Source organism: Peribacillus cavernae (assembly GCF_003989135.1).
In the GTDB taxonomy this organism is placed as follows: Bacteria; Bacillota; Bacilli; order Bacillales; family DSM-1321; genus Peribacillus; species Peribacillus cavernae.
In genome coordinates this window covers 1-57671 of sequence record NZ_RYZZ01000003.1, presented here as the reverse complement: position 1 = coordinate 57671, position 57671 = coordinate 1, and the positions used below count along the sequence as shown (strand labels likewise).

Below are 57671 nucleotides of genomic sequence, written 5' to 3'. Positions count from 1 at the left end.
ATCTCGCATATTCTTCAACGTATCAATCAGCCGGTCATTATCCCGTTGATGCAGGCCAATCGACGGCTCATCGAGAATATAAAGAACACCGGTGAGACGGGAGCCGATTTGGGTAGCGAGGCGGATACGCTGGGCTTCACCGCCGGAAAGGGTCCCTGCCGCACGGCTTAACGTTAAATAATCAAGTCCCACATTTGAAAGAAAACCAAGCCGCTCCTTAATTTCCTGCAAGATTAGTTTCGAAATCGCTCTTTCTTTTTCGGTTAACTCAAGATTCGCAAAAAATTGCAGAGTCTCTGCAACGGAAAGCGAAGTCGTCTGGCTGATATGCTGGCCTTGAATCAAAACAGCAAGCGTTTCTTTCTTCAGCCTGTATCCTTTACAGGCAGGACAATCGTGCTCGGACATGTACTTTTCCATTTGCTCTCTGGTATAGTCAGAGCCCGTTTCCTTGAAACGGCGCTCAACGTTTTTCATGACACCTTCGAAAATGATGTAGTTCTCCCGGATCTGGCCAAAATCATTTTCATACCGGAAATAAATTTTATCGCTTTTTGAACCGTTGAGGATTTTATCAAGGGCTGCTTCCGGCAGGTCCTTGACCGCTGTATCCATATCAATGCCATAATGATTCGCTACCGCTTCGAGCAATTGCGGGTAATATTGCGAACTGGTAGGCTCCCATGGGGCAACAGCATGCTGGCGGAGTGTAAGATCCCAGTCGGGGATAACGAGGTCTTTATCAACCTCGAGTCTGGAGCCAAGGCCATCGCATTCGGGACAGGCACCAAAAGGGCTGTTAAAGGAAAACATTCTCGGTTCAAGCTCTCCGATAGAAAATCCGCAATACGGGCATGCATGGTGCTCGCTGAAAAGAAGCTCTTCCTTGTCAATCACATCGATAAGTGTTTTTCCGTCGCCGAGTTTCAAAGCACTTTCCAGAGAATCTGCAAGGCGCGCAGAAACACCATCCTTTACAACGATCCGGTCGATAATTACATCGATTGAATGCTTTTTATTCTTTTCAAGAGTGATTTCATCTCCTAAATCATGCATTTTTCCATCGATGCGGACCCGTACATACCCCTGTTTTTTTATATCCTCCAGGACCTTTACATGGGTACCTTTTCTGCCTGAAACCAACGGAGCAAGCACTTGCAGTTTGGTGCGCTCGGGATATTCCATAACTCTGTCAACCATCTGTTCAATGGTTTGGGATTCAATTTCAATATTATGGATCGGACATGTCGGCCGGCCGACGCGCGCGAATAATAACCGCAAATAATCATAGACTTCCGTTACCGTACCAACTGTGGATCTCGGATTCCTGCTCGTCGTTTTCTGGTCGATTGATATCGCGGGTGAAAGCCCTTCAATCGAATCGACGTCCGGCTTGTCCATCTGCCCTAAAAATTGGCGGGCATAGGATGACAGCGACTCTACGTAGCGCCGCTGCCCTTCGGCGTATATCGTATCAAAAGCTAAAGACGACTTGCCAGAACCCGATAGGCCTGTTAAAACAACTAGTTTATCCCTTGGAATCGTGACATCAATATTCTTCAGGTTATGGGCTCTTGCGCCTTTAACGATTAGTTTTTCTATTGCCATGTTTTCGTCATCCTTCCGCTTTTAACTCAAGCAGCATATCACGCAGCTCTGCAGCACGCTCGAAATTTAATGCTTTCGCCGCTTCTTTCATTTCTTTTTCCATATCGGCAATCATCTGCTCGCGCTCTTTCTTCGTCATTTCAGCAAAATTCGGAGCAGGAGTATATTGTTCCTGTTCTTCAGCGGCATAGGTAGCCTTGATTGCATCACGGATATCCTTTTGTATCGTTTGAGGGGTAACTCCATGTTTCTCATTGTACTGTTCCTGGATTTCACGGCGCCGATTTGTTTCATTTATCGCCACTTCCATCGAGTTCGTCATCCGGTCAGCATACATAATGACGTGGCCATTCGCGTTACGTGCGGCCCGTCCAGTTATCTGAATCAACGAACGCTCAGAACGAAGGAAGCCTTCTTTATCTGCATCCAGGATGGCAACCAGAGAAACTTCAGGGATGTCTATGCCTTCCCTGAGCAGGTTAATCCCAACCAGAACATCATATTTTCCCAACCTAAGCTCGCGGATGATTTCAATCCGTTCTAATGTTTTTACCTCAGAATGCAGGTATTGAACCTTTATGCCGATTTCTTTTAAATAATCAGTCAAGTCCTCAGACATTTTTTTAGTCAGCGTAGTGACAAGGACGCGTTCATTCTTTTTTGTACGTTCATGGATTTCACCTATTAAATCATCAATCTGCCCTTCAATCGGACGAACGTCAATGTTGGGATCCAAAAGCCCGGTAGGCCTGATAATCTGCTCGACCATCTCCGGAGTATGCTCAAGTTCATATGGGCCTGGAGTAGCGGAAACAAATACAGCCTGGCCGACCTTTTTTTCAAATTCTTCAAACCGGAGCGGCCGGTTATCCATCGCAGAAGGCAAACGGAATCCATGGTCTACGAGCACCTGCTTGCGAGCCTTGTCCCCATTGAACATCCCGCGGATTTGCGGAAGCGTAACATGGGATTCGTCAACGATGAGAAGGAAGTCTTCTGGAAAATAGTCGATTAATGTATAGGGAGTGGAACCAGGAGGCCTCAAGGTAAGATGGCGGGAATAGTTTTCGATTCCTGAACAAAAACCCATCTCGCGCATCATTTCAAGATCATATCTTCCTCTTTGTTCAAGGCGCTGGGCTTCCAGGAGCTTTTCGTCCTCCCGCAGTTCCTGCAAGCGTTCTTCCAACTCTTTTTCAATATTTTCTATCGCGATTCTCATTTTTTCTTCCCTGGTAACGAAGTGGGATGCCGGGAAAATCGCAATATGATCCCGCTCTGCGGTAATTTCTCCAGTCAGTGCATCAACCTCACGGATACGGTCAATTTCATCACCGAAAAATTCGACCCGTACACAATGTTCATCCCGAGAAGCCGGAAAGATTTCCACCACATCACCCCGTACACGAAAGGCCCCGCGCTGAAAGTCAATATCATTTCTTTCATATTGAATATCAACCAGGCGGTGAAGCAGGGCATTCCTCCCAATTTCCATGCCAGTGCGAAGCGAAACAACCATCTCCCGGTACTCTTCCGGAGAACCGAGGCCATAGATACAGGATACACTGGCAATGATGATGACATCTTTACGCTCGAATAAAGAAGAAGTGGCCGAGTGGCGCAGTTTATCGATTTCATCGTTAATGCTCGCGTCTTTTTCGATGAATGTATCTGTAGACGGCACATACGCTTCCGGCTGATAGTAATCATAGTAGCTGACAAAATACTCTACCGCATTATTTGGAAAGAACTCTTTAAACTCGCTGTAAAGCTGGCCGGCCAGTGTTTTGTTATGGGCAATCACAAGCGTTGGCTTGTTCACTTCCTTTATCACATTCGAGACGGTGAACGTCTTTCCGGTACCCGTTGCACCAAGCAGTGTTTGATGTTTCTTTCCTTTATTTATGCCGCTGATAATCTGCCGGATCGCTTCCGGTTGATCGCCCTGGGGAGAATATTTAGAAACTAACTCAAATACATCCTTCACGAAGCAGTCCTCCGATCATCTTTACTAAATCATGGATACCATGTAATATCTATTAATAAAATTAATAAGAAGGCCCTGGACCTTCCCTTAGTTGTCTATTTATCTTTATAGCCATTTCTCTGAATGGTCTATACACATTCTATCACAAAGCAATCAGAACAAGCCAATAATAAGCGAACGTTTATTCGCGAAATTTATCAGCATTGATATCTTTTTGCATCAACAGGCATTAAAAAAAGCACCTCTTTAGGCGCTTCGGGACGCATTTTTACTCAATTTTGCAGATAACCAAAAGCCAACCGTTAATGAAAATGCATCTATGATAATAAGCCACCAAGTGTGGGTATAGCCCTTATAAGCAGAAGCTGCAATCAAAGCAACAGTTAAGACAAGACCGACAACGCGGTTATAGGTCACTCTTGCAAACAGCATAACGAGCAAAGCCGGAAGTATAAGTGCGGACAATAATTTAATCATTTTCCCTTCCCCTTTCAGAGAGCCTATAAATGCCGCGAATTCATTATTTAAGGGCAGGTATCTTTAGTTTAAATGATTATTGCTAATTTTGCCATTAATAAGCTGAAGAGCATATATAATAGTTAACTTCCTGAACAGTAACAACCTATTTGAAAACTAAAACCCCTGGCACATAAGCAAGTTACCAGGGGCTTTTTCATAATATTCAACTTATAAAATATTAATAAGGATCCTGGGAATGGCCTTTTTCCTCTGCTTTCCTCGGTGCGTCTTCTGCTCCTTCTGCACCCATAGGTTCCCGGCTGGAAGTATTCGATGAATCAGCATGTTTCAATCCTTCTTCCACTCTTCTTCCGTAGTCGGGATCGCATTGTTTAAACATTTCCACCATCTTTGTTTGTATTCTCTCGTCACATGGAGCCAGTGTATTCACGAGGTTTACTATCAATTCATCCTTTTCCCAACCTTCAAAATGATTGTAAGTGTCCCCGGCCTGTTTGAAGTTGTTTTGGCGGTCAATACTCTCGCGGACAATGCTTCCTTCTACATGAGGCGTGTGCTCCTTGCCTCCCTGTTCTGCTTCCTTCAAGCCGCCAATGGTAGAAGGCTCATAGTTGATATGCGGATTCTGGTTTTCTCCAATATCCACTTTATATTGCATCTGGCCGCCGCGCTGATTCGTTGCCACACGCTTCTTCGGCGAGTTGATCGGCAGCTGCAAGTAATTAGGACCAACTCTGTAACGCTGGGTATCGGAATAAGAAAATGTCCTGCCCTGGAGCATCTTGTCATCCGAAAAATCCATTCCATCTACAAGTACTCCCGTACCGAAAGCTACTTGCTCTACTTCGCTGAAATAATCTTTCGGGTTTCTATTGAGCACCATTTTCCCGACAGGAAGCCACGGAAACTGATTCTCCGGCCATAGCTTGGTATCATCAAGCGGGTCAAAGTCTAATTCCGGATGCTCTTCGTCACTCATAATTTGTACGAACAGCTCCCATTCCGGGTAATCTCCTTTTTCAATCGCTTCATATAAATCCTGGGTTGCATGGTTGAAGTTTTTCGCCTGGATTTCTGCAGCTTCCTTCTGGGTCAAGTTTTTAATGCCTTGCTTCGGCTCCCAGTGATATTTTACAAGAACCGCTTTTCCTTCTTCATTGACCCACCGGTACGTATTTACTCCCGATCCTTGCATTTGCCGGTAATTGGCTGGGATGCCCCACGGCGAGAACAGGAAGGTGATCATATGCATCGCTTCAGGGTAATTGGAGATAAAATCAAATTGCCTTTCACCATCCTGGAGGTTTGTCACAGGATCCGGCTTAAAGGCATGAATGAAGTCTGGAAACTTAATCGCATCACGAATAAAGAAAATTTTCAGATTGTTTCCTACCAGATCCCAATTCCCGTCTTCTGTATAAAATTTCACAGCAAAGCCGCGTGGGTCACGCAATGTCTCCGGTGAATGGGTTCCATGAATGACCGTTGAAAAACGGACGAATAATGGCGTTTGCTTACCTTCCTCCTGAAAAAGCTTAGCCCGGGTATATTTCGAAGGGTGCTCTTCACCTACTTTGCCATAAGCTTCAAAATACCCATGTGCCCCTGCCCCTCTGCCGTGAACGACACGCTCAGGAATTCTTTCCCGGTCGAAATGGCTGATTTTCTCGATAAAATCATAATTCTCAAGGGTTGCGGGTCCTCTGTTGCCTACCGTTCTCATATTCTGGTTATTTGTGACGGGATGGCCCTGTCGATTTGTCAGTGTTTCATCAGACTCAAATTCAGATTTTTTTTGATTGCTGGCTGAATGGTCTTTTTCCACTTTGTTTCCTCCTCGTCTTTTATCGCTATGGAAATACACTTAATACTTTTCCCCATATGTAAGAAAAAATTCCTTTTTTGACAAAAACCTTACAGCACAGAAAAGAACCCAGACAATTTTCGTCAAAAAATATGGTTTTACACACATAGTAAAGTATCCCTAAATTTCTATGAAACCCTTAAACTATTTCACAGATTTGCCGATATTTCATATGACTTAAGGATAAAGTTGTAAAAAAAGCAAGACTAAAGATATTGATAAGTTATAGAAATTTCCATTGCGAAAAATGGCTTATTTTCTAGATTTATCCGGACTCTTTGGTTACCGTGTCAATTTTCGGGTTATGGGTAAGGCGATTGATGTTGGCACTTGGGAATTGAGGAAAAATTCAAAGGAAAGGCGGCACAGCATGACAAGAAGAATTGGAACTCTATTGGCGGCTGCATGGCTAGTAATCTTCCTATTTACTTTCTTTGCACCTGCTGATCAAGTTTTGGCAGCTACGCATGCAAAAGTAAATGCAACCTCTCTCAACATTCGTGAGAAGCCGGCGACATCGTCGAAGGCCATTGGGAATCTCAAGAAAGGCCAGGTTGTGACAATCATCCAGCAGCAAGGAGGATGGACGAAAGTACCTTTCGGAAAGAAATCCGGGTGGGTGTCATCGAAATATATAACGCTGATTACGCTGCAAACAGCGGCAAAAAGCGGGTATGTTACAGGCAGCAACTTAAACTTGCGACAGTCAGCTTCTACCAGCGCCAAATCCCTCGCACTGTTGTCTAGAGGGACATTGGTGACCATCCAATCCACAGTGAGCAGCTGGTATAAAGTGTATGTACCGTCCAAAAAGAAAACGGGATGGGTGTCGAATAAATACATAGCAAACAAAAAAGCTACAGCTGAAACGGCAGCACCTGCCAAACCTGCTCTTACAACAACCGTTACGTATTATGTGACTGCGAGTTCCTTGTATATTCGCAAAGAACCATCGACTAGCTCAAGTTCAATTACGTCCGTGAAGAAAAGCGGAGCTGTCTCTTTATTCGAAAAGAAAGGGACTTGGGGCAAGGTAAAGACTGCTTCAGGAAAAACAGGCTGGGCTTCCCTGAGCTATCTTACTTCGAAAGTTCCGGCTAAACCTGTTGAAACTGAATTGCCAAACGGCGTAAAAGACAAAGTGATTGTAATTGATCCCGGCCACGGCGGCTCTGATGCTGGTGCCGTGGGAAAATATAAAACAACAGAAAAAGCTATCAATTTGGCAACTGCCAATGAACTAAAGACCTTATTAGGAAGCGCGGGTGCAAGAGTAGTTATGACCCGTGTCTCTAATGAAGGCAGAAAATTAGACCTTGATGATCGTATAGAAATCAGCCATAAATATAAGGCAGACGTGTTTATTAGTATTCATTACAATTCCGGTGGAAACGCAACTGGTGTTGAAACTTACTACGATACAAAATACGGAAACGAAACAGAACTTGCAAAATGTATCCAGACTGAAGTAGTTAAGCAAACCGGAATGAGGGACCGGGGAGTTAAAACAGCAGGATTTTACGTCGTAAAATACAACAAAATGCCTTCCGTTCTTGTGGAGCTTGGCTTTATTTCAAACCCTAATGAAGAAAAAGTTATTGCCACTACAGCTTATCAGCAAAAAGCGGCAAGAGGAATTTTCAATGGGTTGAATAAGTATTTTAATTAATAGAAGTAGAAAAGAAGTCTTCACCTCAGGGGATTCCAGGAGGATGAAAGATTTCTTTTTTATTTATATACCGTTTCGATAACCGCACCTTTCTCGCGTATCCGCTCCAGACTCTTACTGAGATAAAGATAGGTTCGTTGAAAGACAGGGCTTTGGATAAATGTTATCGACCAGTTCCTATAGTTTTGACAACTTTTTGCCTTGTTTCCCTCTTTTAGATTTACGCATTTTTCCAGGGATATGGTTTTGTTCCTCAAGAAAATAGTTTATAATTAAATTTAATTTAGTAACTTAATCCGGGAGTGTCGGAGGAAACGAACATATGAGCAAAAAAATGCTGACTGGAAGCTTCCAGTTAATGAAATCACTAAATAGATCGGTTATTTTAAATATTATCCGAGAAAAGGGCTCCATATCAAGGGCTGAAATTGCTAAACTGACCAAGCTTACCCCGCCTACGGTAAGTAATCTAGTAAAGGAACTGTTGAAAGCCGAGATCGTCATTGAACGTGATTTAGGAGAATCCCGGGGCGGCCGAAAACCTACAATGCTTACATTAAACAGCAAGATGATTCATGTAATTGGCCTTGACATCGGCTCACATGATTTAAAAATCATCCTGACAAATATCCATGGCCAAATTCTAAAAAAAGAAATCTTCCCTATGCCTGAAGACACTACAAAAGAAAGCCTTCTTTCGTTAATGATAGATGCAATCCATTCAATTAAGGAAAGTACAGATGTAGAGGAAGTTATCGGCATTGGAGTCGGAATGCATGGAATTGTCGATGTAGAAAAGGGAATGTCGGTTTTTGCTCCAAACTTGAATCTACAGAACATACCCATTAAAGAAGCATTAGAAAATGAGTTTAAAATGATTGTCAAAGTAGAAAACGATGCACGGGCCATGAGTCTAGGAGAAATGTGGTTTGGAAACGGCTCTGGCATAGATAGTTTAGTCTGCATTAATGTTGGGCGCGGAATTGGTGCGGGCATAGTAATGGATGGAAAAATCCTTCATGGCCATCATTTTATAAGCGGGGAAATTGGCCACATGACCATTGATATTAATGGACCCAAATGCACATGCGGCAACTATGGATGCCTGCAAACTTTCGCCTCTGGTCCAGCAATCGTCGAAAACGCAAAAAAAGAAATACGTTTAGGGCGATCAGGCCTTCTGTCATCGATGGCGGGAAATAACCTTGACAACATCACCGGGGAATTAATCTATGAAGCAGCCTTAAAAGGCGATTCCCTTTGCCAGTCAGTCCTGGCAGAGGCAGGCCGCTATTTAGGGATTGGGATTACCAATCTTATTCATACGATTAATCCAAAGCGAATCATCATTGGAGGCGGTGTTTCCAATGCACAGGAACTTATCCTTAACCATATTACACAAACCATTGAGCAAAGAGCACTCACAAAATTCTCCAAAGAAACCGAAATCATGGTTTCCAAATTCGGGGACGATGCAACCGCTGTAGGAGCCGTGGCCTTAATTCTTGTCGAGTTGTTCTCAACCAGAGGAAACAAATAACAATTCCCCGGTAAAAAACGGTGGAAAGTACTTTTCACTGTTTTTTTATGTATGTATAGAGAACTATACGTTCGTTGACAGATATGGTTTTCAAAGAATCGACCCTTTGAATTATCATGCATTAGTAGCTGCCTGTCACTCCCATAAGCCAGCAAAATGCTTTTAACAGGCGTCATAATGTAAAAATAAACATAGACCCCGTCTCTACACGAAAAAAGCCCTTATCCCAGTGTATGGGTATGAGGGCTTTTTTCCTTCTATCGATTACCTTTGATCATTTATCATTTTGATTTTATTTAGGTCACATTTCGGCTTGCGGTCATATGTTAGAAGTCCATTAATCTCTTGTTCTACATCCGTTAATTGTGTATAGCAAAAGCCTTGAATAATCGGACTAGAAATCAAAGCTTCAGTCACTTTTCGATACTCTTCCACTAAGTCATCGGCAGATTGAACGGCAGAATAGCCCCAACCTTCGTTTTCATCTTTCTTATAAGCTATTCCCCCGTATTCGGTAATAAGAATCGGCTCTCCCTGATATGAAAAGCCCTGAGCATAAATTAAGCGATTGGCCGGGGTCGTTGAAATCGCGCTTTCAATAGTTTGATAGGCTGTTTCCATTTCTTGTGCACTTTGATAGTTATGAATCCCGCAAATATCGGAGATCGTGTGCTCCCAGCCGTCATTGGAAAGAACCGGCCGGGTCACATCAATTGATTTGGTCTGCCAGTACATCGATGTGGCATGGGCTTGTTGTTGTTTGTCAAATGCTACTCTGGAGACTCCCCAGCTCTCATTAAGAGGGAGCCAGACTATAATGGAAGGGTGGCTGTAATCTCGTTTGACAACATCAAACCACTCCGTTGCCAGCCTGCGAGCGGCATCTTCACTATATTCGGATGTATTCGCCATTTCTCCCCACACCAAAAATCCAAGCTTATCGGCCCAATACAAGAAACGGGGATCTTCTACCTTTTGGTGCTTTCGGGCTCCATTGAAGCCCATTTCTTTGGCTAGCTCAATATCCTTTTTCAAATCCTCATCAGATGGAGCAGTAAGCAGTCCCTCGGGAAAATATCCCTGGTCAAGGACGAGCTTCTGGTAATATGGCATATTATTTAACATAAACTTGCCATTCTCTATCGAAACCTTTCTCATCCCAAAATAAGTCTCCACTTGATCGAGCACTCTGTCTCCGCTTCTAACAGTCAACGTTGCATCGAACAGATTAGGGTGTTCAGGAGACCAATACCAGCCCGGTCCATGGATGTTACTGCGGTCAGTAAAGCGATTTCGCAGATTATAACTACGCTTGTTGTATGCTTCAAAGACATCGGCCCTATCAGAAACGATCGACTTTCCATTGAAAGATATCTTCACTTCTACTGAAAGATCTTTATCAAAGGTTTCCCCAAGATCAAATTCCAACTCAACGTCTCCCCGATCTATCTGGGGGGTCCAGCGAATCGTTCCAAAATGGGCATCTTCTAACGGTTCCATCCACACCGTTTGCCAGATCCCAGTTGTTCTTGTATAGAAAATGGACTCGGATTGCTCGTGCCAATATTGCTTCCCTCTTGGAATCGTAACATCTTCGGAAGGATCTTCTACGCGCAAGACCAATTCATTATCAGTCATATCCTCGTTCAATAGATGAGTAATATCAGTGGAAAATGGGGTATTGCCTCCCTCGTGGAAGGTTGCCAGTTCACCATTGATATACACCCACGCCCGGTAGTCGACCGCCCCAAAATGCAGGACTATTCTTTTTTTCTGCCAGTGTTCGGAAATGGAAATCGTACGACGATACCAAACGATATCATGAAAAGATGGATCATGAATACCACTTAACTTTGTTTGATAAGCGAAGGGAACATGTATCGTTTTTTCGCTTGGAAACTCCTTGTACCATTTTTTATTCAGTCCCTGATTTGCATCATCAAAGGCAAAATCCCACTCGCCGTTTAAGTTTACCCACTCTTTCCGGACAAACTGGGGCCTTGGATATTCATTACGCGGTAAAGCCATATCTATCAATCCTTCCTTAACATTCAATAAACTAAACATTATTTTATTCCTGATTGCGTTACGCCTTTAATGAGAGCTCTTTGGCCGATGATGAATAGTAAAACGGCAGGGATTGTTGCAATAGAAGTGAGCGCCATCAGCCTTCCCGGCGAGGACACGAAGCTACCTTGCTGCATAATTGCAATTCCTGTTGTTATGGTTCTCATTTCTGGCGAGCTTGTTGTAACCAGCGGCCACAGGAAGTCATTATAAATCGACATAAATGTAAAAATCGCTAATGTCCATATTAGTGGACGGGCTGAAGGCAGAACGATCTGAGTAAATACTTGCCATTTATTAGCACCGTCAAGATAAGCGGCTTCTTCAAGCGACTGTGGAAATCCTCTAAAAAATTGATACAGAAGAAAGACACCAAAGGCATTCGCCGAATAAGGCAGGATTAAAACTGCATACGTGTCCAACAGTCCCAGTTTATTGAATTCCATATATAACGGAAGGAACGTAATGACCCACGGGATCATCAAAGAGCCAATAAACATGCTGATCAATGTCTTTTTAAATGGAACATCCAAACGGGCAAGGCCGTAAGCTGCCAGGGTGTCAACAACCAAAACAATCAGTGTTCCCGATATTCCTACTAACAGAGAGTTGGACATCCATTTAAGAACAGGAACATCCGATTCTGTGCCTCCCAGACTGTATAAATAGTTTTCAAGTGTTGGAGTGTCCGGCAGCCATTTAATACCCGCTGTGATAGCTTCAAAATCATTTTTAAAAGAAGTTGCCAGCATCCAGAAAAGCGGAATTAAAAAAACCAATGCCACTGCAATTGCCACGATGACCATGGTCGTTTTGAAGGCTTTGTTTTGCATCTACTCCACACCCTTTCTATTCGAAATACGGAACTGAATAACAGAGATGATAATCATCATTAACGCCATTAATAATGACATTGCGGCAGCGCTTCCCAATTGCCTTTGTTTAAAAGCTTCATCAACGATATTCATCAACAGGACCTTAGTTGAGTCTCCAGGCCCGCCTCTAGTCATCAGATAAGGCTGGCCGTAAATATTAAAGGATGCGATCGTCGATGTGATTAAGACAAACAGCATGATCGGTTTGATGCTCGGCAGGGTAATGAAACGGAACCGTTGCCAGCGGGATGCACCGTCGAGCGCCCCGGCTTCATACAGTTCCTCTGAAACATCATTCAGGGCATTGATAAAAATGATCATATTAAAGCCGATTGTCCACCAAAGAGTAGCAATGACAAGGGAAATCCAGGCCCAAGGCATATCTGTCAACCATGCAATTACAGGAAGATTGAACTTTTGCAAGTACTGGTTAATCAAGCCGCTGTTCGTATCCAGGATCCATAACCAAATGATTGCCACTACTGAAACAGAGACAGAATATGGAATAAAGTAAACCGTTCGAAACAATCCTCTTATTCTTGCAGGCAAACTATTGATTAATAAAGCCAACCCTAATCCTACTACTACCAGAAGAGGCACACTGAATACAACGAATAACAGTGTGTTTTTTAGCCCGGTAAAGAAGAGGTTGTTTAAATAAGAGGCCGGGTCAAAAATATTTAGATAGTTTTTCAATCCAACAAACTCATGTACTGGCGACAATAAGTCCCAGTTATGCAAACTCATCCAGATTCCGTATATGATAGGAATTAAAAGAAAGACGGTAAACAGCAATAAGTACGGAAGTACAAATAAACTGGACGTTAACTGGGACTTCCGATTGGCCTTATTCATTACCTCTCCCCCTTCCATTTTTTATTAACTGAAAAGAAACGGGCAGGTAAAATACTCACCTGCCCCCTCTTGTTTATATTACTTATTGGCAAGTTGTTCCGCTTTCTTCGTTGCGTCATCCAACGCCTTTTGCGGATCTTTCTTTCCTAATAAAGCCAGGTTCACTTCTTGCCATAATGGTTCTGAAATCTGGCCCCAGTTCGATACAGTTGGAGCGAATTTAGCGTACTCAAATTGTTTTGCAACTTGCGGCTGCTGCTTCATCTTTTGGAACTCAGCGCTTTCGTATACGGCTTTAGATGCAGGAGCCTGACCTGATTTAGCCCACTCCATTGTATTTTCCGCTACATATTTTAAGAAATCAGTAGTAGCATCCAGTTTCTTCTCATCTTTCACGGAAGCAGGAATAACAAAGTTGTGTGCGTTTGCATAAACAGCCTGCTGTTTCGTCCCTAATTGAGGTACAGGCGCTACACCATAGTTTAATTTAGCTTTATCCCATTGTTCCATCATCCATGGCCCATTCAGGTGCATGGCATTCTTGCCTTGGAGGAACAGGGTAACTTCTCCATCTTGTTGAACATTTGCAGGTGATACTTTTTCCTTCTTAACCAAATCCGAAAGGAATGTTAACGCTTCAACGCCTTCAGGACTGTTGTAATTTGGCTTGCCATCCTTTAGTAACTCCCCGCCATTTTGGAACAATACTGTTGGGTAAATGAATTGGTTTGGCCATAATGTCGGCACGACAAACCCATACTGGTTCTTGGAGGAGTCAGTCAGCTTTTTAGCAGCATCCAAGAATTCTTCGCGATTCGTAGGCGGCTTCTCCGGATCCAACCCCGCTTGCTTGAACAAATCTTTATTATAATAGAATACCAGCGGATGGATATCTAACGGAATCCCGTATTGTTTACCATCTATTTGGCCGCCTTCCCAGGCAGTTTCAGCATAATTTTCTTCTTTTACGCCAGCTTTTTCAGCTGTTTCGGTAACATCCTTTACCAATTTCTTTTCTACATAGGTAGGAAGCTGGTCACGGTGCATAATCATCACATCCGGTCCGTTTTTCTGGCCGGAAAATGAAAGATCGACAGTTTTATAGTAATCAGATTGCGGAACGATTTGAAAATCAACCTTATACTCAGATTGTGATTTGTTATAGTCTTCAACAATCGATTTCATGCGTGGACCATCAGGACCTGAGAATGGCGCCCAGAATGTTATCGTGGAGCTATCTCCCTTCCCACTTGAACTTCCTGTTGTTTTCTCGTCGTTAGAGCAGGCAGCAAGCGAACCAATTGCCAAAACAGCTGTCATAGCAATGCCGAGCCATTTCTTCTTCTTCATCCTATTTCCCCCTCGATTTGCTAAAATAGTCCCTGTCTCTTAAGTTAATTAAATTAATTTACTTTGTACTTTTATAATAGTCATACGCATAGTTTTTGTCAACGTTTTCATTTTGATATTTTGATGATAATGTCAAGCATTTGATGCAGAGCTAACTGTCATTATGATATGTATGTACCTGCTGTAAATAACTGCCCTTCTTATGCCTTTGCTATTAAAATAGTAAGTTTATTTTCCATATTAAATTAAACAGATTTCTAAGGGGCAAACATCTAAAAAAAAGTTAAGATCTAGACTATTAGTAACAAAGTCTGAAAATCAGCAACGAAGGTAATCAAAATAGCAACAAAAACGAAAATATGGCAACAAAACAAGAATTCCAGTTTCAAAATTGCTGGTTTACACCAATACATAAGAAGAAAACTTATACTTTCCGGTCCAGTTGAAAAAGACGTATCTGCAGTTGATACGTCTTTTCTTTTATCCGTTTTAATTTCACTCACCGAATCAATATATCGGGCCGTAAATATTTCTTTCCATTGTGCTCTGTTTCAAGATATACCCATTCGCCGGTATGAGTTAGAACTTCATTATCATCTTCGCCCACTAAAATGGTATCCTCTGATTTAATGCCCCTGATCGCGGGATTCCAGGCAAAAGCTTGATGTAAATGAACGATATCCTCCATGTCAGGAGTTGCGATAAATTCACGGGTTGCATAGCCGGTAGGCCCTCCTTGATGGAGATAGCGCCAGTCATCCGGATAGCCAACTTCGCTGTATGTATCGAAGCCTTTTTGCAATACATCCTTAATCGGGGTTCCCGGTCTTGTCACTGCATTCATGGCAACATCTATTTGCATCAGTTTCCCTTTATTGACGGCCAATTCTTCTGGCAAAGCGCCAAAGTGAACGAACCTTGTCACATTGCTGACCAATCCGCCTTTTTCCGCACAGAGAACAATCATCGCGTATTCCTCGAGCTTCTTTTCGGTTGGAATTGGGTGACGGTACTTAAACACGCGGTCATCGGTGGACACAAGAATGACATGGGGATTCATCCCGTCTTTCATCACCTTTGCCGCCAGGTGGGCAGCAATTTCAAACTCTGTCATGCCTGGTTCAATTTCCCGGCAGGTAGATTCTACGGCACCGGCTGCTTTTTGGGAAAGCAAACGGTAGCGATTAATTTCCTTCTCATTAAGGGTAAAACGCAACCCTGTTAATTCGCGGCCGAAGTCAAGGAAATGGCTGAATGGAACATCACTGGCAATTGTTTTTCCTTCACAGAGTTTTTCAATTGCCTTATCCTGGTTTTCGTACCATTCAGTTGCGATAAATTCGTAATCAAGCCCAATGAGCTCTTCATCATGAATGCGGGCGGATTCCATTTTTGAGGTGATGCAGTACTTTTTTTCTGGAAGAATTAGCAGGTCTGCTACCCCTAATTCAGTTGTATGTACGATATGGTTATCCTTCCCTCCCGTTAGCCAGGAGAAATTACTGCGTGTCCGAAACAGAACTCCATCAATTTCTTTTTGTTTCATGAAGTCCTTTACTTTCTGCAGCGGAGTTACAGATACAGTCATAATACCATGTTCCCCTTTCTACTTTTTGCCTAAAAAACCGTCCGGGTTTTCTTTATGCCAATTCCAAGCTGTTTCGATAATAGTTCTGAGGTCATTATATTTTGGTTTCCAGCCTAATGCAGTTTGTGCTTTCTCCGAGGAGGCAATCAACAACGCCGGATCGCCTGCACGCCGGGGGCTAATTTTTTCCGGAATGGAATGTCCCGTTACGTTACGGGCTGTTTCAATGACTTCCTTTACTGAAAACCCTTTTCCGTTCCCCAGGTTAAAAACATTACTGGCTCCGTTTTCACGCAACGACTTTAGAGCGAGCCAGTGTGCGTTCGCAAGATCCATGACATGGATATAATCGCGAATGCACGTACCGTCTTCTGTTGGATAATCGTCGCCAAACACGCCGATTGCTTCTCTTTGACCGAGGGCGACCTGGAGAATGATCGGAATCAAGTGGCTCTCGGGATTATGGTCTTCACCGATCATGCCATCAGGATGTGCACCTGCCGCATTAAAGTACCTGAGGGAGACCGATTTCAATCCATATGCTTGATCACACCAGCGGAACATTTTTTCCATTGCCAGTTTTGTTTCCCCATAGGGACTTGTTGGGTTTGTGCTGTCTTCTTCCAAAATCGGGATTTGTTTCGGCTCTCCATAAGTAGCAGCCGTCGATGAAAACACGATCTTTTTCACATTATGTTCAAGCATCGTTGAAACAAGATTATGGGAAGCCATTAAGTTATTTTCATAATAAGGAAGCGGCTGCTGTACACTTTCTCCAACCAGGGAACTTGCAGCAAAATGAATCACCGCTTCTATACCATTTTCCCTGAAGACACGTTCAAGAAACGATGTATCCCGCAAATTTCCTTCATAAAAAGCTCCGCCAGCTACTGCCTGTTTATGGCCAGTTTTAAGATTATCAATGACAATCACTTCTTCTCCCTGATTTAAAAGCTCAATAACGGTGTGGCTGCCAATATAACCAGCCCCGCCTGTGACTAAGATAGCCATTATTTGATTCCTCCTTCTGCACCCACCTTGCTTATTTCTCTTGCACCATTCCCAATTTCGCATACATAGAAAGTCGGAGTAAGAGTTGTTTTCGATGTATAGTTTTCTGATACGGACTTTTTAAATTGCACAACGGATTCTTCTTTTACCAGGCTGACATTACAGCCGCCAAACCCGGCGCCTGTCATCCTTGTGCCAATACAGCCCGGAACCCTGGAGGCTTCCTCATAAAGCGTATCCAGCTCAAAACCGGTTACTTCATATAAGTCCCGCAACGACTCATGTGATCTTTTCATTAAATCGCCAAATGCAGACAGATCACTTTTTTGCAAACTTTTCATCGCTGATTTAACTCGTTCATTTTCTGAAATGACATGCTCCAGCCGATTGCGGATAACCTCATCCACAACAAACTTACGAACCTTCTCCCATTCAGTATAACCCACATCTCCTAACGACTGAGCATGGAGAAGCCTATTTTTGATTTGGGCAAATCCTTGTTCACATTCCCGGCGGCGTTCATTATATTTAGAGTCCGCCAGCCCCCGCTGTTTATTTGTATTGGTGATCACGATTTTGTAATCATCCAGCTTCATCGGGACGTAGGAATATTCCAATTTATCGCATTTCAACATGATAGCATGGTTTTCTCTTCCCATCCCTATTGCGAATTGATCCATAATTCCGCAATTAACGCCTACAAAACCATTTTCTGCACGTTGAGCTAATTTTACAAGCTCCAGCATCGGGACAGGCAAACCAGCTAAAGAACTAAGTGAAAGCCCGGTTACAAGTTCAATTGATGCCGAAGAAGAAAGCCCTGCTCCATTGGGGGTATTTCCGTGAAATAAAATATCTGCCCCGGTAAAAAGATGAGATTGTTCCACCCCGGCCATCTTTATTAATTCATATAGGACACCCTTTGGGTAATTGGCCCAGTCGTCTTCCTTTTTGTATACTAGTTTCTCAGAAAGTGCGCAGTCGACTTTGGCAGAGAAGTTGGTGGAACGAAGACGATATATTCCATCGTTTCGAGGGCGGGCAATAGCCCACGTTCCAAAGGTTAAAGCGGCAGGCAAAACGTATCCTCCGTTATAATCCGTATGCTCTCCAATTAAATTCACCCTGCTGGGCGCAAAAAAGAAGCGGGTGTTATCTTCATAACCGAATTCAGCAAAAAACAGCTTTATTAACTCTTGAGTGTCCATATTATTTCTAGCCTTCTTTCTCTATTAATATGGGATTAATCGAGGTTCCCCTTTTCTAGCACTCTTCCAAACTGCTAGTTACTACGAGTTTTTTTCCTGAAGCTTCGTGATAAATCGAAGGAATGCTTGTTTGCCATGTGATGTCCTCTTGAATACTCCCGCATGTTCCAAGACATTTTGGAATTTCCTGCCCACTTCTGTTCGCAGGATGTCTGTTACATTTTCTTTGGTGATGTATTGATGGTCTTTTAAAATTTGCTGATGCCAATCCCAATGTTTCAGCAAAGATGTGTCCCATTGATCTTTTTCTGCGGGATCGATGAGAAGCTGGGCTAGTATATCCAGGTCATTGGCAAGCCTTCCAGGTAAGACGGCAAGGCCCATTACTTCGATGACGCCAATGTTCTCCTTTTTAATATGATGGAGTTCCTGATGAGGGTGGAACATTCCATCGGGGTGTTCCACGGTTGTGCGATTATTTCGTAACACTAGATCCATTTCATATAACTCCCCTCGTCTGCGGGCAATTGGCGTGACCGTATTATGAGGAGTTTCGCCGCTAAAAGCGAGGATATCTGCAGCAATATCACTATATCCCTGCCACGTACGCCATATCATTTCCGAAATCTGGGCAACTTCCTTTTTTTCGCCCTGTATCCTTAATACCGACATTGGCCATTTAACAATTCCGATTGTAACGTTTGGATAACCTTGCAGCTGAAAAGTTTCCTCGGTCTCAGCTCTCTCGATGGCAAACGTATAGCGGCCGCCCTGGAAATGGTCATGAGTCAAAATTGAGCCGCCGACAATCGGCAAGTCGGCATTGGAGCCGATGAAATAGTGGGGCATTTTTTCAACAAAATTGAGGAGGCGAACAAAGGTATCTGTCGAAATTTCCATCGGAACATGCTGTTTTTTTAAAACGATGCAATGTTCCCGATAGTACACATAAGGTGAATATTGAAAAAACCAATCTTCACCGTTTAAAGTAATCGGAATGATCCGGTGTGTCGCTCTTGCGGCATGCCGAAGATTGCCCCTAAAGCCTTCATTTTCGATACACAGTGGACAGTCGGGGTAAGAATGACTCGGACTATTCTGTAATAAGGCAATTTCTTTTGGATCTTTTTCCGGTTTTGAAAGGTTGATGGTGATATCTATTTCTCCGTACGGGGTAGACGTTTTCCAGATTCGATTTTTGGAAACCCTGTCCTCACGAATATAGTTTGATGAAATTGAAAGTTCATAAAACTGGTTTGTCGCTAGTTCCTGATTTTCTTGATAATTTTCCCTAAAGGTGCGGATCACCTCGGATGGGCGCGGCATTAAACAATTCATAAGTTCCGTATCAAAGATATCCCGTTCGGTCGTTGTATTGTGTGATAGCAACCCGTTTTCCGAGCACCAATCCAGGATGCTGTCTAAAATATCCTGAAGCGAAGAAGGGTTTTCTTTTGCCACTGAGTCATGCCAATCATTTAAATCTAATAAGGAAAGAATTTTGTTGCGAGCATAAATAACATCTTCTTCCGTCAATAGATGATGAGAAACTCCATATTCCAGCAGATTTTGAATGTCTTGATAAATGTTTTGCATGATTGTAATACCTCCGTATCACTTTTACATCGGAACCACTTGCTTTTTACGAAGTGACTTCATATTAATTAAATTAATTAATAAAGTTGTTACTTAGATGATAGCGTGTTATTGGTTTTATTTCAAATAGTATTTATGAGTATAAATGTGTTCTCCACCTTATGAATGAGTTAGATTAAGGGGAAATACAGAGTTTAGTTCCCTTTTATTTATGAAAAGTTAATATATAACTAAATGATCTACAAGCAGATTAAATAAGTGTCCCCCACCAAAGCTTAATGGTGGGGGATTGTATCAATCTTTAGTGATTCATTCCAGGCATTTCTGAGTTATCTTTTTTCTCTTCGCTATTTTTATCCATACCTTCCATTCCATCCATGTTCATTCCACCGTGACCTTGGCCGGATTCAGAAACAATTTCTAACATATCATCTAGTTCAGCTTGCGCTGCTTTGGAGAACTCCTTCTCATCGCCGGTTAACCACGCATGATTATATGGTCCTTCAGCAGGTGACATTTTGTATTTAGGCTGTAGGGACATTACATAAGACATCACAGAAGAAGGCATCTTCTCTTTATCAGACCATAGCAATGGGGCGTGTTTACCCGCATGAGAAAATGGCGCGGAAGCGATAGCAAGTTCTTTAGAGCCACTAGGGATAAAAGAAACATTGTGGCCTGGGGTCGTGATTCCCCAACCGAATTGTGTGTTTTTATCTTTAAATTTTGCAAACGCAATCGCATTTGAATACGCGTCCTTGCCGGAAATCCTTGTGACTTTACCATACTGTGCCAGTTGTTTTTCTACAGTGCCTGAAACAATAGACTCTGGTCCAATTAAATAAATATTTGCTTCGCCATTGCGTTTCTTAAGCGCATCAATAGTTTCTTGTGGAACTTGGTCCTTTTTCACATAAAGTAAAGGTTCGGGCATATGAGAAATCCAGTTTACAGCTGGCAGTGTAAAATCAGAATTATCCATTGAACCGACAACTACCGATTGTGGCAGGGAACCGGAAACCTTGGCGTAGTATGTGTCAATCGCTTTGGCATAATCTGCTGGATTTTCCGCCTCAATTCGTTCAGTTTTGAATCCGGATTCTTCTACTTGATCTTGAACTTTCTTGTCTAAATCACCCACAAGAATCACTTGAACTCCGTTATTTTCTTTTGACACTTGCGTATGGGGTGAGACAAATATAGTGCAATTTAAGCTCTTTTAATTCTTCCCAGAGTCCATGTCCATATTATCATGATCCATACCATCCATATTTTCTTCCATCTTTTCATCATTGGAATCCTTTTGCTGATCCTCATTATCGTTGGAACATGCTCCCAACACGAGCATTAATGCCGTAAAGATGGATAATAATCCAGTCCTTTTCAATTTCATAAAGTTAAAACTCCTCTCATTAAATGGGTTAAAAGCATCATATCAATAAATTGCGCAAAAAGTATGCAGTAAGCTTACCATTTATTGTTTTTCATTTTAGTGATACCTATACGAAAAACAGAGTATGTTACTACTCTGTTTTCCCCTTTTTAGCAATATGACTCCATTTTTCTCCACCATTTTTAGTCAGATATATATCATTCATCGGAGTAATAACCACCATTTCTTTTGGATCTTCATGGTTTATCGCAATATACTGGATAAAGTTCTCACTTTCTAAAGCAGGTAAAGGTATTTTTTTATCCTCCTTATTTGCTATGTTTTTTTCATGTAATATTACTTTATTATTTTCTATAGATGAATAAAGAATTGAATCTCCTGTGAAGGTCAGGGAAGGCACCATCTCTTTTGTAGAAATAAAGTTGAAATTATCCCCATAATCATCTGAATAATAGATTCCTTCCTTAGTGTTGATAGCGATTATATTATCTTTTGAAGGGTGAACTGCAAGCCCTCCAATTGAATTTGAATTTAAGCCTTTAAGCTTGGATTGAGTCCATTTCTTGCCTTCACTTTTCGAATAGAATAGTCCCACATCTAATTTAGAGTTTGGTTCTACATTGATGGCATATACTGTGCCAGTATTATAGCTTGCCCCGAGATAATGGAAATCAGTTTCACCGTAAAACGCTAATTTTTTTATAGTTTTTCCCTCATCCGTGCTTTTCACCAATCCTAATGGATTTTTTAAATCTGATCCTTCTTCAGGATGTCCGCTTGAAAAAAAGCCATTTTTCACAGCCTGAAATCCCATATAGTCGTTATTGTTTTTTGTCGTTTTTAACCACTTTCCATCTTCATACTTTAGAAGGCCATTATGGGTAGCAAGTATGGGTTCTGCTGGTTCACCAATGTAACCTGTTCCGTGTATATGATCTATTTTTTCTCCATTTGCACTTTCAAAGAAAGCCTCTTCTTTATTTGAACATGCTGTTAATAAAGTAAACGCAGCGGTTAGAGATAGTAATCCCCATTTGATTTTTCTCATGGTAGCCTCCAATTATCTTTTATGCACTTCACACTGTCCATTATTATTGATGCGTGATGTAAATGAGTTTTTCTCCATGTAGAACTACTCCTTGCTTACCCATTTATAACCTACTCCCCATACAGTCATTAGATGTCTATCTATTGGAAAATCAACCTTCCTTAGCTTATCGCGGATATTTCGTATGTGGGAATCGACGGTTCTGTCCTCAGTAAATGTTTTGTTTCCCCATATTGTTTCAAGTAAGTGCGCTCTTGAAAAAACCTTATTTGGATTTTTCAGAAGCAATCCTATTAATAAAAACTCTTTTGGTGTCGTTTGTACTTTTCTTCCTTCATATTTTAGTTCGTATGACTCCTCATCCCAAATTAAGCCATGATAATCTATTTGGCTAAGGTCCTTATTTTGGTATCTCCGGAAAACAGCATCTATTCTGGCGAGCAATTCCCCTTCGTCAAAGGGCTTTGTAATGTAGTCATCTGCTCCAATCCTCAAACCTTTAATGATGTCTACCTTTTCATTTCGGGCAGACAACATGATAATTGGCACTTCCGAATACTTTCTTATCTCTTCACATGTACTCCAACCATCCATTTCAGGCATCATAACATCCAATAATACTAAATCTATACTTTCATCTTCTATTTTTAGTATGGCTTCCTTGCCTGAACTTGCCTGGATACAATGATAAAAAGGGATAAGATATAAACTTAATAAATCGAGCATCCTTGGTTCATCATCGACTAACAAAAGAGTTTTCATTTTCTCAACTCCTCTAATGTAATAATAAATGTTGTCCCTTGATTCGCTTTGCTTTCCACGCGAATTTCGCCGCCCTCATGCGTATCAACCAATTCCTTGACGATGGCCAGCCCCAAACCGGAACCGCCAAAACGACTAGACCGGGACTTCTCAACTCTATAAAACCTTTCAAAAATAAAAGGAATATCTTCTTCTGGAATGCCGTATCCTTCATCTTTTACTTCAATTTTGACTTTCCCTTTTTCCCTCTTGGCGTTTATACTCGTTTTCGTATTAGGCTGTGAATATTTTTTGGCATTATCCAATAAATTAAGCAATATTTGCTCAAATCTTAGAGGATCAATGAATACCTTCAAATCATCTTCACAATTTACAACGAGTTGGATGTTTTTTTCCCGAAAGGCTGGAAGCATTTTTTCATAGATGACTTGTAGATACAAAGGAAAGTTTATGAATTCTCTATTAATCGTAAAATTGTTTTGGTCAATCCTCGCTAAATCAAACAAATCCTTGATCATATCTGAAAGTTTTTCAGATTCCTCGTATATGATATTCAAGTATTTCTCTCTGTCACTCTTGTTAAGAGTGTCACGTCTAGCGACATCGGCGTATCCTTTTATATACGTTAAAGGTGTTCTGAGTTCATGTGAGATACTTGCCAAGAATTCTTTTCTCTCATTTTTTAAATGATTTAAATCATTTGCCAAAATTTCTATTGAGTCAGATAAATCACCGAGCTCATCATCTCCAAGTTTGGGCAAGTTCACAGAAAAGTCTCCCTTGCTTAATTTCTCTGTAGCCTTTTTCATTTTTATGAGAGGAGTGGTTAAAGCTTTCGTTAAAAAAAGGATTGTAAATACTAGAAAAGAGATGGTCAGAATCCCGGCTATTAAAAAATGACTGTTTAATCTTGAAATTAAATCCTGGACCTGGTCTGTGCTCTTAAACATATAAACATAACCAGTTTTATTGGTATCTATATAATAAGGACTGATTGTGGAGATATACTTTTCAGATCTCCATCTATCCTCTAATATTCTCCCTTCACGCGGTAAATTCCCCACTTTTTTAGCTAAAAAGTTCTTCTCTTCCTGATCAATATCATTGGATGAAATGATAATCTCTCTTTTTTCATCTGTAATGATTACTTCTGTTTCAGCTTGAGCCTCCATTAACGCGATATGGTGAAGAGTTTCACTTTTATAAGATTTTTCAACAACATCTCTATGGCTATTTCCTCTTGCCTGCAGAGCTGTAAGTTCCTCTTCTATCCTTGATTCGACTATGTTGTCGTGTAAAAAGAAAAATAAGAACGATTCAAGTATCAGAATAATGAAGAAAAATAACGTCCCTAACTTCAGAGATATTTTATTCATTTGTTTCACCGCTTCTAAAATTATTTAAAGCAACTATATCATACCGGAAAATTATGAAGAATTTATGCAGTTTTTGAGGAGTTTTTCGTTTTAAGTTAAAAAGAAAATATCCCGGGTAGAATAAAAGTGACTTTAACTTCAAGGAGGCTTTTTAAATGAACACTCAGTTTGAGGAATGTTTGAAAGCATGTTTGGAATGTATGGAATCGTGTAATGTATGTTTTGATGCCTGTTTAAAAGAAGATGATGTTAAAATGATGGCTAGCTGCATCCGTTTAGATCGAGAGTGCGCAGATATATGCGCATTGGCAGTTAAAGCTATGCAAACGAATAGTCCATTTGCAACTCAGATATGCAATCTTTGTGCTGAAATATGCGAAGCCTGTGGAAATGAATGCAAGAAACACGATCACGATCATTGTCAAAAATGTGCTGAAGCATGTTATAGATGTGCTGAAGCCTGCCGTAAAATGGCTTCCTAATAGGGACTACAAGTCAAAAAACACGCCAATCGCAATTGATTGGCGTGTTTTTCTTTTTATTCTCGCATTAACAAACAAAAAGGAACTTTGCAGAGGAAACAGAAGCCTTTATATGAACTTCGTGTATTGTTGACATTCCTAAAACAAATTTATGTTTAGACTTTTTCCACTATTGCTTCTAACATTGTTCCATCCTTGGCAAAATTCGTATGCCAGGATAGAGCTTTTTCTAATACGTGAGGGGTTTGTCCGCCTCTTGTGAGAGCTTCCTGGTGATACTCGCGGAGTTGGTCGCGATACATTGGATGGGCGCAGCGTTCGATAATAAGTTCCACACGCTGTCTTGGCGCCAAACCACGCAAGTCTGCATAGCCTTGTTCTGTGACAATGACGTCCACATCATGTTCCGTGTGGTCCACGTGAGAGACGAAAGGAACAATGCTTGAAATCTTTCCGTCTTTAGCTATGGATTTTGTCACAAAAATTGCCAGGCGGGCGTTCCTTGCAAAGTCACCTGATCCGCCAATTCCGTTCATCATCTTTGTGCCTAGTACATGGGTTGAATTGACATTGCCGTAGATGTCTAACTCTAAAGCGGTGTTAATGGAAATCAATCCAAGACGGCGGATGATTTCAGGGTGATTGGAAATCTCCTGTGGTCTCATGATTAAGCGGCCGCGATATTTCTCGAAATTCGAGAAAACCTCCTTCATCTTTGAATCCGAAAGAGTAATGGAACAGCAGGACGCAAACCGGACCTTTCCCGCATCCATTAAATCAAAGACCGCGTCTTGCAGTACTTCAGAATATACCTCTAAATCCTCAAATTCCGACTCCAACATCCCATGAAGCACGGCATTTGCGACTGAACCGATTCCTGACTGCAGCGGGGCTAGGCGTTCTGTCATACGGCCAGCTTCAATCTCTTTACGGAGGAACTCAATTAAATGCTGTGCAATAATGACCGTTTCCTCATCTGGTGCATCAATGGTTGAAGGAGAATCCAATTGGTTGGTAAAAACGATTCCTTTTACCTTCTCGACATCAATCGGTATCCCTACAGTACCGATACGATCATCCGTTTTTGTCAACGGAATCGGGTCTCTCTCCCCTTGTTTTCCCGGTTCATACAAATCATGCAATCCTTCTAACGCTGTGGACTGGGCCATATTGATTTCAATAATAATGGACTTTGCATTCTGGGCAAAAGATAGGGAGTTTCCGATTGAGGTTGTCGGGATAACCATTCCGTCTTCCGTTATTGCAACCGCTTCCAAAATTGCGAAGTCTATAGGGTCCATCACATTGGCACGCACCAACTCAGCTGTGTGGGACAAATGCTGATCCACAAATAAAAAATCTCCCTGGTTGATTCCTTTTCGCATAGTCGGATCGGCTTGGAAAGGCAGTCTCTTTCCTAAGATACCTGCTTCGGCAAACAATTTATCAACATCAGAACCTAAAGAGGCTCCCGTAAACACATTCACTTTAAATGATTCCTGTTCGGCGCGTTTGACCAAGGCGAACGGAACTGCTTTCACATCTCCGGCACGTGTAAACCCGCTTAACCCTAATGTCATTCCATCTTGAATCCATGATGCTGCTTCTTCCGGTGAAACAACACGGTTTCTAAGGTGAGGGTCTCTAATCCGTTCAAAGTTGTTCTCCATAATCTCATCTCTCTCTCATAATGAATACTTACACTAATTGTACCCATTACAGCTCCTGAGTTATGGTTTTCGGAATAGGTTACGGAAAATTCGGACAAAACAGCAAATTCCCAGCCTAAAACAGCATGTTTTTTCAAAATCCAAGCAACTTTCGAAAATAGCTGGAATAGGACTGACTGACAGGTACTCTGTCGCCATTATCCATCGACAGTAAAAACGTTGAATGGGTATCAGGAAAAATCTCCTTAATATGATTGACGTTTACAAGAAAAGAGCGATGGCATCGGATAAAATAATCCTTCGGCAGCAGGAACTCAAACTCCTGAAGCGAGTATTTATGGGTGCCTGAGCGTTCTTCAGCATGTACATAGGTCTTTTTATCCCTGGCTTCCAAGTATACAACCTGTGAAAAAGGAATTGGCATCCAACCATCCTGTGTTCTCACGGTCACCACTGATTTCCCATCCGTCAAAGCAGGAAAAATAGCGGTGACGCATCCCTCTAGTTTTTCTTCATGAAGAAAAGGCACTGCCATCCCATGATATGGAATCCCAAACACATCCCGGTTAATAAATTCGGAGACTTTTTGCTTCGTAATTGAGGCTTTATGCGCAATGGTCCCTTCCCTTAAAGGATCTCCCGGCCTGATCTTTAAATCAATCCGTTTGCTTGGCCGATAGTATATATATTCTTTTGTGTTTGACACAGCAATCGAAATTTCATCTGAAAACAATTCTCCTATAACGTCCAATAGCGAAACTACTGTAATACTTTCCATCGTTCAACACCCTTCGTGATGTAAAAGTCTTGTAAGCCAGTATTATTTTACATGCTTTTTGGAGTAATTTCTATAGATGGTGATAAGTCTATCATAATATATCCAACAGGATTTGATATCAGAAAACTCGGAACTCAAAAGCATCGTTCTCCAGGAATTTGTCAGGATGCTTTTCTCTGTCAAGGCAGAAATTCTTTATCAGTTATATTGTCACTCCTTCCTATGCAAGGTTTACGAAAGCCCCATATGTAACCGATTTTTACCACACGAATATATTATATTGCCTATTCTCATTGTTAAAGAAGGAGATGCATAATGTACCATTCAAATAATTTCTATCCGGTTTATTCGCCTATGCCTCTATATCCCGAACCCCTTCCTTTTCGGAAACAATATCCGAAAATAGATGTTACGATGTTTTCAAGTTCAGTAAAGTCCTTCCAGATGCTAATGGGTCAGAGTAGTATGTTATTAGAACATCTTGGAAATCCCGCTTTTGCTTACAAGATCATGGAGGCAGCACAACAAGGTAAATCACAAGAAGTCGATCGCTTAATTCAGTCAATTGGCTTAAAGGTTCCAGTAACAACAAAATATACGCCAACAGGTGTAACATTTACGCTTCAAACACGTGTGCAAAGCAATAATCCCAGCTGCTGTACGTTAACTATCCCAATGAAATGGGGAAAATAATAGTATCAAATCCAAATCCACCTTTGATTATCAAAGTATAGAGACACCGTTTTGGTTAGAATAAATACCCTATTATAAAAAAATAGGTCCCATTCCTACTACGTTTTTAATCGACAAAAATGGGAAGATAACAAAGGTCATTACAGGTTCTATGACACAGGAAAATGTGAGGGAACATTTAAATTCAATAGTTCCCAAATAAAAATCAGCCCCATTGAAATTTATTAATGGGGAAATTTTTAGATGCTTTTCTGATATTGCTAATTTCATGGATAGTAATATACAAGTGCCACCTAATTAAATTGTTTAACTTTATTTCCATTAGAAGGTAAATTGCCGTCTGAATTCAAGATGGTAGTGGTCCAAATTAATAAGTAGCTACGTCAAAATGAACTGCCTTTACTATTGTGAATTCAAGCGTGTTTCTAATGTCCTCCTTTCCATTTCTAATTCTTTTTCTTGACGGTCTTGTTTCATTTCCATTCTTGCTTTTTCTATTTCCATCCGGTTTTTCTTTAAACTTCTCAAGTGTTCGTTTCTTTCATCCTCGAGTTGTTGTTTCCGCTGCTCATCTGCAAGCCTATCTTCTTCCCTAGCCTTTTTAGAATCTTCTTCTTTTTGCTTTTGTGTTTCATAACTAAACGGATTTTGCACAGGTGTTTCTTTGTCATTCTCTTGAATTTTATAGTCACCGTTAGACAGTGCAATCATAGTCATGTAATCACCTTTAACCTTCTCAAACCGGTCTTTTTGGTTTTTAGCCTTATAATACGTTCCATTAAATTCGAAAAAAACATCATCACCTTCTACGTGGGCATTTCCTATGTAAGATTGCATGGTGCCTACCGGCTCTCCAGCTGAACAAGCAGCCGTTATAACAAGAATAGCGGAAACGATTACAAGCAGTAAAATCTTTTTCATGATACCCTCCCTACTATTTTGACAGTAATATACTTCTTATATCGGCCAAAAGCAGCTTTTTTCTACTCTGTTTTCTTTATCCTCTAGATTAAATGAATCCACGCTTTCAAAAAAACAAGGAGTGATCAGCAACAAAGAGAAGCATTGCAGGAGAAACAGCGGCTTTTATATATTTGTTTATTGTTGACATTCCAAAAACAAATTAATACAATTTCTATAGTGATATAACTGCTCGATTATAGATGTTTGTAAAAAGGAGGGTGAATTACGAGATGAATTTTGAATTAGAGGATAAAGCTAAAAAGTGGATTGAATCGAAAGGGAAACCCTTGACAGTAAAAACACTTGAGGTAAAAGGCTGCTGTGCGGTAGGTTTACAGGAGTTGCTTGCAGTACCTGGTAAACCAAAGGCTCTTAATCGCTTTAATGAATTTAAAGTTGACTCTATATCCATATATGTAGAAAAAAATATTAACGTGAAAGAAAACATTACCCTAAAACTGTCGGGATTTGGTTTTTTAAAATCCATTTCAGCAAAAGCCTCATTGCAATAAACATAGCAGGTGAATTTCTGATTATTATTTAAAGGATAAAGTGTTTTTCAATAAAGGCGCAATTAAATTGGTAAATAACAGCAACAAGTAATTGAATTCAGGTCAATAATTAGTCCGGTTCCTAAAAGGATCAGGACTAATTTTTGCTTAACGTAGGAATTCTACAAAATGCTATTCGCACCCATTTAGGAGAAATCATAAAACTTTTAATTAGCAAATAAGTCGTTTAAAGCCTCTGCCATGCTAGGATGAGTAAAAATATTATCTTTTAAGACAGTAAAATCTTGTCCACTGTCCATAACTATCTTGATAATATTAATAATTTCACTTGAATCAGAACAGAAGAGAGCACAACCTAATATTTTGTTTGTCTTGTTATCAATAATCGCTTTTAACATTCCTTCGGTTTTATTAATTTGGTTTGCTCGCGGTATCGAGGCTGCCGGTATTTTTAGGACTTTTACTTCATACCCCGCCTCCTTCGCTTCTTTCTCGGTTAAACCTACACGAGAAAGTGGAGGTTCAATAAAAACTGAAAAAGGAATGTTTTTACGATCTTTACGTGTTCTTTTCTTGTCTCCGTATAATTGGTCTCTAACAATTCGGAAATCATCGAGAGAAATGTAAGTATATTGTGGGCCGCCATTAACGTCACCAATAGCCCAGATATGAGGAATATTAGTCTTTAGTGTATCATCCGTTTTTACAAAATTTCTCTCGGATAAATTTACTCCGGCTGCCTTAAGATTCAATGCTTCTATATTCGCTTTCCTGCCGGTTGCTACAAGAATGGCATCCACTTCTATCGATATATCATCCTTTCCGTTTTTGCTGAATGATAACCGGACACTGTTTTGATTGTCTTCGATTTTTTGCACTGAAGTATTTAAATTAATTTCTATGCCTTTATTATCCAATACCTTTTTAATTTCCTCCGCGATATCTCTGTCTTCTTTGGCCAGAAATGTGTCCGTACCTTCAAACATTGTTACTTTCGAACCAAAATTAGCATACATGGAGGCAAACTCTAATCCAATGTAGCCGCCACCGATTATCGCCAAATGCTTTGGAAGCTCTTTTTGTGCCATCATAGACGTACTTGTGTAGACCAGCTTACTTTCTTGGATACCTTCTATACCTGGAATATTTGGTAGGGAGCCAGTATTAATAAATATATTTTTGCCCTTTATAATAAGGGAATCATTGTCACTATTTGTAACTTTTATCGCATCTTTTGAAAGGAAGGATGCTTTCCCGTTGATTACATTCACATTCTCATTGTTATCAAGATTTGAAAAGTTTTTCTCGCGGAGCTTTGAAACAAGCTGGTCCTTCTTTTCAATCGCCATCGCATAGGCTTTTTTCCTTTCTTCCCACGATTCAAAATTATGTGAAGCGATATGTTCTGCTTGGAGTGCAAGTGATTTGGAAGGAATACATGCGATATTTATGCAAGTACCCCCATACATATCCTTTGATTTCTCAATCATAGCAACCTTTTGGCCCTGCGCACCCAAAAAACCGGCTAACGTTTTACCGCCTTTGCCAAATCCAATTATGATTGTATCAAACAATTCAACGGTCATTTCTAAGCCCACCTTTTTGTTTTAAATAGATTTTGTTTATAACTTTATTTTGCTTATTTTTTTGGTACTGATACACTCTTATTTTACCCTTAAACAAGCGCTTATCTTTTGTGTTTTTGCCGGAAGCATTGTCCTGCTTATCATTGACGAGAAGACTGCACCACTGAAAATTATTAAATTACACTCTTTATCGTCTTTCTGCACAAATTCTTTATATTTCTCTGCTACAATAAATCAACTTAGCTATTCTAGGGGGGAAGTCTTTTTGTATCAATTACTAAATCAAGTTAGTCAATTTTTTTCCGAGCCTATTTTCCGGCTAATGAGCAGCACCGGGACAATCCCATTATTAGCAGCATTGCTTTTAGGCATTCTTGGATCGTTAGCACCCTGTCAATTGACAGGCAACTTTACCGCCATTACATACTTCGGGGAAAAAGCAGTGACTAAAAAAACTCCCTGGAGTGAAATTTTATTTTTTTTGGTCGGAAAAATACTTGTTTATTCTATATTCGGAGGGCTAATCTGGTTGTTTGGAAAAGAGTACCAAGCTATTTTAACCACTTATTTTGCTTATTTCCGCAAGGGAGCGGGATTTATTAATATCATAGTGGGGCTTTTTTTATTAGGTTATTTAAAGTTTACCTGGGTCAATTTGATTTTCAAATGGAAGATAAAGAATAAAGCTGAAGGAAATGCAGGCGCTTTTTTACTAGGTGTTAGCTACTCGATTGCTTTTTGTCCAACAATGTTTGTACTATTTTTTGTTAAATTGATGCCCATGGTATTATCTACACCGATGGGTTTTACGTTAACTCCTGTTTTTGGTATCGGTACAGCCTTACCGCTTCTTATCATCTTGTTTCTGTTATGGGCATTTGAGGGAGAAGGTTCTTTATTAAAAAAAGGGAAAAAATTTGGCGCTATCGTTCAAAAGCTGGCTGGAATACTAATCATTATAATAGGTTTAATTGATATCGTAACCTATTGGTAAGTATCAAAAGATCTCCAAACCGAAAAACCTCTTGGAAACCAAGAGGTATTAAAAAATTATATCTACATTTAGCTTAATCTATACAAACCCAGGTCATCCATCATGTAACACAATCACTATTCCATTATGGGTTGTATCTCTATTTTTCTCATGATTGTTCCCATTAAATTTTCCATTTCCTTGATTGTTAGGTTTGCTTTTTCTATGTTTTCCAATGTCTTTCGATTAATATTCGCTCCCCAAAGACGAACAGTCAAAGGGTTTAGCAGATCCATGACACCACCTAACATCGGATTTCCACTTCTCATATGCTCTAACATAAGAATCTTTCCTTCCGGCTTACAAACTCTTTTTAACTCTGTTAAACCTTTGACCGGATCCGGGACAGAGCAGAAAACACAAGTGGAGACAATAACATCGAAGCTGTGGTCAGGGAAAGGGAGATTCTGTATATCGGCCTCCATTAAATGGACAGGAAACTCCAACGCAGCTTTATTTACTTTCTCTCTTGCATGGCGAAGCATCCCTTGGCTGAAGTCAACTCCTGTTAGAGATGTGATATGGTCAGGATAATATAATAAGTTTGAGCCGGTCCCAATGCCAACTTCCAGGACGTCCCCTGTTGCTTCAAGTAATAAATCCTTCCTCCATTGATCTTTTATCATTTTATCCATCCATTCGTATACTGGAGAAATCCGGTTATAGCGTCTTTTAATCACTTCATTAATATCTTTACCCATGTATTTTCACCTTCACAAGTTTATTTCCCGTTGCTCAGTCATTAGATTGGATCCAAATCCAACAATAATGCGGCCAATCAAAACACCAACCAAAACACGATTGTTTTCTCAACTTTACCAATTAAATATCTTTCTGATTTCTTTGCTCATTTATGAACGAGATAGTGTCTTTATCGGAATGAGTTGGCAAGCTGAATGGTTGTTGGAATTGTTCATGTCCTTTTCCAGTGATGACTATATAATCGCCTTTTTTGGCCATTTCCAGCGCTTGCTTTATAGCCAATGTCCGGTCCGGTATGACTATACCGTTATTATTATATTTCTCATTTAATTCTTGAAGGCTCATTGCCATATCATCATAAGAAACTGAGTTTAGATCATCAGTGGTTAATATAAATAGATCACTTAATTCTGAAGAGATATTTGCCATTTCTTCTCTTTTACTTGCATCCCTGTCCCCTCTGAACCCAAAGATATGTATGATTCTTTTCGCCCCGCAATCTCTTGCAGTTTTCAAACAGTGAAAGATAGCATCTGCAGTATGGGCATAATCAATTACTACAGTAGAGCCATTGATTTGCTCTATTACTTCAAACCTCCCGGTTACCCCAGGAAATTTAGAGAGAGCTTTAAGAACATGTTCCCTGGATACATTTAACATTCGTGCAGTTGAGTAAGCCATTGCTGTATTAAATAGGTTATGGAACCCTGGCATTGGCAAATGAACCTTAAATGATTCTCCATTTTCTTTTAAGTTAAACTTCATATTGTGGTACTCAGATATTTTTAATGAGCATTGATCAGACTTGCCAATTAAAAACGTATCTTTTCCTTGACTCTTTAGCAGTTCGCCTAATTTCTCACCCCAATAGTCATCAGCGTTTATAATAGCTTGTCCATCAGGTTTCATTTTTCCAAATAACAAAGATTTTGCACGAAAGTACTCCTCTATAGAACCGTGAAAATCTAGATGATCATGATCAAGATTCGTAAATAAACAATAATCAAACTGAAGACCTTCTAAACGATATTGTATCAATCCGTGAGAAGAGACTTCAATAATAATAACCTCATCTTTACTGGATGAGATTAATTTATGTAATTCCAATGAGTTTGGAGTAGTATTTAAGGATGACACAGATTTGCCATTGATAATGTTTTCGATTGTTCCGATTATCGAGCAAGGTATGCCATTTTCCTCCAAAATATACTTCAACATGTAGCTAGTCGTTGTTTTTCCGTTAGTTCCTGTAATCCCTATCATAATTTTTTTACTGCTAGGGTCTCTGTAAAAAATATTGGAAATGTCACCCAGCACTTTGCGGCTGTTTTTTATTTGTATATAAGGCACTGATATATCAGTGTAATCCTTTTCTCCAATCACAACAGATGCACCTGAACGGACTGCTTCTTCAATAAAATCATGTCCATCAACATCATTGCCTTTAATAGCTAAAAAGAGAAATCCGCTTTTGACCTCTGCAGAATTATCTGTTATTCCTTCAACTGTTATGTCCGCAATTTCGTTTTTGGATCGATTTATGATATCCAAACCCTTAATTAAAGTATGTAAATTCATTGTTATGTAACCTTCTCCTCCCAGCTAGTTTCTACGACATTATAAGTTATATTTGTGAAAAAACTATGGAGTATCTTCGAATGCAAACCATAATGACATACAAAGGTAAAGGAAAATGAACAAAAGTATTTCTTATTATTTAATATTGAAAAAGGCGGCGACTTTGAGATTAATCTAATACTCTGATGTAATAATAGGAGTCCCTATCGTTGTTTTTATTTGGCCCTTTGCATTCTTCCGCAATCCGATTTGGATATTAATAGGTTCTTCCCCTTTCGCTTTCAACTTTTCACTCCATTGACTAGTATAACCAGATATAGAAATAAAGTTTTTTTCCTTTACACCCTCAATATATTTCACAGAAAAAGCTTTCTTTAAATTGTTGCTTAACTGATCGATCGCGACAGCACCCTTTGTTAAGCCCTGTACGGTTACATATCTGCTTCCTTTTTCCAGAACTTTAGGGGCCTTTAGTATTTGTGAATTTGCGCTATTGGGATTACCAACCCCTTTTATTTCTAGCGTCATAACCAATGTAGATGTATTATTATCAGGTAATACATCTATTGTGACCCTTTTTTCTATCGCCCCTTCTCGGCTAAATCCTTTTATATTATAATGGTGCTGTTCCTTATCTTTAACCCATGTAAACGGTTGGTCTTTTTCTATTTGCTTAATATAATTATTAATTGAATTTTTACTTTGTTCTTTCTTTATGATGCGATAATAGATTTTCCATTCTTCCACTTCTACCTTATTACTCGCTGCTATTCCGCTAATTTGCTTTAGTTCTCTATCTTCTTTCTTGCTAAATACATTATCAATCTGCAAAAAACTTAAAAACATGCCGACAAGAATAATACTCATTATTTTTTTCATACTTATAGTCACCTCATTTCTATGATTGACAGAATCCCAGGGTACTATTCAACATGGATAATAAAACTATTAATATTCGAATGAATTGAATGAAAGCTTTACAGTGAATGACAACTTTAAAAGGCTGTCGAGGTTTTCTCGACAGTCCTTCCTAAATAACTTTTGATTGATACGTTTAGTCACTTACTCGATCAAGAGATAAATTTTGTACTCTTAAAGGGGAAATGAATTATTTATCATTCGATGTCTTTTCTTCCAAGACATTTTCTTCCTTATTCTTATAGTCATAATTAGCAGGATCCACAGGTTTAAAACCTTTAGGTGTATAAAAACGCAGCAGATCTCCATACACTACTTTATCCGAGAAATTCAGCTTCATCTCAACATACTTTTTAATTCCTTCAATCTCAGCAGTTTTCTTAATTTCTTCGCCTGTTGCTGTTTTATAGTATTTGTTATCAATAGATGTGACCTTTGGCGTAACAAAATCACCATTTCGGAATACCACTACTTGCTGACGGCCTTTTGCCATTAGGTCCGAACCAAATTGGATGTAATTTTTAGTATCTATCCCCATGAAATTGAAAAGCGTAGGTAAAACATCTATTTGGCCACCATACTTGCTTTTGATTCCCCCCTGAACTCCCGGGATCCGGATGAACAGAGGAACACGCTGTAATTGTGCATATTCAAAATCGTTCACTTCTTTCCCCAGGGCTTTAGATAAGGCATTTTTGCGGTTGTCGGAAATGCCGTAATGATCGCCGTACATAACAATTATCGAGTTTTCGTACAGGCCCGACTGCTTCAAATAGTCATAGAATCCTTTTATAGATTCGTCCAGATAACGGGCGGTTCGGAAATAGTTATCTACAGTTGGATCCCCTGTAGTATTTTTTTCAATGGTTGCATCCTCTTCATCTATCGGATAAGGGAAATGATTCGACAAGGTGATAAATTTGGCATAGAAAGGCTGCTTTAAGGAATCCAGCAACGGCTTGGACTCTTCAAAAAAAGGTTTGTCTTTCAGGCCATAATTTAAGACATCCTCTTCCTTCATGGAATAGTAACTCGCATCAAAGAAGTTGTCATAGCCAAATTGTTTGTAAATTTCATCCCGGTTCCAGAAAGATTTATAATTCCCGTGAAACACAGCAGAGGTATACCCTTGCTGGCCGAGTATTGCCGGTGCAGCTTGATATGTGTTTTGTCCTTTTGTTGTAAACGAAGCTCCCTGCGGCAAACCAAATAATGAGTTTTCTAACATAAATTCAGCATCAGAAGATTTCCCCTGGCCTGTTTGCTGGAAAAAGTTATTGAAATACATCGTATTTTTTTCATTAACAAGCGAATTCAAAAATGGAGTAACCTCTTGTCCATTTAATTTATAATTAATCATGAAATTTTGCAGGGATTCCAAGTGAACATAAATCACATTTTTCCCCTTTGCCTTCGCGAAATATTGAGGGTTCGGTTCTACTCTTGTAGCTTTCGTATAGTTAATTATTTCCGTCATATCTGTGCTATCGGATAAAGCACGCTGAGTATACGATTTTGTGCTTTGTAAAGCATCATAAATATGATAATTATACATCCCCAGATATTTTACAATGTAATTACGATCAAATCCCCTTGTCAGCAATTGCGGACGATCGCCTTCCGCCAATGCAACGTTTGTACTCAAAACCAGGAAGCCGGTGACAAACACTGCTGCAAGTTTACGGCGGCTCGTACGAATCGGTTCCGGTTTCACAACTTTAGCCGCCACTAATACAAACAACAGGATGGTATCCAGAAAATATAAAACATCATAAGGCCTAATCAATGCGGTAATGCTTTGTCCTAAATCACCGGCATTTTTCGTTTGAGTAAGGGTGGGCAATGTAATGAAATCAGTAAAAAATCTATAGTAGACGATATTTGCGTATAAAACGAACGACAAGATTGAATCCAATACAATCAGCCGCGTAAAGGCTTTTTTACCTTTGGAAAATAAAGCTAACCCAAAGAATAAAATGGCTGAGCTTAAGGGATTAAGAAATAATAGCAGCTCCTGCATTCTATTATCAATCCCTAAATTAAATTCGACTTTATATCCTATATATGTCTTCATCCAGAGAAGCATTATCGCTAAAATAAAAAAGGCAATAGGCTTACTAAGAACATTTTTACTCTTATCAATCATATTTTTCATATTCTCCCCTCATATAATCTATTTTCAGCGTCAAAGTTTGCCAGGCAGAAATGCTAATAAAAATGGCCCATGTAATACTATTTGATTAATAAAAAAATTACTTATCCAGTTATCATATAAAAAAAGTTTGCAGATTTTATGGAAGTTGGCAAAAAACATCTTTTTTAATGCACACAGGACAAGAGGGTTTAAGTACCATCATAATTATTAATGAAACCAGCTTCTTATTCATGATATTTACTTCCATTTCAGTTTAGCTAGATTCAATGAAAAACGATGATATAATAATGAAAAAAACGATTTAAAGCAGTACATTTGTTACATACTTTTGTACCACCAATATTTCAGGTTACCTATTTTTATCCATAAAAAAGAATCTGGAATATTGTCCTTTTTGAACAGACAATTTCAATTTCTAATAAAAAAATTCTTTGTTTATGCATGTTATCTCCCAATTTTCTGCAAATCTTTGATATACAATGTATTTTGTAATTACAAATTGTGGAGGTAACAAGATGAAACTTAAATTTCTAAGTATTTTTTCAATAGTAACTTTATTTCTAGCAGCCTGTTCATCAGCGGGTAGCATGGGCGGAATGGACCATAGCAAAATGGGTTCAACTCAGGAAAAAGAAACTAAAACGGAAAATACGGATAACAAAACGCTTCCCCAAACAATCGAATCCAAGACATTAACCGGCAAGAATATTAATCTTGTCGCGGAAGAAGCAAATCACCAACTGAATGAAAAAGTTAATGTTGCAGCATGGACATTCAATCGTTCCGTTCCTGGCTCACAAATCAGGGTCAAAGAAGGGGAAAAAGTAAATATAAACTTAAAAAATGAACTGCCAGACCCTGTCACGATTCACTGGCATGGAATCCCGCTTCCTAATAATATGGATGGAATTCCAGGTGTAACCCAAAATGCTGTTCAGCCAGGTAAGTCTTTCACATATAAATTTACTGCTTCAGTCCCTGGCACGTATATGTATCATACCCACCAGGACGGAGTAAATCAGCTAGATAAAGGACTTTACGGTTCCTTTATCGTTGAACCCAAAACACCAACCTATGACCGCGATTATTCTCTTATGCTTGATGAATGGATGAGCAATCCTGAAGAGATGGAAGGCATGGACATGAGTGGTACGGAAGATATGGAAGGCATGGATCACAGCAATATGAGTGGTATGGAGGACAATTCCAACTCTAAGAAAGATGAAAAAGAGTCCACTGAAAATGACGATAGTATGGCAGGCCACGATATGAGCAATTATGATATCTTCACGATCAATGGAAAAAGTGGTAAAGAGATTAAGCCTCTTAAAGTAAAAGAGGGCGAAAAAGTTCGGATCCGTTTAGCAAATATCGGTTATATGTCTCATAAGATCCATTTACATGGACATGACTTCAAAGTCGTTGCTATCGATGGACAAGAGTTAAATGAACCAAAAACGATCAAAGATCAATTGATTTCCATTGCACCTGGGGAACGGTATGACATTGAATTCACCGCCGATAATCCTGGAAAATGGTATCTGGAGTGTCATGGAGAAATGAAAGGCACCGACGGAATGAAAACCGTCATTGAATATGAAGGAAGCAAAGAATCTAACGATCAACCTAATCAGAGTGAAAACCTGCCTGTATTCAATTACACATCTTATGGGAAACAAACCAAGGGGGAGTTTACTTCAAACCAGAAATTTGATGTGGAATATACAATGGACTTAAACACTGCAATGAATGGGAACGAAATGGTTTACACAATTAACGATAAAGTCTTTCCTGATACAGATAATATCGAAGTAGATAAAGGCGATCTTGTAAAGGTTAAATTAGTCAATAACTCTAAATCAGATGACCACCCTATGCATTTGCACGGGCATTTCTTTCAAGTGCTAAGCAAGAACGGAAAACCGGTTGAAGGATCGCCAATCCTGAAAGACACTGTCAATTTAAAACCTGGAGATGAATATGTTGTAGCCTTTAAAGCTGATAATCCAGGTAACTGGCTTTTCCACTGCCATGATTTACATCATGCTTCCGCCGGCATGGTAAACATGGTAAAGTACAAAGGATTTGAACCAGACTTTAAAGTGGATTCGGATGCTGGAAATAAGCCTGAATAAATAACAAATAGAACAAATTTATAATGTCCTAAGTGGAAACTAATCACTTAGGACTTGTTAATTTCGGAAAGAGATTCCAATGTAGAAAATGCCTTAATTGAAATCCCGGGAGACGAATTTACGATTCTATTAGCTCATGAGCCGGATATTGCTGACAACACTGGACAATATCCAATTGATCTTCAATTATCCGGCCATAGCTATGGGGGACAAATTAGGCTTCCTTTTATCGGTCCACTTTTTAGACCGGATGGAGCAAAAAAATATGTTAAAGGAAATACCAAATAGTAAAATGCTTCTTTATACAAATAGAGGGATTGGGATCACACTTCTCCCTATCCGTTTTTATTGTCGTCCCGAAATAACTTTGTTTACACTGCAAAGTTAAACTACTCATGTGAAGGAATTTGAGAAATAAAGGAGACTGCCGAGGGTTTCTCGACAGCCTGATGTGATCAGATAATGATTGCACTTTTTCATTAAAACAGTTTTGTTGAAATTTATGAATTGGGATGCATCCGTATATTTTTGGCCGGCTAACCCTTTCCATCTTCTAAACCACAGAATTAGTATCGCTAAAGTAATCAGCGTCAGGGACAGGACCTGAGCAATTCTTAGGTTTTCTGTCAGCATTAAACTATCGGTTCTCAAGCCTTCAACAAAAAATCTTCCGATTGAATACCAGATTATATAATAGAGAAAAACTTCCCCCCTCCTAGGGTTCATTCTCCGAATAAGCAGGAGTGCCAGGAACCCAGCCAAGTTCCAAATGGACTCATAAAGAAATGTTGGATGATAATACGTTCCGTCGATATACATTTGATTTATGATGAAATTCGGAAGATTTAGATTCTCAAGGAATTGCCTGGTCACTTCAGTCCCATGTGCTTCCTGGTTCATAAAGTTTCCCCAACGACCAATGGCTTGTCCCAGGATAAGACTAGGAGCAGCAATATCTGCAAGCTTCCAAAAAGACACTCCTTTTTTCTTCGCAAATATGACAGCTGTAAGTACAGCACCGATTAATGCACCATGGATGGCTATACCGCCCTCCCAAATAGCAATGATTTTGCCGGGATTTTCGGAATAATATTCCCATTTAAAAAGGACATAATAAATCCTTGCAGAAATGATAGAAATAGGAACAGCCCAAAATAACAAATCAGTAAAGATTTCTCTATCTAATTTTACCTTTTCTGCTTCTCTTGTAGCAAGCAGCCAACCTAAAAATAAACCCATACCTATTATCAAACCATACCAATAAACAGTGAATGGTCCAATCTCAAAAGCCACTCTATCCAAAGGTTGAATACTTTGCATTTAATTATCCCCTTATTACATTTATTTTGATAAATTACTTTATAAATTGATCAGCCTTTGTCCGTTAACTGTCACCCCTCCTGTTCAATATTTTACAAAATACTTGTGAAGAAACTAGGGAGGAAATATGACCGTTTTTCAAATTTTATCACAGGTTTTATACTTCCTAAATCCCCCAATAAAAAAACAGAGTATATCATTACTCTGCTTTTCCTTTTCTACAATATGAATTTCGTTTTGCTTACTCCAGTATGATATTATCATTTTCCCAGTTAACGGAACTTATGAAACAGCCAGATTCCCCACCATTCCAGCTTCTTTATGCCCAGGGATCGTACAATAAAAATAATACTCCCCGCTTTTTTCGAGCTTAATTTCCGCCTTTGCCTCTTCACCTGCTTTTGCATGTAAGTGAAAAAGAGCTTGGCTGTCATCATTTCCTTGGCGGGAAATATCATTCAAATTGACCACATTTATATCATGTTCATCAGCTCCAGTATTCGACAGGACCATAGTATATAGTACTCCGCTCTTCATCTTGATATTTTCCGGTGTGTAGGCAAAGTCTTTTGCCGTAATCCTTAGTATGCTGCTATCTTTAACGACCTGTCCCGAGTTTATCATTTCATTATTATTACTATGACTATGCTGTTCGGAAGATGGCATTGCAGGCTTAGGCGCGTCTATCTGATCCATAGTAAAACCAAGAATGATTAAACTCCCTCCTGCGAATTTAGGGTTTTTGAATAAATTTATGATTAAATGTCCTTTCTTTTCTTTTACTTCTACTTCGGAAAATAACAAATACAGTACTATAAAATGGACCGCCATATAGATAATAAAAAACACTTTAAATAGTGCTTCACTGTAGGCTACGGGAATCATATCACCCAGCATGGCACCCATCATCCCTGCCATCAAACCTGATAACATACCGTCTAAAACCGGTAAGAGACCAAGAGGTATTCCCGTTAAAAAACCGATCGTTATACCCGTCAACGAACCGAGGATCGTTGACATAAACAAATTCCCGGAGAAATAATATCCAATTGTTATCCCACCCAGAATACCTGAAGTCATACCTGTTGCCATGGAAATCATCATGCCTGACATTAAGGTAAGATGATTTCTCCATTTCACTATACATATGAACATCACAAGCAATGAGACAATGGAAATACCTAAAATGAATAGTAAAGAGGGAGACAAGTTATTTTCCTCCTAAAAAAATAAGTTTGTACAATTTTATGTGTACAAACTTAATAACATTCATGGCATTTTGTTCTTTAAAATTCGGATTTGTAATGCCATTCTTTTGCCGTCCACTCTAACCCTCTCATGATTGTGCCTTTTAATCTTCTCTCTTGTTTATAGGCAAATTAACCTTTTCTATATTAGCCAGCGTCTTACGATTAAACTATCAAAACATGGATACAAAGAAAAAGACTATCGATAATTTGATAGTCTTTTCTTACAGTATTGAATTATAATCTCTTGGCCCCAAGGTATCTCGGGAACCAATAGCTATTATTCATTGAACTGATGCTTACTCCTTTTGAAGAGGAGCTATGGATGAATTGATTATTTCCAATATAAATCCCTGCATGAGAAGCACCCGGTTTATATGTTTCAAAAAACACTAAATCTCCAGGTTGCGGTGAAGAAACCTTCACACCTTTTTTATAAATTTCTGAAACCGTCCTTGGTATACTGACATTAGAACTCTCTTGGAACACGTACTTTAAGTATCCACTGCAATCAAATCCCTTAGGCGTATTTCCACCCCATACATATGGTACATTTACATACTTTTTTGCAGTTGTTATTAATTTGGCTGAGTTAGTAGAAGAAGCTGGATTAGCTTTACTGCTGACGCTTTTTGAAATCCCAAGTGCTTTATATGTATTTGGCCCAACAATGCCATCTGCTTTTAAACGGTTATTTTTTTGCAATTTCATAACAGCACTTTTAGTAACAGTGCCAAAATAGGTTGTTGTGCTTTTACTAGTAAAATACCCTTTTTTCTTCAACGTTTCTTGCAATTGTTTAACATCGGTATGAGTCATACCACTTTTTAAGGTCTGATCACCAAAAGCAGCACTGCTAACTATCGGACTGGCAAGTAACGTACCCGTCACTACTAAGGATGCTATTATCTTTTTCAATTCATTTTCCCCCACATTAATTCTTCTTTTTCTACATTTTATCATCATAAAATGACAGGCATATTTATATTACATAACAGTAACTTTACAAAAATGTGCAAAAAGTGTGGAGTTTGGATAAAATTCGCGAAATTGGGTGTATTACTATTCCCCAACTCTGCAGGTTATGCTTAGAGTTTGACATGTCTTTGGTCATGGTATTATTAGTAATGGGACGGGATATGGAAGCAATAGGTTCCGCTGAACATTTGATTGGTCAATAAACAATAAAAAAATTTTTGATTAAATAACTATTGACTCTGTACTTAGGTACAGACTTCATAATGATGATAGAGGGGGAAATGACATGACTGGCTTGACTATAAGGCAATTAGCAAAGGCGTCTAACGTTAATATTGAAACGGTTAGATATTACGAAAGACGAGGACTTATTTCTGAACCTCCTCGGACTGAATCTGGATACAGAATGTTTCCTAAAGAAGTGATCCAAGACATTCAATTCATTAAACGTGCACAGGATTTAGGATTTACCCTTGAAGAAATTAAAAAGATTCTATCCGCTTCTAATAATGAGGAAAGCTTTCATTCGGAAGAAATGCACGAATTTGCGACAGAGAAAATCCGGGAAATCGAGGTAAAAATACACAAGCTTAACAACATGAAATCAGTATTAGAAGATTTAACAGCGAAATGTCCAGGTTCAGAAGTTCCAAAAAATCAATGTCCAATCATTAAAAACTTGTCTGAAGGAGAGATTAAAAATGTCTAAAAGATTAGTTGAAGTATTTACATCAGGTTGTTATGTCTGTGAAGGTGTTTTAAAGCAAGTAAAAGATCTTGCTTGTCCCAATTGTGAAGTGGTTGTTTATGACTTGAACAAAAAGTGTGATACCAACGAATGCGAAGACAAAGCCAAAGCTTATGGTGTAAAGTCTGTTCCAGCCGTTGCAATCAATGGGAAATTAGTGGATTGTTGCAGCAATAACGGTATTATCATCGATACTTTAAAAGCTGCAGGATTAGGTCAATAAGCAACCATGGCAAGGTTTGGCACCATCCATAGCAACGCCGAAACTAATATTGTTACTATTTTTCCGGATCGCGGGGACCGTTATTTAGACTTGGTATACGATGATGAATGGTTAAAAAAAGCAGAAAAAAACAGTTGTACAAATTCTTACTAAAAACTAGTTTGAAAGAAATGAATGATATATTATTACGCATAGCGGACCGGATGATGAAGGATACTTCTTTGATCAATACGTAAATTTCAGTTTTAGGAGATTAAGCATTATCGACATTGAAAGCGGGCACCAGCCTCTTTCATACGAGAATGATCGATACTGGATTATCTTTAATGGTAATAAAAAAACTCAAAAGAATTATTTCTCCTTTGAGCTTTTTCGTCTTACAAAGATTAGGAATAGGAAGAGAGATAGTAAAACCATGATAATTTTCCCCTGCCAACCCCAAGTTAGAACTTGTTGCACTGAATATGCCTCTAACAATAACGCAGGGATTTTCCCAATGGTACTCGCAATAGCAAAGGTTAAAAGATTTACTTTACTTATTGCTCCAGCTAATGTAACAAGTCCAGATGGAACCAAAGGAAATAATCTTAGAGCAAGAATGAGCAAAAAGGACTCTAACCCTCTGCTTTTTTGTAATTTATATAGATATTTATTATTGGATTCAAACTTTGGCAAAAGCCTGTGTATGCCTAATCTATACAAATAAAAGCTCACAATTGCACCGGATGCTTCCCCTATAATTGAAATTATTACCCCGTTGGTAAATCCAAAAAAGGTGATATTCGCTGCAGTTAAGAACACACTCGGAACAATACCTAGCAGGCTGATTACAATGTTTAGAAAAACACTGATCCAAATTGCATACAAGCCACCACTATCGGCAAACCATCGGACTATTTGTTCCTCCATAATTCCCACCTTTTTATAAATCCTAAATAGTCTTGAATGGCAGCTGTTTGTCTACTCCTTTTAAATGCTCTGTACATTTTATAACATGCCTTATCCGTCACTTCTTGATGACTCTTTCAATTGTTAAAAGTACCTCATCGAGAACTTCCAGGTCTCCTTCTTGGATCCGTTCTAAAACGCAGCCCTTGATATGGCCTTCCAGCAATAGTTTAGCGACACTGTTTAAGGCTGATTGTGTTGACGAAATCTGGGTGATCACATCATCGCAATAGGTATCTTTTTCAATCAGGCCCTTTATCCCGCGGATTTGTCCTTCTATACGGTTCAAGCGTGTGACCAGGTCCTTTTTCACTTTATCGGAATGATGACTCTTTCTTTCTCCACTCGTCAGAGAAACTTCATTTTCTGTTTGATTGCTCGAATTACCAGGATTAAGCTCCATATACCAGCCCTCGCTCACAAATATTCATATCCTTTTCTTTTTTTCATCATTTCATCTTCATTGATATTTTCATAAGGGACGATATTTTTAAGTTGATCGATTTTACTTACTATTTCTTTATATTGCTCTTCATCTTGAAATTCCTGCTTATAATACAGGGAGCTTGCATCACTTTCTAATAACAGGACAACCTTCATTTTCAAACTCGTTCCGGACGAATCCTCATCTCCAAGTGCAAAGCCTGTAGGATAAGCCTCGCTTTGGCTAATGAATAGCTTTTTGTTTATAGGAGCCCCTTTTATGGATTCAAAAATTTCGTCTATACTTTCTACACTCTTCAGCAGAATAAACACCCCCATTCTTCCTATTCTTTATCTATCCCTTTTTCAACGTTTTCAAAACGGATTTTTCTCTTTTGCCTCTATTTTGATTTTATCTCCCTTTTTGCTTTTCAATTTCCAATGCACGATGATCGGCAATTCCCTCACTATCTTGCTTTAATTTTGCTTCATAGTCCACATCTTTTTTATGGTTCGCCCTTCTTGCAGCCTGCTGAATTGGATCCCATACACTATTGAATGGAGGTGCATAAGCAAGATCAAGATCTTCAAGTTCTGTAACCGTCATTCGCTGGAAAAGAGCAGTCGCAAGAACGTCAATCCGTTTATCAACACCCTGTTTACCAATTAGCTGTCCTCCAAGAAGTTGTCCGTTATCTTTCCTATAAATGAGCTTTATATTCAATTTTTCTGGACCTGGATAATAACCGGCAATATCTGTCGTTTCCTTAAATACTGTTTCATAAGGGATTTTCAATGCTTTTGTTTCCTGTTCCGATAAACCTGTCTTTCCGAGTGAAAGGTCCAAAAACTTTATAATAGAAGTTCCAGTGATCCCCCGAAATGCCCTGGTAATTTTTCCAGCCATATTTATCCCAGCAATTCTCCCCTGCTTGTTTGCTGTTGTACCCAAAGGAATATAATCATCGGATTGTTTGACTAAATGGAAATGGGTAGCGCAATCTCCTGCCGCATAGACATCCTTTTTGTTCGTTTCCATGAATGGATTAACCCGAATCGCTCCTTTGATACCTGTTTCAATTCCTGCTTCCTTAATGAAATCTGTATTTGGCTTCACTCCCGCTGAGATCAGAACGAGATCGGCAGGGTAATTGTTTTTATCAGTATATACACTTTTTACCCTAACCTGCCCCTTAATAGATTGAACAAGTTCGTTTGTCACTACATTAATTTGATGCTTTTTTGCTTCTTCCTGAATCAAATCGGCCATATCTTCATCGAATATTTTTGCCAGATGTTTCCCACGATCTATGATTCGGACATTTTTTCCTAATAGACGAAAAGCCTCAGCCATTTCTAATCCGATATATCCTCCGCCAATTATCACGATATGTTGAACCTGTTGATCTAAATCATTTATAATTTGGTTAGCATCGGTAATTGTTTTTAAGTAATGAACGCCAGGAAGATCCACTCCTTCCCAGTCAGGTACGACGGGATGTGTCCCTGTCGCTATTAAGAGTTTTTCATATGAAATAGTAAATGGTTTATTCTTGGTTAAATCAATTCCGTAGACCATCTTTTGATTAACATCAATTCGTTGGACCTCGTGATAAATCTTCGCATCAATTCCATATTTTTGACGAAATGTTTCCACGCTTCGGGCAATTAATCGATCAGTAGAAGGAATCAATCCACTAATAACATAGGGAAGTCCACACTGGCCGTACGAATAAGTTCCCCCTTTTTCCAAGGTTGTTATATCTGCATTTGGATCATGTTTTACGATCTGCATAGCTGCACTCATTCCTGCAGCATCTCCACCAATAATTACATACTTCATAATCTCATCTCCCACAATAACATCTAACCTGATTCCCGTACTCTAATGGCTATTCACTGATAAAGTTTAGCCCATAATAATTATTAAAACATTAAAAAATCCTCGATGGAGCATTATGTTCTTTATTAATTACAGAAACTAAAGCCCATATTACACCAATAACTAATATAACGCTTATTATTCTCTTCATGGAAATCCTCCTCAATCATTTTACAAAACATTATTTCTTTTAATTAAGCAACTGAAAATCCTAGAAGAAAAAAGATTGTATGTATGATTTATTAGTTTGGCATAATTTCCCTTTTACTTTGTTTCATGTCAAACTTTTTGTATGCCAACACTGAACCGATAGGAAATAATTGTGACTTTCTTTGGAACAGCTGAATCCATATTTATTACTCCTTTATTCCGTATTACTTTCCTTTCTTGAATAGTGTTTCTATGATCAACCATAATTATTTAAATGGCGATGCCTACTTGTTGGTATGATTTGCACGATGAGCAAAATAAGACATTATAAAAACAGACCCTGCTTGGGTCTGTTTTTATATCTAGATTAATTAACCTTTGATCATTAGCCGTTTATGGGTTCTGTTATCTTATTCGACTTCCATACTAATTGAATTGGCCAATCCCATAGCTCAATGAATTCTCTTACGCAAGAAATCCTGCATATGCTGAATATCCTACGATTACGGCTAACAAATAAATGATGGCTGCAAATGTCCACTTTTTCATAAGACCGCGCCCCTTTTTACTTTTTTTCTGTTATGCTGTTTTTTCATTTAACTTCACTCGCTGCAATCGAAGGGCGTTCAACACAACAGACACAGAACTGAATGCCATTGCGGCCCCCGCGAGCCATGGTGCAAGAAAGCCTAATGCGGCAATCGGGATTCCTAACGTATTGTAAGCCAATGCCCAGAAAAGATTCTGCTTGATATTGCGGATTGTCTTTTTGCTCATTAAAATCGCATCGGCAATGCTATTTAAATCGCCTCTCATGAGCGTTATATCCGCAGCTTCCATGGCCACATCCGTTCCGGTTCCAATCGCCATTCCAATATCAGCAGTCGCAAGAGCTGGTGCATCGTTGATTCCATCGCCAACCATCGCGACTCGTTTTCCTTGCTGCTGCAGCTTTTTCACTTCATCCGCTTTTCCTTCTGGAAGAACTTCAGCAATGGCAGCATCAATTCCGACTTCGTTTGCAATCGCTTGGGCCGTACGCTTGTTGTCCCCGGTAATCATGATGACTTCAAGCCCTGCATCTTTCAGGCGTTTAATTGCTTCTTTTGACGATTCTTTTACCGTATCAGCGACAGCTACAATACCCATGAAAACCCCGTCGATTGCGACAAGCATCGCTGTTTTTCCGTTATCCTCAAGAGCTTCCATCTTGTTAATCGAAGAACCCATTTCGATGTCATATTTCTGCATAAGCTTTCGAGTGCCAATTAATAGCTCACGCTTATTTACAATTGCCTTAATTCCGTAACCTGGGATCGCTTCAAATTCTTCTGCATCCAGTAAAGGTACATTTCTTTCCTTAATACCCTGTACAATTGATTCGGCCAGTGGATGCTCAGATTGTCTTTCAGCTGAACCTATTAATTGAGTGAACGTTTCTTCATCAATATCACCGTCAATGATTACATCGGTTAAAGCTGGCTTGCCGTTTGTGACTGTTCCCGTTTTATCCAATATAACTGTTGTAATACGGTGAGTCATTTCAAGATGTTCTCCACCTTTAAATAAGACCCCGTATTCAGCGGCCCGGCCAGATCCAGCCATGATGGAAGTCGGTGTTGCTAAACCAAGAGCACATGGACAAGCTATCACAAGAACAGCAATTAGTTTTTCAAGTGCCTCTGCAAATTCACCGGGACTTACCCATAGATACCAAATCAAGAAAGTGACGACCGCAATTCCCACTACGATCGGTACGAATATACCGGAAATTTGGTCGGCCAATCGTTGAATAGGAGCCTTGGAACCTTGGGCTTCCTCAACCACTTTAATAATTTGGGCTAAGGCTGTGTCCCTTCCCACTTTGGTTGCTTTGATTTTTAAAAAGCCGTTTTTATTAATTGTTGCACCTATAACTGCATCACCGAAAGATTTGTCAACTGGAACACTTTCTCCCGTTAGCATCGATTCATCCAGTGCAGAACGACCTTCAACGATCTCACCATCGACCGGCACTTTCTCACCCGGCTTAATATAAACGACATCCCCGACAACCACTTCTTCAAGTGGAATATCTATTTCATTCCCATCGCGGAAGACTGTTGCCGTCTTAGCTTGAAGACCCATTAATTTTTTGATTGCTTCTGAAGAGCGGCCTTTTGCGCGTGCTTCGAACAATTTACCCAGAATAATCAAGGTGATAAGAATCGAACTTGTTTCGTAATACAGTTCCACCATACCTGCATTGGTTCCCAGTGATAGGATGGATTGATATAAACTGTAGAAATATGCGGCTGAAGTTCCTAATGCCACTAACACATCCATATTGGCACTTTTATTGCGGAGGGCTTTATAGGCTCCCACATAAAACTGTTTACCGATAATAAATTGTACCGGAGTTGCAAGCAAGAATTGCACCCACGGGTTCATAAACATGTCAGGCACATAGATAAAAGAAGTAAATTCAAAGTGTCCGACCATTGACCATAACAATGGGAGGGATAGAATTAGTGAAAAAATAAACTTCCCTTTTTGCTTCTCAACTTCCAGGGCCCGATAATCGGCCGTTTCCTCACTGTCTTGCTTTACTCTGGCTTCATATCCAATATCCTCCACCTTTTTCAGCATATCCTGGATATTGACCTGGGAAGGATTATACTCAACTGTTCCTGTTTCAAGGGCTAAATTTACGGTAGCGTTTTTGACACCATCCAATTTATTCAGCCCTTTTTCGATACGCGTTGCACATGCAGCACAGGTCATGCCCACTAAGTCAAACTCAACTTTCTCTGTGACAACCCCATATCCGAGGTCATTTATTTTCTTCTCGAAAACATCCATTTTGGTTACATCCGGGTTATATTTGACTGTTGCTTTTTCAAGAGCTAAATTTACGGTAGCGTTATCAACGCCTTCGATTTTATTCAGACCCTTTTCAATCCTTGTCGCACACGCAGCACATGTCATGCCTGAAATCGGTATCTGAGCTTCTTTCAATGCAGCACTGCCCACTATGATCACTCCTTTTATTGGTTGGAAAATCTATTTAGTGTTTCCCAATAACATTTTGAAACAAATACTCGCTACACTTAATATACTATACCCCACTACCCTATATGTTAACCATTATATCTGCCCTTTTAAAATTTTTACATCGTTTTTATTCTTTTATGTAGAAACAATTCTATCCCTTATAATGGTATTAAAAAACAGAACATGCCGGATTTATGGGCACGTTCTGTTTTATTCAAATCTTTATGCTACTTCATATCCCTGGTCATCAATTGTTTCTTTAATTTTATCTAGAGTAACAGCTTTAGAATCGTAGCTTACATCTACTTGGCCTTTATCAAGGTCTACTTTCACTTTTTCCACACCGTCAAGTTTACCTACATTTCCTTCAACAGCTTTTACACAATGACCACAAGTCATACCTTTTACGTTTAATGTGATATTTTCCATTATAAAACCCTCCATTATTTTTTCATTAATTTTTGTACGGTTACAAGAACCTCGTCAAGAACTTCAAGATCTCCTTCTTGAATTCTTTCCAACACACAGCTTTTCATGTGTCCTTCCAACAAAATCTTTGCAACACTGTTTAAAGCTGATTGTGTAGCAGCAATTTGGGTAATTACATCATCGCAGTACGTATCTTTTTCGATTAATCCTTTAATACCGCGAATTTGTCCTTCCACACGATTTAACCTTGTCACCAGGTTTTTCTTTACTTTATCCGAATGGTGGCTCTTTCTATCGCTGCCTTCAACTATGCAACATTCTTCCTCTGCAATTAGTTCCTCATTATTTAAATCTAAAGACATCGCTTCGCCTCCTTTATTCGTATTATAGCATACCCCTGTATGGTATGAAAAGTAATTTGTTTAAACGGCAATATTACTTAACAAGGACGCTTTATCATTTCTTTTTATGAACTTATAAAAAGGTTCCCTCTTCTTCCCCGTCTTTGCATATAAATCAATAATTTGTTCGACAGCAGAATATAATTGTTTTTCTGTTAAATTTTCAAGGAACAAAAATCCAACTTCTGCATCCCTTCCCTTTGCTTTACCCCCGAAATAGAGATTGTAATGATCCCTAATTTTCATTACTCCTATGTCATTGAGCATCGGCTCTCCACATCCAATCGGGCAGCCAGTATAGGCTACTTTCAAAGTGATAGGTACTGGTTTGCCAGCCACTCGATTATTCAATTCTTTTGCGACCGGCATGCCTTCTTCTTCTTCACCTTTACAGAAATTGCAGGTCCTTAAGCTTTTCACATAGTTTCCCACAGGATAGCAGAATAATCCTACTTGTTTAAGTTCCTGAATGATTTCTTCCTTTTTTTCTTCCGGAACCTCTAAATATAGTTGTTGAAAAGTCGTCAATTCTAATGTGTCATCTTCCTTCAGGTATTTAGCAATTGTCACTAACTGTTTCTGATTTAATTTCGAACCAAAATCTATTCCGCCGTTTACCGCTATTGTTACTTTCGTTTCACTTTCTTTCATAACATTCACTCCCGGTTATTAGTTGCATGGGACCGCACATCAAGGATAATGAATGATTATATAAACTTTACCCCACTATGGTATATTCATAACCATCTTATGACAGGGATTTTTATTTGTAAACAGTTATATTTTCACATGTTTCGTTTTTTCTTCTGCCATTCTCGACCAAAAAAAGGACTGGACTTCGTTATCCAGACCTTTTCATCTCTCTAGCTTCTTTTTTCTTGTATGTTAAGCAAATCCGTAATTTCCTCTTTGTTTACCTCAAACCCAATAAAAATCTTTGGACGTTTGATAAAGCCCGGCAATCCTTTGTCTTTTATAACAAAGGCAGGTACAATTCTTGATCCCGTTCTTTTTTTCATTTCATCCTCTTTGTCGGGGTTTTGGGACAAATCATATACCGTATAATGAATCTGATGTTGCGAAAGAAACTCCTTCGCTGCTTTACAATCCAGTCAGGTCGGCCTTGAATATAATTCTATTGTAACTTTTTGCATAGTAAACACTCCTCGGCACTATGTTGTCGAACAAATTTCATTTTACCCTTTGGAGGAACAGGTTAAACGATATAAGAAAAACTAATGAAATGCCTGTCAATATTTTATTATATTAATGGCTTCCCGCATAAATCGGGAAGCCTTCATCATTTATCTTTTACTCTTAGAAGTCGCAAACTGTTTAGTGTAACAAGCAGTGTCGCACCCATATCTGCGAAAATCGCAATCCATAGGGTTAGCCAGCCAGGGATGACCAACAGTAAAGCCACCAGTTTAATGCCCAACGAGAAAGTAATATTTTGCTTGATAATAGTTAACGCTTTTCTGCTTAGTTTTAACGTAAATGGCAATTTCCCCAAGTCATCAGCCATCAAAGCGATATCAGCAGTCTCTAGGGCTGTATCTGTTCCAGCTCCGCCCATGGCAATTCCAACAGTAGAAGCAGCAAGTGCTGGGGCATCATTGACACCGTCTCCGACCATTGCCACTTTTCCATACTTACTTCTTAGATCTTTAATAATTGCTAGTTTATCTTGGGGGAGCAACTCGGACTTTATCTCTGAAACACCAACATGCTTGCCGATAGCATTTCCGGTACCTGCATTGTCTCCTGTCAGCATGATCGTTTTTTGAATCCCCAGTGAATGAAGTTTTTGGATGACTTTCTTGCTGTTTTCCCTTACTTCGTCGGCAACTGCAAGTAATGCCAGCACTGCATTTGATGTTCCAATCAGCATTACCGTTTTCCCTTGCTTTTGTAAGGCTGATGTTGTTTCTTGCGTTTCCCCGGGTATGCCTTTTCCAATCAATTCGTCAAATAAGGCAGGACTGCCTATATAATAGGTCTCGCCCTCAAATTGCCCTTTGACACCTTTGCCTGTTATCGAAGAAAAGTTTTCAATCGTAAGGTCCTGATAAGGTAGCTTTCGCTCTTCGGCCTTTTTCATGATTGCGGAAGCCAGGGGATGCTGGGACCGATTTTCGAGAGCTGCTGTGATTGCAAACAGTTGATCCGCATCTACATTTGTTTGCGGAAGGTAATCTGTTACGGCTGGTATCCCTTTTGTCAATGTACCAGTTTTATCAAAGGCAATCACCTTAATAGCCCCCATTTCCTCCAAATGGATTCCACCTTTAATAAGGACACCATTTCGAGCAGCATTTCCGATCGCTGTGACAATCGATACAGGAGTTGAAATCACTAATGCACAAGGACAGCCAACCACAAGGACTGCCAGCCCCTGGTAGATCCATTTATCCCAATCAGCACCCAGTAAAAGCGGTGGTAACATAGCGACTGCTAAAGCAATAAGCATAATTGCTGGTGTATAATACTTAGCAAATCGATCTACAAATGCTTGGGATGGGGCACGTTCCGCCTGTGCTTCTTCGACTAAATGAATGATTTTAGCAATAGTGGTATCGTCAACGTGCTTTGTGACCCGAACTTCCAGAAGTCCTTCTTCATTCAAGGTTCCCGCAAACACTTCATCATCTATTGATTTAGCGACAGGAACAGATTCTCCTGTAATAGCAGCCTGATTGATCGCTGACGTTCCTTTTACAACAATCCCGTCCATCGCCATTTTTTGGCCAGGTTTTACAATCATGATATCGCCGATTTGTATATCATCCACCTCAATGGTAAACTCTTTATCTCCTCTTCGAATCAATGCCTCTTTGGGAGCAATATCCATTAAAGAACGAATCGATTGACGGGCCTTATCCATTGAATAAGTTTCCAGAGCTTCACTGATAGCAAATAGTATAACAACTGTCGCTCCTTCTCCCCATTCACCAATAATCGCTGCCCCTATGACCGCGATCGTCATTAAAGTCTTCATATCAAACTGAAAGCGTACTAGGTTTTTGAATCCAGTTATAAACAGCCGATAACCTCCAACTGCAATCGAAGCTCCGTAAGCCATTATGGTGGAGATACTTTCTTCTCCATTCCACTGTCCAGAGAACCATCCAAGTAACAAAAAGACAAAGGAGGCAATGACTGCCGAATGCTTTTGTAAAAATGGTTCCTTTACTTTGTCAAAATGCTCTCTTTCAGGCACGACCTTGAGATTTTCAAAAGCTCCTGCCTTTTCAAGTTCTTCTATTGTTGTTTCCCCATAAACAGCAAGTTTAGAAGCACCAAAATTTATCCTTGCATCCGAAACACCATCCAGGTGTTTTACGTTCTTTTCGAACTTTGTGGCACAGCCAGCTCAGGTGAATCCCTGTACCCTGTATACCTTTTTTTCAGTATCATTTTCAATGGAATTATCCATATGCTTTCACCTCCCTTTGGTGAGCAAAGGCAACTTGGATGAGTTGCTTAACATGATCATCATCCAGGGAGTAGAATACTAGCTTTCCTTCTTTTCTGTATTTGGCTAATCCTAAATTTCGCAGTAAACGTAAATGATGAGAAGCTGTCGCAGTGGTGCAGCCAACGATATTTGCCACGTCACAGACACATAGCTCTTCTTCAGTTAAGGCGAAAGCGATTTTTATCCTGGTATCATCAGATAAGGCTTTAAATAGTTGCGAGACAGTCTTTGTGTCTTGTTGTGAAATCGATTCTTTCACTCTTTTGACTTTTTTTTCATCCACACAGGTAACTTCACATATATCCTTGTGTTTCATTTATTCCACCACCCATTCAAACAAGCATTTGATTATAGTATATGCGATCAGAACAAGATATTCAAATGATTGTATGAATATTTTAATGAATAATGAGAATGTTATTTTTGGAACAAAGAAAGGATTAAGGCATTCCGTCTATTAAGCTTAGTCTATAAGGTGGAAGCCCAAGCAGCCCTCTATAACCAACCAAAAATTGTTGCCATTTGAGTTATCATCAATGGAATGAAAATCGCTATGACTGTCGGAATCAGAAAGGCAAGGAAAGTCCATTTTGCACTCTTTGTTTCCTTATAAATATTAAGTAATGTCGTTCCGCACGGATAATGGAGGAGCGAAAATAACATCATGTTCAAAGCAGTGAGCCACGTCCAGCCATGTTCGAGAAATATTTTTTTCAAATCCACCAAGCTATCAACTTCTGTAAGAGAACCAGTTGATAAATACCCCATCAAAAGGATGGGCAAGACAATCTCGTTGGCAGGCAGCCCTAAAAGAAACGCCAGCATGATATAGCCATCCAAACCGAGCAATTTTCCAAATGGGTCCAAAAACTGAACCATGTACATCAGGATGCTCGTGTCTCCAATATATACATTCGCAATAATCCATGTCAGGATTGCAGCTGGTGCTGCAACTTTAACCGCTCTCAGCAATACCGACCATGATTTAGAAAGAGACGAACGAATCACTGTATCAAAAAACTTCGGCCGGCGGTAGGGCGGCAATTCTAACGTATAATGAGTCGGCACACCCTTAAGGGCTGTTTTCGATAAAGTCCAAGATACGAAAAAGGTAACCAATATCCCAAAGATGACAATACTAACAATTACCCCGGTCGTTACAAACGATTTTAGTCCCCCCGTAAAGTTTGCTGCCATAAATAACGATGCCAAAACGATCAATGTTCCCCAGCGGCCATTGCATGGAACAAAGTTGTTCGTCAAGATGGCAAGCATCCGTTCCCTGGGTGACTCAATAATCCGTGTCGAAATAACCGCAGCAGCGTTGCATCCAAATCCCATTGCCATCGTTAACGATTGCTTCCCATGTGCCCCTACTTGTTTAAACAGCCGATCCATATTAAATGCTACACGAGGCAGATAACCAAAGTTCTCTAGAAGAGCAAATGTTGGGAAAAAGATAGCCATCGGAGGAAGCATGACACTAATGACCCAGGTCGTTCCTCGATATAATCCTAAAACAAGCACCCCAAATAACCAATCAGGAGCATGAATGAAATCAAAAAACGATTTTAGATACGGCTCCAACGAACCAAAAAACTCAGCTAACATCGAGGATGGAACATTTGCTCCAGCTACTGTTAAGTAAAACACCACACCCAACATGATGATCATGATAGGAAAGCCGAAGATAGGTGAGGTAAAAATCGCATCTAGTTTTTCAGTACGAGTATCTCTTTTCACTTTTGAAAATGACACTCCTTCAAGGCATAATTGTTTACTTCTATCATAAAGATTCTGAACGATGTCATCCCTCATCTTTGGCGAAGACAACTCTTGAGCTTCTGAATAAAGCTGTTGAATACTCATTCCTTAGTCCCCTTTCAATAGCATCCGTTTCTTTATTTCGTTAAGCAATGTTTCGTCTCCATCTAATAATCTCAAGGAAACCCAACGTGAAGATAGACGATCACCTACGAGTTTGCTTACTTGTGGTTCGATTTTCTTTATTTGTTCCTCAATATCATCGGGATAAATCGTTTTAATCGGGTGACATTCAATCGTTCCAGTAATAAGGCGTTCAATCGTATCCAGCAGTAACGGGAATCCTGTTTTATTCCTGGCCGATATTTTAACAACAGGGATCCCCAAGCGTTTAGTCAGTAATCGATCATTAATTTTGATCCCCTGTTTTTCCGCTTCGTCAATTAAGTTGATACACACAATAACATTTCTAGTCATTTCTAGAACTTGCAGGGCCAGATTGAAATTCCGTTCTAATGATGTTGCATCTAAGACGACCAGAGTAACGTCTGGTTTTTCAAAGACAATATAATTTCGGGCCACCTCCTCATCGGTTGAATTGGAAAAAAGGGAATAGGTACCTGGAAGATCGACCATACGGAAGGTTTTCCCTTTATGCTGCACTGTACCTTCAGCTAAAGAAACGGTTTTTCCTGCCCAATTCCCTGTATGTTGTCTAAGCCCTGTCAAAGCATTGAACAATGTACTTTTGCCGGTATTCGGGTTTCCTGCTAAAGCAATTCGATAAGAATTACTCATTGGTCAACAACTCCCCCTCTATTTTTGAGCTTTCCTCTTTTCGCAACGCAATGGTCGTTTGACTTACACGAAATGCGATTGGATCGCCTAAAGGACTTTTACGGACCACTTCAACAACTGCACCGGGAACAAAACCTAAGTCCAATAATCTCCTTCTCATCACACCCTCCAGATTCAAAGAAACGATTTGTATCAGATGACCCTTTTCCCCGTTGAACAGCTTGATTGTTTTAGTTCCACCCACTCATCTTTCCCCCTACTCATTTTTTTTACCTAATGCAACTTTTTATATAATATTAACATATTCTCATGCTGCCACTTATATTTCAAGAAAAATAAAGTAGGGAAACCACTCTCGTGGCTTCCC

At 39.6% G+C, this 57671-nt stretch carries 50 protein-coding genes and 3 pseudogenes (1 of these 53 running past the window's edge); 11 read left to right on the top strand and 42 right to left on the bottom strand.

The genetic code is table 11. The features are described from left to right. From uvrA to ELQ35_RS02435, 4 genes are all read right to left on the bottom strand, one after another. Positions 1-1608, bottom strand: partial view of an excinuclease ABC subunit UvrA gene (gene uvrA / locus ELQ35_RS02450; RefSeq protein ID WP_126863272.1) — the 5' portion only. It extends 1269 nt beyond the left edge of the window; 1608 of the gene's 2877 nt are visible here — the first part of the coding sequence; the start codon lies at positions 1606-1608; its stop codon lies beyond the left edge, outside the window. Positions 1609-1615: 7 nt separating this feature from the next. Beyond that, positions 1616-3595: an excinuclease ABC subunit UvrB gene (uvrB, locus tag ELQ35_RS02445; RefSeq protein WP_126863271.1), complete on the bottom strand. Its 1980-nt coding sequence runs from the start codon at positions 3593-3595 to the stop codon at positions 1616-1618. 246 nt (positions 3596-3841) lie between these two features. Beyond that, a complete protein-coding gene (locus ELQ35_RS02440) occupies positions 3842-4072 on the bottom strand; it encodes a CsbA family protein (protein ID WP_126863270.1) in 231 nt (76 codons plus the stop codon). 220 nt (positions 4073-4292) lie between these two features. After that, positions 4293-5939 carry a catalase gene (locus tag ELQ35_RS02435; RefSeq protein ID WP_370873484.1) on the bottom strand — a complete coding sequence of 549 codons (1647 nt, stop codon included), beginning with the start codon at positions 5937-5939 and terminating at the stop codon, positions 4293-4295. A gap of 370 nt (positions 5940-6309) precedes the next feature. Between ELQ35_RS02435 and ELQ35_RS02430 the strand changes: the two genes are divergently transcribed. After that, positions 6310-7608, top strand: a complete 1299-nt coding sequence (locus ELQ35_RS02430; protein WP_185861634.1) for an N-acetylmuramoyl-L-alanine amidase family protein — start codon at positions 6310-6312, stop codon at positions 7606-7608. Positions 7609-7930: 322 nt separating this feature from the next. Beyond that, the gene (locus ELQ35_RS02425; protein WP_246025944.1) at positions 7931-9148 is read left to right on the top strand and encodes an ROK family transcriptional regulator; all 1218 of its coding nucleotides are present in this window, start codon (positions 7931-7933) and stop codon (positions 9146-9148) included. 264 nt (positions 9149-9412) lie between these two features. Here the strand turns inward: ELQ35_RS02425 and ELQ35_RS02420 are convergent, their stop codons facing one another. The 13 genes from ELQ35_RS02420 to ELQ35_RS02365 all read right to left on the bottom strand — a co-directional run bounded on the left by ELQ35_RS02420 (position 9413) and on the right by ELQ35_RS02365 (position 24277). Beyond that, entirely contained in the window at positions 9413-11215 is a 1803-nt protein-coding gene (locus ELQ35_RS02420; protein WP_246025943.1) for a glycoside hydrolase family 2 protein, read from the bottom strand. Continuing rightward, on the bottom strand, positions 11215-12048 hold the full coding sequence (locus tag ELQ35_RS02415; RefSeq protein WP_126863267.1) for a carbohydrate ABC transporter permease: 834 nt from the start codon (positions 12046-12048) through the stop codon (positions 11215-11217). The genes ELQ35_RS02420 and ELQ35_RS02415 overlap by 1 nt, the downstream gene beginning before the upstream one ends. Continuing rightward, on the bottom strand, positions 12049-12945 hold the full coding sequence (locus tag ELQ35_RS02410) for a carbohydrate ABC transporter permease (RefSeq protein ID WP_126863266.1): 897 nt from the start codon (positions 12943-12945) through the stop codon (positions 12049-12051). A gap of 78 nt (positions 12946-13023) precedes the next feature. Continuing rightward, positions 13024-14295 carry an ABC transporter substrate-binding protein gene (locus ELQ35_RS02405; RefSeq protein WP_126863265.1) on the bottom strand — a complete coding sequence of 424 codons (1272 nt, stop codon included), beginning with the start codon at positions 14293-14295 and terminating at the stop codon, positions 13024-13026. Between the two features lie 499 nt (positions 14296-14794). After that, a complete protein-coding gene (locus ELQ35_RS02400) occupies positions 14795-15883 on the bottom strand; it encodes a M24 family metallopeptidase (protein ID WP_126863264.1) in 1089 nt (362 codons plus the stop codon). An 18-nt stretch (positions 15884-15901) separates the two neighbouring features. After that, complete coding sequence (galE, locus tag ELQ35_RS02395; protein ID WP_126863263.1) at positions 15902-16894, bottom strand: UDP-glucose 4-epimerase GalE; 993 nt, start codon at positions 16892-16894, stop codon at positions 15902-15904. Next, positions 16894-18102 (bottom strand): galactokinase, encoded by a 1209-nt coding sequence (locus tag ELQ35_RS02390; protein ID WP_126863262.1) that lies wholly within the window; start codon positions 18100-18102, stop codon positions 16894-16896. Before ELQ35_RS02390 ends, galE begins: the two co-directional genes overlap by 1 nt. Before the next feature lie 81 nt (positions 18103-18183). After that, positions 18184-19698, bottom strand: coding sequence for a UDP-glucose--hexose-1-phosphate uridylyltransferase (galT, locus tag ELQ35_RS02385; RefSeq protein WP_126863261.1), 1515 nt, complete (start codon positions 19696-19698; stop codon positions 18184-18186). Positions 19699-19999: 301 nt separating this feature from the next. After that, complete coding sequence (locus tag ELQ35_RS02380; protein WP_126863260.1) at positions 20000-20839, bottom strand: cell wall-binding repeat-containing protein; 840 nt, start codon at positions 20837-20839, stop codon at positions 20000-20002. A gap of 78 nt (positions 20840-20917) precedes the next feature. Beyond that, a complete protein-coding gene (locus ELQ35_RS22480) occupies positions 20918-21091 on the bottom strand; it encodes a hypothetical protein (protein WP_185861633.1) in 174 nt (57 codons plus the stop codon). A gap of 130 nt (positions 21092-21221) precedes the next feature. Next, the gene (locus ELQ35_RS02375; protein WP_126863259.1) at positions 21222-22139 is read right to left on the bottom strand and encodes a F510_1955 family glycosylhydrolase; all 918 of its coding nucleotides are present in this window, start codon (positions 22137-22139) and stop codon (positions 21222-21224) included. A gap of 84 nt (positions 22140-22223) precedes the next feature. Then, positions 22224-22901, bottom strand: a complete 678-nt coding sequence (locus ELQ35_RS02370; protein WP_126863258.1) for a response regulator transcription factor — start codon at positions 22899-22901, stop codon at positions 22224-22226. Beyond that, positions 22898-24277 (bottom strand): sensor histidine kinase, encoded by a 1380-nt coding sequence (locus ELQ35_RS02365; RefSeq protein ID WP_126863257.1) that lies wholly within the window; start codon positions 24275-24277, stop codon positions 22898-22900. Before ELQ35_RS02365 ends, ELQ35_RS02370 begins: the two co-directional genes overlap by 4 nt. Before the next feature lie 155 nt (positions 24278-24432). Here ELQ35_RS02365 and ELQ35_RS02360 point away from each other — a divergent pair, with 155 nt between their 5' ends. Beyond that, positions 24433-24759 (top strand): four-helix bundle copper-binding protein, encoded by a 327-nt coding sequence (locus tag ELQ35_RS02360; protein WP_126863256.1) that lies wholly within the window; start codon positions 24433-24435, stop codon positions 24757-24759. Between the two features lie 155 nt (positions 24760-24914). Here the strand turns inward: ELQ35_RS02360 and scpC are convergent, their stop codons facing one another. Together scpC and ELQ35_RS02350 are read right to left on the bottom strand one after the other, a co-directional pair. Next, complete coding sequence (gene scpC, locus ELQ35_RS02355) at positions 24915-26429, bottom strand: succinyl-CoA:acetate CoA-transferase ScpC (protein ID WP_126863255.1); 1515 nt, start codon at positions 26427-26429, stop codon at positions 24915-24917. A 133-nt stretch (positions 26430-26562) separates the two neighbouring features. Further along, positions 26563-27207: a LytTR family DNA-binding domain-containing protein gene (locus tag ELQ35_RS02350; protein WP_126863254.1), complete on the bottom strand. Its 645-nt coding sequence runs from the start codon at positions 27205-27207 to the stop codon at positions 26563-26565. 315 nt (positions 27208-27522) lie between these two features. Here ELQ35_RS02350 and ELQ35_RS02345 point away from each other — a divergent pair, with 315 nt between their 5' ends. After that, entirely contained in the window at positions 27523-27900 is a 378-nt protein-coding gene (locus tag ELQ35_RS02345; RefSeq protein ID WP_126863253.1) for a YuzC family spore coat inner layer protein, read from the top strand. Positions 27901-28302: 402 nt separating this feature from the next. Here the strand turns inward: ELQ35_RS02345 and ELQ35_RS02340 are convergent, their stop codons facing one another. Further along, a complete protein-coding gene (locus ELQ35_RS02340; protein WP_126863252.1) occupies positions 28303-28821 on the bottom strand; it encodes a hypothetical protein in 519 nt (172 codons plus the stop codon). Positions 28822-29093: 272 nt separating this feature from the next. Here ELQ35_RS02340 and ELQ35_RS02335 point away from each other — a divergent pair, with 272 nt between their 5' ends. Beyond that, entirely contained in the window at positions 29094-29375 is a 282-nt protein-coding gene (locus ELQ35_RS02335; RefSeq protein WP_126863251.1) for a CC/Se motif family (seleno)protein, read from the top strand. A gap of 206 nt (positions 29376-29581) precedes the next feature. Here ELQ35_RS02335 and ELQ35_RS02330 read toward each other — a convergent pair whose 3' ends face one another. Next, entirely contained in the window at positions 29582-30961 is a 1380-nt protein-coding gene (locus ELQ35_RS02330) for an FAD-dependent oxidoreductase (protein WP_126863250.1), read from the bottom strand. 265 nt (positions 30962-31226) lie between these two features. Here ELQ35_RS02330 and ELQ35_RS02325 point away from each other — a divergent pair, with 265 nt between their 5' ends. Then, complete coding sequence (locus ELQ35_RS02325; protein ID WP_126863249.1) at positions 31227-31955, top strand: urease accessory protein UreH domain-containing protein; 729 nt, start codon at positions 31227-31229, stop codon at positions 31953-31955. Positions 31956-32071: 116 nt separating this feature from the next. Here the strand turns inward: ELQ35_RS02325 and ELQ35_RS02320 are convergent, their stop codons facing one another. From ELQ35_RS02320 to ltaS, 4 genes are all read right to left on the bottom strand, one after another. Beyond that, entirely contained in the window at positions 32072-32695 is a 624-nt protein-coding gene (locus tag ELQ35_RS02320; protein WP_126863248.1) for a class I SAM-dependent methyltransferase, read from the bottom strand. Between the two features lie 121 nt (positions 32696-32816). Further along, positions 32817-34274 carry a UDP-N-acetylmuramoyl-L-alanyl-D-glutamate--2,6-diaminopimelate ligase gene (locus ELQ35_RS02315; protein WP_126863247.1) on the bottom strand — a complete coding sequence of 486 codons (1458 nt, stop codon included), beginning with the start codon at positions 34272-34274 and terminating at the stop codon, positions 32817-32819. A 174-nt stretch (positions 34275-34448) separates the two neighbouring features. Continuing rightward, the gene (locus tag ELQ35_RS02310; protein ID WP_126863246.1) at positions 34449-35153 is read right to left on the bottom strand and encodes a YwmB family TATA-box binding protein; all 705 of its coding nucleotides are present in this window, start codon (positions 35151-35153) and stop codon (positions 34449-34451) included. Between the two features lie 229 nt (positions 35154-35382). Further along, positions 35383-37347: a lipoteichoic acid synthase gene (ltaS, locus tag ELQ35_RS02305; protein ID WP_126863245.1), complete on the bottom strand. Its 1965-nt coding sequence runs from the start codon at positions 37345-37347 to the stop codon at positions 35383-35385. Positions 37348-37862: 515 nt separating this feature from the next. On the opposite strand from ltaS, the gene ELQ35_RS02300 reads away from it, so the two are divergent. Both ELQ35_RS02300 and ELQ35_RS23540 read left to right on the top strand, forming a co-directional pair. Continuing rightward, positions 37863-39482 (top strand): multicopper oxidase family protein, encoded by a 1620-nt coding sequence (locus ELQ35_RS02300; RefSeq protein ID WP_126863244.1) that lies wholly within the window; start codon positions 37863-37865, stop codon positions 39480-39482. Positions 39483-39536: 54 nt separating this feature from the next. Continuing rightward, positions 39537-39770, top strand: a complete 234-nt coding sequence (locus ELQ35_RS23540; protein WP_185861632.1) for a metallophosphoesterase family protein — start codon at positions 39537-39539, stop codon at positions 39768-39770. 105 nt (positions 39771-39875) lie between these two features. Here ELQ35_RS23540 and lgt read toward each other — a convergent pair whose 3' ends face one another. The 3 genes from lgt to ELQ35_RS02285 all read right to left on the bottom strand — a co-directional run bounded on the left by lgt (position 39876) and on the right by ELQ35_RS02285 (position 42967). Beyond that, positions 39876-40802: a prolipoprotein diacylglyceryl transferase gene (gene lgt, locus ELQ35_RS02295; protein ID WP_126863243.1), complete on the bottom strand. Its 927-nt coding sequence runs from the start codon at positions 40800-40802 to the stop codon at positions 39876-39878. 282 nt (positions 40803-41084) lie between these two features. Next, entirely contained in the window at positions 41085-42011 is a 927-nt protein-coding gene (locus ELQ35_RS02290) for a cupredoxin domain-containing protein (protein WP_126863242.1), read from the bottom strand. Between the two features lie 275 nt (positions 42012-42286). Continuing rightward, entirely contained in the window at positions 42287-42967 is a 681-nt protein-coding gene (locus ELQ35_RS02285; RefSeq protein WP_126863241.1) for a C40 family peptidase, read from the bottom strand. Positions 42968-43313: 346 nt separating this feature from the next. Between ELQ35_RS02285 and ELQ35_RS02280 the strand changes: the two genes are divergently transcribed. From ELQ35_RS02280 to ELQ35_RS22950, 3 genes and pseudogenes are all read left to right on the top strand, one after another. Beyond that, the gene (locus ELQ35_RS02280; RefSeq protein ID WP_126863240.1) at positions 43314-43736 is read left to right on the top strand and encodes a MerR family transcriptional regulator; all 423 of its coding nucleotides are present in this window, start codon (positions 43314-43316) and stop codon (positions 43734-43736) included. Continuing rightward, positions 43729-43998 carry a thioredoxin family protein gene (locus ELQ35_RS02275; RefSeq protein WP_126863239.1) on the top strand — a complete coding sequence of 90 codons (270 nt, stop codon included), beginning with the start codon at positions 43729-43731 and terminating at the stop codon, positions 43996-43998. The genes ELQ35_RS02280 and ELQ35_RS02275 overlap by 8 nt, the downstream gene beginning before the upstream one ends. A 107-nt stretch (positions 43999-44105) precedes the next feature. Next, positions 44106-44473 (top strand): annotated as a pseudogene (locus tag ELQ35_RS22950) (hypothetical protein); the annotation flags it as partial. Here ELQ35_RS22950 and ELQ35_RS02260 read toward each other — a convergent pair. The 14 genes and pseudogenes from ELQ35_RS02260 to ELQ35_RS02195 all read right to left on the bottom strand — a co-directional run. After that, a pseudogene (locus ELQ35_RS02260) lies at positions 44464-44907 on the bottom strand (TVP38/TMEM64 family protein); the annotation flags it as partial. The pseudogenes ELQ35_RS22950 and ELQ35_RS02260 sit on opposite strands and share 10 nt — an antisense overlap. A gap of 97 nt (positions 44908-45004) precedes the next feature. Continuing rightward, complete coding sequence (locus ELQ35_RS02255) at positions 45005-45349, bottom strand: metal-sensitive transcriptional regulator (protein ID WP_126863237.1); 345 nt, start codon at positions 45347-45349, stop codon at positions 45005-45007. Between the two features lie 14 nt (positions 45350-45363). Continuing rightward, positions 45364-45702: a hypothetical protein gene (locus ELQ35_RS02250; RefSeq protein WP_126863236.1), complete on the bottom strand. Its 339-nt coding sequence runs from the start codon at positions 45700-45702 to the stop codon at positions 45364-45366. Positions 45703-45883: 181 nt separating this feature from the next. Continuing rightward, positions 45884-47212, bottom strand: a pseudogene (locus ELQ35_RS02245) (CoA-disulfide reductase); the annotation flags it as partial. Between the two features lie 768 nt (positions 47213-47980). Continuing rightward, a complete protein-coding gene (locus tag ELQ35_RS02240; RefSeq protein ID WP_246025945.1) occupies positions 47981-50368 on the bottom strand; it encodes a heavy metal translocating P-type ATPase in 2388 nt (795 codons plus the stop codon). A 288-nt stretch (positions 50369-50656) separates the two neighbouring features. Then, a complete protein-coding gene (copZ, locus tag ELQ35_RS02235; protein ID WP_126863233.1) occupies positions 50657-50863 on the bottom strand; it encodes a copper chaperone CopZ in 207 nt (68 codons plus the stop codon). 14 nt (positions 50864-50877) lie between these two features. Beyond that, positions 50878-51225 (bottom strand): metal-sensitive transcriptional regulator, encoded by a 348-nt coding sequence (locus tag ELQ35_RS02230; RefSeq protein ID WP_126863232.1) that lies wholly within the window; start codon positions 51223-51225, stop codon positions 50878-50880. A 60-nt stretch (positions 51226-51285) separates the two neighbouring features. Then, positions 51286-51915, bottom strand: a complete 630-nt coding sequence (locus ELQ35_RS02225) for an NAD(P)/FAD-dependent oxidoreductase (RefSeq protein WP_126863231.1) — start codon at positions 51913-51915, stop codon at positions 51286-51288. A 212-nt stretch (positions 51916-52127) separates the two neighbouring features. Beyond that, a complete protein-coding gene (locus ELQ35_RS23380) occupies positions 52128-52376 on the bottom strand; it encodes a glutaredoxin family protein (RefSeq protein ID WP_281278094.1) in 249 nt (82 codons plus the stop codon). A gap of 188 nt (positions 52377-52564) precedes the next feature. Further along, positions 52565-54700, bottom strand: coding sequence for a heavy metal translocating P-type ATPase (locus ELQ35_RS02215; RefSeq protein WP_126863229.1), 2136 nt, complete (start codon positions 54698-54700; stop codon positions 52565-52567). Continuing rightward, on the bottom strand, positions 54693-55058 hold the full coding sequence (locus ELQ35_RS02210; RefSeq protein ID WP_126863228.1) for an ArsR/SmtB family transcription factor: 366 nt from the start codon (positions 55056-55058) through the stop codon (positions 54693-54695). Before ELQ35_RS02210 ends, ELQ35_RS02215 begins: the two co-directional genes overlap by 8 nt. 179 nt (positions 55059-55237) lie before the next feature. Beyond that, the gene (locus tag ELQ35_RS02205) at positions 55238-56611 is read right to left on the bottom strand and encodes a nucleoside recognition domain-containing protein (RefSeq protein ID WP_126863227.1); all 1374 of its coding nucleotides are present in this window, start codon (positions 56609-56611) and stop codon (positions 55238-55240) included. 3 nt (positions 56612-56614) lie between these two features. Continuing rightward, on the bottom strand, positions 56615-57304 hold the full coding sequence (locus ELQ35_RS02200) for a FeoB small GTPase domain-containing protein (RefSeq protein ID WP_126863226.1): 690 nt from the start codon (positions 57302-57304) through the stop codon (positions 56615-56617). Then, a complete protein-coding gene (locus ELQ35_RS02195; RefSeq protein WP_370873487.1) occupies positions 57297-57530 on the bottom strand; it encodes a FeoA family protein in 234 nt (77 codons plus the stop codon). The genes ELQ35_RS02200 and ELQ35_RS02195 overlap by 8 nt, the downstream gene beginning before the upstream one ends. Between the last annotated feature and the right edge of the window lie 141 nt (positions 57531-57671).

Excerpts from the sequence above, each read along its gene's own strand:
- ELQ35_RS02440 (WP_126863270.1), bottom strand. The coding sequence starts at position 4,072 with ATGATTAAATTATTGTCCGCACTTATACTTCCGGCTTTGCTCGTTATG.
- ELQ35_RS02430 (WP_185861634.1), top strand. The coding sequence starts at position 6,310 with ATGACAAGAAGAATTGGAACTCTATTGGCGGCTGCATGGCTAGTAATC.
- ELQ35_RS02425 (WP_246025944.1), top strand. The coding sequence starts at position 7,931 with ATGAGCAAAAAAATGCTGACTGGAAGCTTCCAGTTAATGAAATCACTA.
- ELQ35_RS02420 (WP_246025943.1), bottom strand. The coding sequence starts at position 11,215 with ATGTTTAGTTTATTGAATGTTAAGGAAGGATTGATAGATATGGCTTTA.
- ELQ35_RS02415 (WP_126863267.1), bottom strand. The coding sequence starts at position 12,048 with ATGCAAAACAAAGCCTTCAAAACGACCATGGTCATCGTGGCAATTGCA.
- ELQ35_RS02410 (WP_126863266.1), bottom strand. The coding sequence starts at position 12,945 with ATGAATAAGGCCAATCGGAAGTCCCAGTTAACGTCCAGTTTATTTGTA.
- ELQ35_RS02405 (WP_126863265.1), bottom strand. The coding sequence starts at position 14,295 with ATGAAGAAGAAGAAATGGCTCGGCATTGCTATGACAGCTGTTTTGGCA.
- ELQ35_RS02400 (WP_126863264.1), bottom strand. The coding sequence starts at position 15,883 with ATGACTGTATCTGTAACTCCGCTGCAGAAAGTAAAGGACTTCATGAAA.
- galE (WP_126863263.1), bottom strand. The coding sequence starts at position 16,894 with ATGGCTATCTTAGTCACAGGCGGGGCTGGTTATATTGGCAGCCACACC.
- ELQ35_RS02390 (WP_126863262.1), bottom strand. The coding sequence starts at position 18,102 with ATGGACACTCAAGAGTTAATAAAGCTGTTTTTTGCTGAATTCGGTTAT.
- galT (WP_126863261.1), bottom strand. The coding sequence starts at position 19,698 with ATGCAAAACATTTATCAAGACATTCAAAATCTGCTGGAATATGGAGTT.
- ELQ35_RS22480 (WP_185861633.1), bottom strand. The coding sequence starts at position 21,091 with ATGAAATTGAAAAGGACTGGATTATTATCCATCTTTACGGCATTAATG.
- ELQ35_RS02375 (WP_126863259.1), bottom strand. The coding sequence starts at position 22,139 with ATGAGAAAAATCAAATGGGGATTACTATCTCTAACCGCTGCGTTTACT.
- ELQ35_RS02370 (WP_126863258.1), bottom strand. The coding sequence starts at position 22,901 with ATGAAAACTCTTTTGTTAGTCGATGATGAACCAAGGATGCTCGATTTA.
- ELQ35_RS02365 (WP_126863257.1), bottom strand. The coding sequence starts at position 24,277 with ATGAATAAAATATCTCTGAAGTTAGGGACGTTATTTTTCTTCATTATT.
- ELQ35_RS02360 (WP_126863256.1), top strand. The coding sequence starts at position 24,433 with ATGAACACTCAGTTTGAGGAATGTTTGAAAGCATGTTTGGAATGTATG.
- scpC (WP_126863255.1), bottom strand. The coding sequence starts at position 26,429 with ATGGAGAACAACTTTGAACGGATTAGAGACCCTCACCTTAGAAACCGT.
- ELQ35_RS02350 (WP_126863254.1), bottom strand. The coding sequence starts at position 27,207 with ATGGAAAGTATTACAGTAGTTTCGCTATTGGACGTTATAGGAGAATTG.
- ELQ35_RS02345 (WP_126863253.1), top strand. The coding sequence starts at position 27,523 with ATGTACCATTCAAATAATTTCTATCCGGTTTATTCGCCTATGCCTCTA.
- ELQ35_RS02340 (WP_126863252.1), bottom strand. The coding sequence starts at position 28,821 with ATGAAAAAGATTTTACTGCTTGTAATCGTTTCCGCTATTCTTGTTATA.
- ELQ35_RS02335 (WP_126863251.1), top strand. The coding sequence starts at position 29,094 with ATGAATTTTGAATTAGAGGATAAAGCTAAAAAGTGGATTGAATCGAAA.
- ELQ35_RS02330 (WP_126863250.1), bottom strand. The coding sequence starts at position 30,961 with ATGACCGTTGAATTGTTTGATACAATCATAATTGGATTTGGCAAAGGC.
- ELQ35_RS02320 (WP_126863248.1), bottom strand. The coding sequence starts at position 32,695 with ATGGGTAAAGATATTAATGAAGTGATTAAAAGACGCTATAACCGGATT.
- ELQ35_RS02315 (WP_126863247.1), bottom strand. The coding sequence starts at position 34,274 with ATGAATTTACATACTTTAATTAAGGGTTTGGATATCATAAATCGATCC.
- ELQ35_RS02310 (WP_126863246.1), bottom strand. The coding sequence starts at position 35,153 with ATGAAAAAAATAATGAGTATTATTCTTGTCGGCATGTTTTTAAGTTTT.
- ltaS (WP_126863245.1), bottom strand. The coding sequence starts at position 37,347 with ATGAAAAATATGATTGATAAGAGTAAAAATGTTCTTAGTAAGCCTATT.
- ELQ35_RS02300 (WP_126863244.1), top strand. The coding sequence starts at position 37,863 with ATGAAACTTAAATTTCTAAGTATTTTTTCAATAGTAACTTTATTTCTA.
- lgt (WP_126863243.1), bottom strand. The coding sequence starts at position 40,802 with ATGCAAAGTATTCAACCTTTGGATAGAGTGGCTTTTGAGATTGGACCA.
- ELQ35_RS02280 (WP_126863240.1), top strand. The coding sequence starts at position 43,314 with ATGACTGGCTTGACTATAAGGCAATTAGCAAAGGCGTCTAACGTTAAT.
- ELQ35_RS02275 (WP_126863239.1), top strand. The coding sequence starts at position 43,729 with ATGTCTAAAAGATTAGTTGAAGTATTTACATCAGGTTGTTATGTCTGT.
- ELQ35_RS02255 (WP_126863237.1), bottom strand. The coding sequence starts at position 45,349 with ATGGAGCTTAATCCTGGTAATTCGAGCAATCAAACAGAAAATGAAGTT.
- ELQ35_RS02240 (WP_246025945.1), bottom strand. The coding sequence starts at position 50,368 with ATGACATGTGCTGCGTGTGCGACAAGGATTGAAAAGGGTCTGAATAAA.
- copZ (WP_126863233.1), bottom strand. The coding sequence starts at position 50,863 with ATGGAAAATATCACATTAAACGTAAAAGGTATGACTTGTGGTCATTGT.
- ELQ35_RS02230 (WP_126863232.1), bottom strand. The coding sequence starts at position 51,225 with ATGTCTTTAGATTTAAATAATGAGGAACTAATTGCAGAGGAAGAATGT.
- ELQ35_RS02225 (WP_126863231.1), bottom strand. The coding sequence starts at position 51,915 with ATGAAAGAAAGTGAAACGAAAGTAACAATAGCGGTAAACGGCGGAATA.
- ELQ35_RS02210 (WP_126863228.1), bottom strand. The coding sequence starts at position 55,058 with ATGAAACACAAGGATATATGTGAAGTTACCTGTGTGGATGAAAAAAAA.
- ELQ35_RS02205 (WP_126863227.1), bottom strand. The coding sequence starts at position 56,611 with ATGAGTATTCAACAGCTTTATTCAGAAGCTCAAGAGTTGTCTTCGCCA.
- ELQ35_RS02200 (WP_126863226.1), bottom strand. The coding sequence starts at position 57,304 with ATGAGTAATTCTTATCGAATTGCTTTAGCAGGAAACCCGAATACCGGC.